Annotated in this window: 45 protein-coding genes and 1 pseudogene; 17 read left to right on the top strand and 29 right to left on the bottom strand. The window is 57.4% G+C overall.

The annotated features are described in order from the left end of the window. From rlmF to VGC62_RS23705, 5 genes are all read right to left on the bottom strand, one after another. Nucleotides 1-851: 23S rRNA (adenine(1618)-N(6))-methyltransferase RlmF (rlmF, locus tag VGC62_RS23725; RefSeq protein ID WP_331189510.1), on the bottom strand; the 851-nt coding region annotated here is incomplete at its 3' end. 87 nt (nt 852-938) lie between these two features. Continuing rightward, nucleotides 939-3,785: a valine--tRNA ligase gene (locus tag VGC62_RS23720; RefSeq protein WP_331189509.1), complete on the bottom strand. Its 2,847-nt coding sequence runs from the start codon at nt 3,783-3,785 to the stop codon at nt 939-941. 146 nt (nt 3,786-3,931) lie between these two features. Continuing rightward, on the bottom strand, nt 3,932-4,366 hold the full coding sequence (locus VGC62_RS23715) for a DNA polymerase III subunit chi (RefSeq protein WP_331189508.1): 435 nt from the start codon (nt 4,364-4,366) through the stop codon (nt 3,932-3,934). 7 nt (nt 4,367-4,373) lie between these two features. Continuing rightward, nucleotides 4,374-4,802, bottom strand: coding sequence for a DNA polymerase III subunit chi (locus VGC62_RS23710; RefSeq protein ID WP_331189507.1), 429 nt, complete (start codon nt 4,800-4,802; stop codon nt 4,374-4,376). Between the two features lie 58 nt (nt 4,803-4,860). Beyond that, nucleotides 4,861-6,351, bottom strand: coding sequence for a leucyl aminopeptidase (locus tag VGC62_RS23705; protein ID WP_331189506.1), 1,491 nt, complete (start codon nt 6,349-6,351; stop codon nt 4,861-4,863). A gap of 307 nt (nt 6,352-6,658) precedes the next feature. Between VGC62_RS23705 and lptF the strand changes: the two genes are divergently transcribed. Next, entirely contained in the window at nt 6,659-7,783 is a 1,125-nt protein-coding gene (gene lptF, locus VGC62_RS23700) for an LPS export ABC transporter permease LptF (RefSeq protein WP_331189505.1), read from the top strand. After that, complete coding sequence (gene lptG, locus VGC62_RS23695; RefSeq protein WP_331189504.1) at nt 7,776-8,837, top strand: LPS export ABC transporter permease LptG; 1,062 nt, start codon at nt 7,776-7,778, stop codon at nt 8,835-8,837. Before lptF ends, lptG begins: the two co-directional genes overlap by 8 nt. A gap of 158 nt (nt 8,838-8,995) precedes the next feature. Here lptG and VGC62_RS23690 read toward each other — a convergent pair whose 3' ends face one another. From VGC62_RS23690 to gap, 14 genes and pseudogenes are all read right to left on the bottom strand, one after another. Then, a complete protein-coding gene (locus VGC62_RS23690; RefSeq protein WP_331189503.1) occupies nt 8,996-9,484 on the bottom strand; it encodes an RDD family protein in 489 nt (162 codons plus the stop codon). 98 nt (nt 9,485-9,582) lie between these two features. Then, the gene (locus VGC62_RS23685) at nt 9,583-9,795 is read right to left on the bottom strand and encodes a cold-shock protein (protein ID WP_007951194.1); all 213 of its coding nucleotides are present in this window, start codon (nt 9,793-9,795) and stop codon (nt 9,583-9,585) included. A 395-nt stretch (nt 9,796-10,190) separates the two neighbouring features. Then, entirely contained in the window at nt 10,191-11,312 is a 1,122-nt protein-coding gene (gcvT, locus tag VGC62_RS23680) for a glycine cleavage system aminomethyltransferase GcvT (protein WP_331189502.1), read from the bottom strand. 61 nt (nt 11,313-11,373) lie between these two features. Beyond that, entirely contained in the window at nt 11,374-12,750 is a 1,377-nt protein-coding gene (locus VGC62_RS23675; protein ID WP_331189501.1) for an L-serine ammonia-lyase, read from the bottom strand. Nucleotides 12,751-12,866: 116 nt separating this feature from the next. Further along, nucleotides 12,867-15,731 carry an aminomethyl-transferring glycine dehydrogenase gene (gene gcvP, locus VGC62_RS23670; RefSeq protein WP_331189500.1) on the bottom strand — a complete coding sequence of 955 codons (2,865 nt, stop codon included), beginning with the start codon at nt 15,729-15,731 and terminating at the stop codon, nt 12,867-12,869. Nucleotides 15,732-15,741: 10 nt separating this feature from the next. Continuing rightward, complete coding sequence (gene gcvH / locus VGC62_RS23665) at nt 15,742-16,125, bottom strand: glycine cleavage system protein GcvH (protein WP_331189499.1); 384 nt, start codon at nt 16,123-16,125, stop codon at nt 15,742-15,744. A gap of 399 nt (nt 16,126-16,524) precedes the next feature. Beyond that, a complete protein-coding gene (locus VGC62_RS23660; RefSeq protein ID WP_331189498.1) occupies nt 16,525-18,033 on the bottom strand; it encodes a sigma-54-dependent transcriptional regulator in 1,509 nt (502 codons plus the stop codon). A 208-nt stretch (nt 18,034-18,241) separates the two neighbouring features. Then, nucleotides 18,242-18,595, bottom strand: coding sequence for a DUF5064 family protein (locus VGC62_RS23655; RefSeq protein WP_331189497.1), 354 nt, complete (start codon nt 18,593-18,595; stop codon nt 18,242-18,244). 63 nt (nt 18,596-18,658) lie between these two features. Continuing rightward, nucleotides 18,659-19,081 carry a YbaN family protein gene (locus tag VGC62_RS23650; protein WP_331189513.1) on the bottom strand — a complete coding sequence of 141 codons (423 nt, stop codon included), beginning with the start codon at nt 19,079-19,081 and terminating at the stop codon, nt 18,659-18,661. 93 nt (nt 19,082-19,174) lie between these two features. Then, the gene (locus VGC62_RS23645; protein ID WP_331189496.1) at nt 19,175-19,783 is read right to left on the bottom strand and encodes a biliverdin-producing heme oxygenase; all 609 of its coding nucleotides are present in this window, start codon (nt 19,781-19,783) and stop codon (nt 19,175-19,177) included. A gap of 118 nt (nt 19,784-19,901) precedes the next feature. Then, nucleotides 19,902-22,301: pseudogene (locus tag VGC62_RS23640) on the bottom strand (TonB-dependent hemoglobin/transferrin/lactoferrin family receptor); the annotation flags it as partial. A gap of 328 nt (nt 22,302-22,629) precedes the next feature. Continuing rightward, nucleotides 22,630-22,869, bottom strand: a complete 240-nt coding sequence (locus VGC62_RS23635; protein WP_331189495.1) for a FecR/PupR family sigma factor regulator — start codon at nt 22,867-22,869, stop codon at nt 22,630-22,632. Between the two features lie 127 nt (nt 22,870-22,996). Next, on the bottom strand, nt 22,997-23,515 hold the full coding sequence (locus VGC62_RS23630; protein ID WP_331189494.1) for an RNA polymerase sigma factor: 519 nt from the start codon (nt 23,513-23,515) through the stop codon (nt 22,997-22,999). A gap of 180 nt (nt 23,516-23,695) precedes the next feature. Then, entirely contained in the window at nt 23,696-24,697 is a 1,002-nt protein-coding gene (gene gap / locus VGC62_RS23625; protein ID WP_331189493.1) for a type I glyceraldehyde-3-phosphate dehydrogenase, read from the bottom strand. A 222-nt stretch (nt 24,698-24,919) separates the two neighbouring features. Here gap and edd point away from each other — a divergent pair, with 222 nt between their 5' ends. From edd to VGC62_RS23600, 5 genes are all read left to right on the top strand, one after another. Next, entirely contained in the window at nt 24,920-26,746 is a 1,827-nt protein-coding gene (gene edd, locus VGC62_RS23620; protein ID WP_331189512.1) for a phosphogluconate dehydratase, read from the top strand. Then, nucleotides 26,743-27,699: a glucokinase gene (locus VGC62_RS23615; RefSeq protein WP_331189492.1), complete on the top strand. Its 957-nt coding sequence runs from the start codon at nt 26,743-26,745 to the stop codon at nt 27,697-27,699. The genes edd and VGC62_RS23615 overlap by 4 nt, the downstream gene beginning before the upstream one ends. A 127-nt stretch (nt 27,700-27,826) precedes the next feature. Beyond that, a complete protein-coding gene (locus VGC62_RS23610) occupies nt 27,827-28,564 on the top strand; it encodes a response regulator transcription factor (protein WP_331189491.1) in 738 nt (245 codons plus the stop codon). Nucleotides 28,565-28,624: 60 nt separating this feature from the next. After that, nucleotides 28,625-30,028 carry an ATP-binding protein gene (locus VGC62_RS23605; RefSeq protein WP_331189511.1) on the top strand — a complete coding sequence of 468 codons (1,404 nt, stop codon included), beginning with the start codon at nt 28,625-28,627 and terminating at the stop codon, nt 30,026-30,028. Between the two features lie 115 nt (nt 30,029-30,143). Continuing rightward, entirely contained in the window at nt 30,144-30,482 is a 339-nt protein-coding gene (locus VGC62_RS23600; RefSeq protein ID WP_331189490.1) for a zinc ribbon domain-containing protein YjdM, read from the top strand. Nucleotides 30,483-30,571: 89 nt separating this feature from the next. Here the strand turns inward: VGC62_RS23600 and VGC62_RS23595 are convergent, their stop codons facing one another. The 10 genes from VGC62_RS23595 to VGC62_RS23550 form a co-directional block, all read right to left on the bottom strand. Continuing rightward, nucleotides 30,572-30,844 carry an HPr family phosphocarrier protein gene (locus tag VGC62_RS23595; RefSeq protein WP_331189489.1) on the bottom strand — a complete coding sequence of 91 codons (273 nt, stop codon included), beginning with the start codon at nt 30,842-30,844 and terminating at the stop codon, nt 30,572-30,574. Nucleotides 30,845-30,860: 16 nt separating this feature from the next. Beyond that, nucleotides 30,861-31,718, bottom strand: a complete 858-nt coding sequence (gene rapZ, locus VGC62_RS23590; protein WP_331189488.1) for an RNase adapter RapZ — start codon at nt 31,716-31,718, stop codon at nt 30,861-30,863. Between the two features lie 2 nt (nt 31,719-31,720). Further along, the gene (ptsN, locus tag VGC62_RS23585) at nt 31,721-32,185 is read right to left on the bottom strand and encodes a PTS IIA-like nitrogen regulatory protein PtsN (RefSeq protein WP_331189487.1); all 465 of its coding nucleotides are present in this window, start codon (nt 32,183-32,185) and stop codon (nt 31,721-31,723) included. Between the two features lie 12 nt (nt 32,186-32,197). Next, nucleotides 32,198-32,506: a ribosome hibernation-promoting factor, HPF/YfiA family gene (gene hpf / locus VGC62_RS23580; protein WP_331189486.1), complete on the bottom strand. Its 309-nt coding sequence runs from the start codon at nt 32,504-32,506 to the stop codon at nt 32,198-32,200. 77 nt (nt 32,507-32,583) lie between these two features. Beyond that, nucleotides 32,584-34,077 (bottom strand): RNA polymerase factor sigma-54, encoded by a 1,494-nt coding sequence (locus tag VGC62_RS23575; RefSeq protein WP_331189485.1) that lies wholly within the window; start codon nt 34,075-34,077, stop codon nt 32,584-32,586. Nucleotides 34,078-34,269: 192 nt separating this feature from the next. Next, nucleotides 34,270-34,995 (bottom strand): LPS export ABC transporter ATP-binding protein, encoded by a 726-nt coding sequence (gene lptB, locus VGC62_RS23570; protein ID WP_331189484.1) that lies wholly within the window; start codon nt 34,993-34,995, stop codon nt 34,270-34,272. Beyond that, nucleotides 34,995-35,537 (bottom strand): lipopolysaccharide transport periplasmic protein LptA, encoded by a 543-nt coding sequence (lptA, locus tag VGC62_RS23565; protein WP_331189483.1) that lies wholly within the window; start codon nt 35,535-35,537, stop codon nt 34,995-34,997. Before lptA ends, lptB begins: the two co-directional genes overlap by 1 nt. Continuing rightward, a complete protein-coding gene (gene lptC / locus VGC62_RS23560; protein ID WP_331189482.1) occupies nt 35,524-36,096 on the bottom strand; it encodes an LPS export ABC transporter periplasmic protein LptC in 573 nt (190 codons plus the stop codon). The genes lptA and lptC overlap by 14 nt, the downstream gene beginning before the upstream one ends. Before the next feature lie 9 nt (nt 36,097-36,105). Continuing rightward, on the bottom strand, nt 36,106-36,639 hold the full coding sequence (locus VGC62_RS23555) for an HAD family hydrolase (protein WP_331189481.1): 534 nt from the start codon (nt 36,637-36,639) through the stop codon (nt 36,106-36,108). Continuing rightward, complete coding sequence (locus VGC62_RS23550; protein WP_331189480.1) at nt 36,640-37,614, bottom strand: KpsF/GutQ family sugar-phosphate isomerase; 975 nt, start codon at nt 37,612-37,614, stop codon at nt 36,640-36,642. It lies immediately after the preceding gene. A 313-nt stretch (nt 37,615-37,927) separates the two neighbouring features. Between VGC62_RS23550 and VGC62_RS23545 the strand changes: the two genes are divergently transcribed. The 10 genes from VGC62_RS23545 to VGC62_RS23500 all read left to right on the top strand — a co-directional run. Beyond that, nucleotides 37,928-38,737: an ATP-binding cassette domain-containing protein gene (locus VGC62_RS23545; protein WP_331189479.1), complete on the top strand. Its 810-nt coding sequence runs from the start codon at nt 37,928-37,930 to the stop codon at nt 38,735-38,737. Then, a complete protein-coding gene (gene mlaE, locus VGC62_RS23540) occupies nt 38,737-39,534 on the top strand; it encodes a lipid asymmetry maintenance ABC transporter permease subunit MlaE (RefSeq protein WP_331189478.1) in 798 nt (265 codons plus the stop codon). The genes VGC62_RS23545 and mlaE overlap by 1 nt, the downstream gene beginning before the upstream one ends. Continuing rightward, nucleotides 39,534-40,001, top strand: a complete 468-nt coding sequence (gene mlaD, locus VGC62_RS23535) for an outer membrane lipid asymmetry maintenance protein MlaD (RefSeq protein WP_331189477.1) — start codon at nt 39,534-39,536, stop codon at nt 39,999-40,001. Before mlaE ends, mlaD begins: the two co-directional genes overlap by 1 nt. A 10-nt stretch (nt 40,002-40,011) precedes the next feature. Further along, complete coding sequence (locus VGC62_RS23530; RefSeq protein WP_331189476.1) at nt 40,012-40,671, top strand: ABC transporter substrate-binding protein; 660 nt, start codon at nt 40,012-40,014, stop codon at nt 40,669-40,671. Then, a complete protein-coding gene (locus tag VGC62_RS23525) occupies nt 40,664-40,969 on the top strand; it encodes an STAS domain-containing protein (RefSeq protein WP_331189475.1) in 306 nt (101 codons plus the stop codon). Before VGC62_RS23530 ends, VGC62_RS23525 begins: the two co-directional genes overlap by 8 nt. A 116-nt stretch (nt 40,970-41,085) precedes the next feature. Then, on the top strand, nt 41,086-41,325 hold the full coding sequence (locus VGC62_RS23520) for a BolA family protein (RefSeq protein ID WP_331189474.1): 240 nt from the start codon (nt 41,086-41,088) through the stop codon (nt 41,323-41,325). A gap of 22 nt (nt 41,326-41,347) precedes the next feature. After that, nucleotides 41,348-42,613, top strand: coding sequence for a UDP-N-acetylglucosamine 1-carboxyvinyltransferase (gene murA / locus VGC62_RS23515; RefSeq protein WP_331189473.1), 1,266 nt, complete (start codon nt 41,348-41,350; stop codon nt 42,611-42,613). 189 nt (nt 42,614-42,802) lie between these two features. Then, nucleotides 42,803-43,438: an ATP phosphoribosyltransferase gene (gene hisG / locus VGC62_RS23510; RefSeq protein ID WP_331189472.1), complete on the top strand. Its 636-nt coding sequence runs from the start codon at nt 42,803-42,805 to the stop codon at nt 43,436-43,438. Nucleotides 43,439-43,578: 140 nt separating this feature from the next. Then, a complete protein-coding gene (gene hisD, locus VGC62_RS23505) occupies nt 43,579-44,907 on the top strand; it encodes a histidinol dehydrogenase (RefSeq protein WP_331189471.1) in 1,329 nt (442 codons plus the stop codon). Between the two features lie 2 nt (nt 44,908-44,909). Then, a partial coding sequence (locus tag VGC62_RS23500; RefSeq protein ID WP_331189470.1) for an aminotransferase class I/II-fold pyridoxal phosphate-dependent enzyme occupies nt 44,910-45,247 on the top strand: 338 nt, incomplete at its 3' end.

Here is a 45,247-nt window from a genome sequence, read left to right as displayed (position 1 = left end):
GACACCAGTGTGCTGAACCACAACACCTGTTGCTGGACCTGTGCGCTCTCGTTGATCAGTTGCGTGACAAAGCGCGACTCACCGCCCTCACACCATAGTTCTGCCGCCTGCCCGCCAAAGTTGAGCACTGGCAGCTTGCGTTTGGGGTCGGCCTTGCCCAACGCTCGCCATTTGCGCTGACTGCCGCGCAGGGCCTCATCGGCTGACGCGTGAAACGGAGGGTTACACAGGCTGAGGTCGAAACGGTCTTCTTTGTTCAGTACGTCCAGCAGGATCAGTTTGCGGTTGTTCTGCTGACGCAGGCTGATGGCTTTGCCAAGGTTGTTCGACTTGATGATCGCTGTGGCCGAGGCGAGCGCAATGCTGTCGATGTCGGTACCGAGAAACCGCCAGCCGTACTCGCTATGACCAATCAGCGGATATACGCAGTTGGCGCCGGTGCCGACGTCCAGCGCAGCGACCGAGGCACCACGCGGGATTACGCCTTCGTTGTGGCTGGCCAGCAGATCGGCGAGAAAGTGCAGGTAATCCGCGCGGCCAGGGATCGGCGGGCACAGATAATCAGCGGGAATGTCCCAATGAGCGATGCCGTAGAACGACTTCAACAGCGCACGGTTAAACACCCGAACCGCTGCCGGGTTGGCGAAGTCGATGCTTTCCTTGCCATACGGATTAATCACGACGAACTTGCCCAGCTCGGGACTGCTCTTGATCAGCTTGGGGAAGTCGTAATGGCCTTGATGGCGATTGCGCGGATGCAGGCTGGCCTTTTCGCGCGGTTCGACAGGTTTTGCCGGTTGAGCGGGTTTGGGCTTCTTGCGCGGTGGTTTGGGCGGAATTTGATTTGTCATGGAAATCCGGTTTTACGGTGTGCGCAGCTCTTGCGTGATAAAAAAGGGAGGCCGTTGCAGGCCTCCCTTTTTAATCGATTGCCAGGTTTACAAACTGGCAATCCGAGCATGTTGCTCGGCCAGCTTGCCCAATGCCTGTTCGGCTTCAGTGAGCTTGGCGCGTTCTTTGGCGATGACTTCAGGCGGCGCCTTGTCGACGAATGCTGCATTGGACAACTTGCCGCCCACACGCTGAACTTCGCCTTGCAGTCGCAGGATCTCCTTGTCCAGACGCGCCAGTTCGGCACCTTTGTCGATCAGCCCGGCCATTGGCACCAGCACTTCCATCTCACCCACCAGCGCGGTGGCGGACAGCGGCGCTTCGGCACCATTGGCCAGAATCGTGATTGATTCCAGCTTCGCCAGTTTTTTCAGTAGCGCATCGTTTTCAGTCAGGCGGCGTTGGTCTTCGGCGGTCACGTTTTTCAGAAACAGCGTCAGCGGTTTGCCTGGGCCGATGTTCATCTCGCCACGAATGTTACGCACGCCGAGCATCAGGCCCTTGAGCCACTCGATGTCGTCTTCGGCGCCTTGGTCGATGCGCGCCTCGTTCGCTACCGGCCATGGCTGCAGCATGATGGTCTTGCCGGTTACACCTGCCAGCGGCGCGAGGCGCTGCCAGATTTCTTCGGTAATGAATGGCATGAACGGATGCGCCAGGCGCAGCGCCACTTCCAGTACGCGAACCAGCGTGCGACGGGTGCCGCGCTGGCGCTCTATCGGTGCGTTTTCGTCCCACAGCACAGGCTTGGACAGCTCCAGGTACCAGTCGCAGTACTGGTTCCAGATGAACTCGTACAGCGCTTGGGCTGCGAGGTCGAAACGGAACTGATCCAGTTGCCGGGTGACTTCGGCTTCGGTGCGTTGCAGTTGCGAGATGATCCAGCGATCAGCCAGCGACAGCTCGACTGCTTCGCCGTTCTGGCCGCAGTCTTCGCCTTTGTCCAGCACGTAGCGTGCTGCGTTCCAGATCTTGTTGCAGAAGTTGCGATAGCCTTCGACGCGGCCCATGTCGAACTTGATGTCGCGACCGGTAGATGCCAGCGAACAGAAGGTGAAGCGCAGCGCATCGGTGCCGTAGCTTGCAATGCCGTCGGCGAATTCGTCGCGGGTCTGCTTCTCGATCTTCTTCGCCAGTTTGGGCTGCATCATGCCAGAGGTGCGCTTGGCGACCAGCGCTTCGAGCTCGATGCCGTCAATGATGTCCAGCGGGTCCAGGACGTTGCCCTTGGACTTGGACATCTTTTGACCTTGGCCGTCGCGCACCAAACCATGCACATAGACCGTCTTGAACGGCACTTGCGGCGTGCCGTCATCGTTCTTCACCAGATGCATGGTGAGCATGATCATCCGGGCGACCCAGAAGAAGATGATATCGAAGCCGGTAACCAGCACGTCGGTGGGGTGGAAGGTCTCCAGCGCTTTGGTTTTTTCCGGCCAGCCGAGCGTGGAGAAGGTCCACAGGCCCGAGCTGAACCAGGTGTCGAGTACGTCGTTGTCCTGTTGCAGCGCAATCTCGGGGCCAAGGTTGTGCTTGGCACGGACTTCGGCTTCGTCGCGGCCGACATAGACCTTGCCGGATTCGTCGTACCACGCCGGAATGCGATGGCCCCACCACAGTTGGCGGCTGATGCACCAATCCTGGATGTCGCGCATCCACGAGAAGTACATGTTTTCGTACTGCTTGGGCACGAAAGCGATGCGGCCGTCTTCGACAGCAGCAATCGCGGGCTCAGCCAGCGGCTTGGTGGAGACGTACCATTGGTCGGTCAACCATGGCTCGATGATGGTGCCAGAGCGATCGCCCTTTGGCACTTTCAGCGCATGGTCGTCGACGCTGACCAACAGGCCCGCAGCTTCGAAGGCCGCAACGATTTGCTTGCGCGCTTCGAAACGGTCCAGCCCCGCATATTGAGCGGGCAGGGTGCCGTCGACGGTTTCATTCAGTGTGCCGTCCAGGTTGAACACCTGGGCAGCAGGCAGAACGGCAGCGTTCTTGTCGAAAATATTCAACAGCGGCAGGTTGTGGCGCTTGCCGACTTCGTAGTCGTTGAAATCGTGAGCCGGGGTGATTTTCACGCAGCCGGTGCCGAACTCAGGGTCGCAATAGTCGTCGGCAATGATCGGAATGCGACGCCCAACCAGCGGTAGCTCGACGAATTTGCCGATCAGGGCTTTGTAACGCTCGTCAGTCGGGTTCACTGCGACGGCGGCATCGCCAAGCATGGTTTCCGGGCGGGTGGTGGCAACGATCAGGTAATCCAGGCCGTCTGCGGTTTTTGCGCCGTCAGCCAGCGGATAACGCAAGTTCCACAGGTGGCCTTTCTCGTCGTGGTTTTCTACTTCAAGGTCGGAAATGGCGGTGTGCAGCTTGGTGTCCCAATTGACCAGGCGCTTGCCTCGGTAAATCAGGCCGTCTTCGTGCAGGCGCACAAAAGCTTCTTTAACCGCCTCGGACAGACCGTCGTCCATGGTGAAGCGCTCGCGGCTCCAGTCGACGGACGAGCCCAGGCGACGAATCTGACGGCTGATGTTGCCGCCTGACTGATCCTTCCACTCCCAGACTTTTTCGAGAAATTTCTCGCGACCCAGGTCGTGGCGGTTCAGGCCTTGTGCCTCGATCTGACGCTCCACCAGCATTTGTGTGGCGATACCGGCGTGGTCGGTGCCCGGCTGCCACAAGGTATTGCGACCCTGCATACGGCGAAAGCGGATCAGGGCGTCCATGATCGCGTTATTGAAGCCGTGCCCCATGTGCAGGCTGCCAGTGACGTTTGGCGGCGGAATCATGATGGTGTACGAGTCGCCCGCGCCTTGCGGAGCGAAGTAATTCTCGGACTCCCACGTCTGGTACCAGGAAGTTTCGATGGTGTGCGGCTGGTAGGTCTTGTCCATGCGGGGCGGGAACCTAATTGGCTTTAATTCGGGAAAGCCGGCAAGTATAGCTTTTCAACGCAGCTGCAAGCTACAAGCGACAAGCTGCAAGCAATGTGCAGCACATTGCCTTCTTGTGGCTTGCAGCTTGAGGCTGGTAACTGCTTTTAGTTTTGATACTGGCTTAAAAGCCTCTCCATTCGTGCATCCAGGCGGCGTTTGATCTCGTTCTCGATGTGCGGGGCGAAGTCATCGATCACGTCTTGCATGATCAACTGCGCGGCGGCGCGCAGCTCGCTGTCCAAGTGCAGGAGTGCATCCGGATTGGCTGTCGTGGCGGGTTCTGCTGCTTGCGGCTCGGGCTGGGTAGCCGCCACCGGTTCGGGAGTCAGCGTCGGGATGTCTTCTTCGTCAGGCTGTTCGTTGTCGGCAGGAACAGCTTTGACACTCACTACATCGAATAGCAGGGGGATCTGGCTTTCGCTGTTGACCGTATCGGTGAGCAGTGGCGGTTGCGCAGAATCATCGCCGAGCAGTTGGCGGATTGACTCAAGGTCGTCCAGCAATTGCGCGGGGGCTTTCGGGTTTTTTGAATTGTCCATCGTGTGCTCAAAGACGCTGCAGTCGGTGATCTTGCAGAGGATAGCCCTGTTCACGGTAGAAGCGGAAACTCTCTCGTGCGGCTAGTTTAATGGCCGGATCTTGCACCACGATTTCAGCCACGCGGGTGAAACGCTTGAAGAACTCGGGGATGCGCAGGTCGAGATTGACCAACAGATCTTGATGCGCGCCAGGGTCGTCGCCCAATCCCAGTGCAACCGGCGCGTCGGGGTCGTCTTCGGCGTCGCCGTGAGGCACGAATGTCTCGCCCTTGAAGCGCCACAGACGGGCGTCCAGGTCTTCGCGCTGTTGGGCATCGCTGCAATGCAGATAGATACGGTGGCCGAGGCGCCAGGCCTTGTCCGTCAGTTTGCAGGCGAAATCCAGGCGCGCTATCGGGTCGTCGCTGGGCAGGATGTAGAAATCGACTTGGGTCATGAAAGCTCCTGAGCGTAAAACGTGCCTGCCATGCTGACAGGCACGTTTCGCGATGCTTTTAGACGCCTGCGCGGTCGAGCAGGTATTGAGTCAGCAGCGGAACCGGACGGCCAGTGGCGCCTTTCTCTTTACCGCCGCTCAACCAGGCAGTACCGGCGATGTCCAGGTGCGCCCACTCGTAGGCTTTGGTGAAGCGCGACAGGAAGCAGGCGGCGGTGATGGTGCCGCCTTTCGGGCCACCGATGTTAGCGATGTCGGCGAACGGGCTGTCCAGTTGCTCTTGGTATTCATCGAACAGCGGCAGTTGCCAGGCGCGGTCGTCGGCACGTTTACCGGCGTCCAGCAGTTGACTGATCAGACCATCATTGTTGCCCAGCAGGCCCGACGTATGACCGCCCAACGCAACGACACACGCGCCGGTCAGTGTGGCGATATCGATCACCGCTTGTGGCTTGAAGCGCTCGGCGTAAGTCAGCGCGTCGCACAGCACCAGACGGCCTTCGGCGTCGGTGTTGAGGATTTCTACCGTCTGGCCGCTCATGGTCTTGACGATGTCGCCCGGACGCGTCGCGGTACCACTCGGCATGTTTTCGGCGCAGGCCAGGATGCACACCAGATTGATCGGCAATTGCAGTTCGAGAACAGCGCGCAGCGTACCGAACACACTGGCGGCGCCGCACATGTCGAACTTCATCTCATCCATCCCGGCAGCGGGCTTGATGCTGATGCCGCCGGTGTCAAAGGTGATGCCTTTACCTACCAATACGAACGGTTTGTCGGCTTTTTTACCGCCGGCGTAGTTCATCACGATCAGACGCGCAGGCTGTGCGCTACCCTGGGCCACCGCCAGGAAAGAGCCCATGCCCAGTTCAGCGATTTTCTTCTCGTCGAGGACGTCGACCTTCAGGTTCTTGAATGCCTTGCCCAGCGCTTTGGCTTCTTCACCCAAGTAGGTCGGGTGGCACAGGTTTGGCGGCATATTGCCCAGGTCGCGTGTGAACGCCATGCCTTTAGCGATTGCTTGGGCATGCGCTGCGGCGCGTTCGACGTCAGCCACGTTGACCTTGTCGGTCAGCAAGGTGACTTTCTTCAGTGCGCGAGGGTCGGCTTTCTGGCTCTTGAAACGGTCGAACACATATTCGCCGTCGGCCAGGGTTTCGACCAACAGGCGGTTTTTGCCGTACGTGTCGCGATTTTTGACGATCAAGTGGTCCAGAGCGAAGGTCGCGTCGGTGCCGCCCAAGCCTTTAAGCGTCGACAGCACGGCGCTGATGATTTTGCGAAATTGACGGTCGGTCAGCTCGGCCTCTTTACCCGTGCCAACCAGCAGAACTCGCTCCGCCTTGAGGTTTGGCAGGCTGTGCAGGAGCAGGCTCTGGCCGACTTTGCCTGCCAGATCACCACGCTTGAGAACGGCGCTGATTGCACCGCCGCTGAGGGTATCGACATTTTTTGCGGCATCGCTGAGCGCGCGGCCTTCGCCAACGGCCACTATCAGCGTGGCGGTTTTCAAGGTTTCTGGGCTGACGCTTTTAACAACCAATTCCATGTCGGGGTCCCCGAATAAACTGTGGGTTATCGCAAAAATGACTGCGCATCGTGGCAAGGGTAAAAGTGTCTTGGATCGCCATGCCAGCGGTAAGGCCCGCAGTTTGACCCTGCCAGAGGATGGATGACAACCCCGTTAATACGCTCGTATCCGCGCTATATGAGAAGTATCCGGCGCGCGCAGTGACAGACACACCCAATCACAGGATAATGCCGCATATTTTTTGGGTCGTTCGCAGCAGCGGGCGCCCTGGCTAATCCATTTCCTTGTCAGGCTGCCTGAGCGTGACAACCCTGGAGTGTCTGGTTTGATTGTCTTTCGTTACTTGTCCCGAGAAGTGCTGGTCACCTTGAGCGCTGTGAGCGCCGTGTTGTTGGTGATCATCATGAGCGGGCGCTTTATCAAATACCTGGCCCAAGCGGCTTCCGGCGCGCTCGATCCTGGCGTGCTGTTTCTGATCATGGGCTTCCGTCTGCCGGGCTTCATGCAGTTGATTTTGCCGCTCGGGCTGTTTTTGGGGATTTTGCTGGCATACGGCCGCTTGTACCTGGAAAGCGAGATGACCGTTCTGGCGGCCACGGGCATGAGCCAGCAACGTCTGCTATGGATTACCCTGGCACCGGCGGCGCTGATTTCGCTGCTGGTGGCCTGGCTGAGCTTCAGCCTTGCGCCACAGGGCGCTACGCAGTTTTCCCTGCTGATCAACAAGCAGGATGCGATGACCGAATTCGATACGCTGGTGCCGGGGCGTTTTCAGGCATTGCGCGACGGTACACGGGTGACCTACACCGAGCAGATGTCTGACGACCGCATTAACCTGGGTGGAGTGTTCATCTCCGAGAAGCGCCTGTCTTCCGACGCCTCCAAGGATCGCGGGATTACTGTGTTGGTCGCCGAGAAGGGCCATCAGGAAATCAAAAACGACGGCAGCCGTTACCTGATTCTGGAAAACGGCTACCGCTATGACGGTAATCCGGGCGAGGCCAACTACCGCGCAATCAAGTACGACACCTACGGGGCGCTGCTGCCCAAGCCTGACATCAGCGACGAAATCACCGACCGCGACGCGATCCCCACCAGCGAGCTGATCACTGGCGAGGATTCACCGCGCAACAAAGCCGAATTGCAGTGGCGTATTTCGTTGCCGATTCTGGTGTTCATCGTGACCTTGATGGCGGTTCCGCTGTCACGGGTCAACCCTCGTCAGGGGCGCTTCCTCAAGCTGCTGCCGGCGATTCTGCTTTATATGGCTTACCTGACCATTCTGATCGCCGCCCGTGGCGCGCTGGAAAAAGGCAAAATTCCAATGGCGCTGGGTTTGTGGTGGGTCCACGGCATATTCCTCGCGATTGGCCTGGGGCTTCTCTACTGGGAACCTCTGCGTTTGAAGATGGCGAGCCGCCGCAGCGTGTCGGAGGTGGCCCATGGTTAAGCTCGATCATTACATCGGCAAGAGCGTGTTCATCGCGATCCTTGCTGTGTTGGGCATCATCCTCGGGCTGGCCTCGCTGTTTGCCTTCATCGATGAAATGGCCGACATCAGTGATACCTATACCTTTTGGGATGCAGGCAGTTTCGTCATCATGACGGCCCCGCGCCGTCTTTACGACATGCTGCCGATGGCGGCACTGATCGGTTGCCTGATCGGCCTCGGCGGTCTGGCCAGCAGCAGTGAACTGACCATCATGCGTGCCGCCGGTGTGTCCATCGGTCGTATCGTGTGGGCGGTCATGAAACCCATGCTGGTGTTGATGGTTGCCGGCCTGTTGATTGGCGAGTACGTCGCGCCGGTCACCGAGAGCCAGGCCCAGGCGGCGCGTTCCCTGGCACAGGGCAGCGGTGATGCGCAGAGCGCGCGACATGGCTTGTGGCACCGTCAGGGCGAAGAATTCATCCACATCAACACCGTTCAACCTGATGGTCTGTTGTACGGCGTGACGCGCTACCGCTTCGACGATCAGCGTCATATGCAGACCGCAAGCTTCGCCAAGCAGGCGAACTTCAAGACCGATTACTGGCTGCTTAAAGACGTCACCACGACGGTCTTCCACGGTGATCGCACCGAGGTCGTCAACACGCCGGAAGAACGCTGGAACGTGGCACTTAGCCCGCAGTTGTTGAGCACGGTGGTGTTGCCACCCGAATCACTGTCAATGACCGGTTTGTGGGGCTACGCGCACTATCTTGCGGATCAAGGACTGAACAATGGTCGTTACTGGCTGGCGTTCTGGACCAAAATCCTGCAGCCGCTGGTGACTGTCGCGCTGGTATTGATGGCCATTTCCTTCATCTTCGGGCCGCTGCGCTCAGTGACCCTGGGACAACGGGTATTTACCGGCGTGCTGGTGGGCTTTACCTTCCGTATCGCCCAGGACCTGCTTGGTCCATCGAGCCTGGTGTTTGGCTTCTCGCCACTGTTTGCGGTACTGGTTCCTGCCGGGATATGCGCGCTGGCAGGGGTTTGGTTGCTGCGCCGAGCGGGCTAAGCTCCGGCCTTAATGAAAAAGCCGACGCTGCGTCGGCTTTTTCTTGACCGTAGAATCGAATTCCTTCGCGAGAGGCGTGCCTGATACACCGCCTGGACCGCTTCGCCAACAAGTTGGCTCCTACAGATCCGGGTTACATGCGGTCAGCGGTCTTCACATCATTTCTTCTGCTTTGGGATCCGCACCAGTTGGCTGTTGGAATACAGGTCATGCCAACTGCGCTTTTGCTTGTCGATCAGGCTCCAAAAAAAACCGAGTCCAACACACAGCCAAGATGCAATCGCCACCACAAAACGCAGCAGTGCCTGCCACAGGCTGATGCCGGTGCCGTCGGCATTTTGCACGCGAATCCCCCAAACTTGCATGCCCAGTGTCTGCCCGGCGTGGGTCCAGAATTTGGCGAAGAAGCCGAACAGGACAAACAACAGAATCGTTGAGAGCAAAGGGTCGCCGTCCAGCGAGCCCGCTTCGGACATCGCTCGCAGTTTTGCTTCGCCGACAAACCCCATCCAGATCAGCTTATAGATGAAAGTGGTCACCATCAGCAGCGCGACGCACAGCAGCAAGTCATAGAACATCGCCGCCAGACGACGGCCTAGTCCCGCAGCAGGGAAGTCGCCTTGAGGGCGAAGCAGGTGTTTTGGCATGAAGGGACGCTCGTTCGCAGGGAAGCCTGCATGTTACAAAATTGCAGGCATAAAAAAGCCCCTGATGTGTCATCAGGGGCTTTCTCGCTTGCTGCTATTTAAGCTTCAGCGATGACTTCATCAGCCTGCATGCCTTTCTGGCCTTGCACGGCGACGAAAGTCACTTTCTGGCCTTCTTTCAGGCTTTTGAAACCGTTGCCTTGAATTGCGCGGAAGTGGACGAACAGATCCGGACCGCTCTCTGGAGTGATAAAACCAAAACCCTTCTCGTCGTTAAACCACTTAACGGTGCCGCTCTGACGTGTAGACATTTTCTTATTTCCTTGAAGCTTAAATTAATGACAGCCTCCTTCGCACGAAGAGAGTACTGGGCTGGTTGCAGGAAGTAAGAAACGTAGAGCGGGATGTAGCATTGCTTCGCGCTACTGCCCCAGGTCACGGTCCCAAGCGACCTATGCAAACACAGTCCAGAAACTCTACGCCAACTGTTACAGAAAAAACAAGCCCCCGCGTAACCCCGGTTTCAGGAGGTTTTTCAAGTTTTTCGAAAACTTTAACCGGTTGTGGAAGATCGATAGTTTTTCCATTATCAGGTCTTGTGTATGTGCATTTTTTTGACAGTTTGAATGCAGTTTAAAAACGCCCAGTGATGCAGCAGCCAGACAGTTTATGCACTGTTTTGGCTGCTTGTTTTTTGACGCAACTATCAGCCACGGAAGTAACGCTGTGCAACGAAGGGCATTTTGCTAACTTTCATCAGTACTTGCTTACCGCGTACGATTGCCCAGACCTGTGTATCTACTGCCGCAAATGCACTATCGATATAACCCATCGCCAGCGGGCCGCCCAATGTGGGCCCGAAGCCGCCACTGCAGACAGTGCCAATGATTTTGCCGTTGGCATCGACAATCTCGGCGCCTTCACGTACTGGCGTGCGCTCTTGTGGCAATAGACCGACACGCTTGCGGGCGACGCCTGCTTGTTGTTGGGCGAAAATCTGTTCAGCCCCAGGGAAACCACCCGCGCGTGCGCCATCGGCACGCCGAACCTTGGAGATCGCCCACAGCAGGCTGGCTTCAATGGGCGTGGTGTCGGTGTTCATGTCATGGCCATACAGGCACAGGCCAGCTTCCAGACGCAGCGAATCACGTGCGCCGAGGCCAATCGGTGCTACTTCAGGCTCAGCGAGCAGACGGCGCGCCAGCGATTCGGCCTGATCGGCCGGCACCGAGATTTCATAGCCGTCTTCACCTGTGTAGCCCGAGCGGCTGACATAGCAATCGATGCCGTCGATGCTGGCACGGGCGAATTGCATGAAGGTCATCTTTGCCACGTCCGGCGCCAGGCGCGCCAGTGCGGTAACTGCCTGCGGGCCTTGCAGGGCAAGCAGGGCGCGCTCTTCGAACAGCGGCTTGATGTCGCACTGGCTAGCGATGTACTTCTGCAGGTGCGCCAGGTCTTCATTTTTGCAGGCGGCGTTGACCACCAACATCAGTTGATCGTTGCCCAAATTGGCGACCATCAGGTCATCGAGGATGCCGCCGCTGTCGTTGGTGAACATCGCATAGCGCTGCATGCCCACGGGCAGGTCGATGATGTCGACCGGAACCAGGCTTTCCAGTGCTTTGGCGGCGCCAGCGCCGCTCAATAGAATCTGACCCATGTGGGAAACATCGAACAGGCCGGCTTGCTCGCGGGTGTGCAGGTGTTCTTTCATCACTCCCGCAGGATATTGCACGGGCATGTCGTAACCGGCGAATGGCACCATTTTGGCGCCCAGTTCGCGGTGCAAAGCGTGAAGCGGTGTTTTCAACAGTTCGGTAGACATAAAAGGCTCCTGGGATTTGTGTTGGGCACCGACCCAAATCGATGCCGGAAATAGGGCTGTATTAGCACTCGATAATGTTCACGGCCAGCCCGCCACGGGCTGTTTCCTTGTACTTGCTTTTCATGTCTGCGCCGGTCTGGCGCATCGTGCGGATCACTTTGTCCAGCGAGACGAAGTGCTGACCGTCGCCGCGCAGGGCCATGCGTACGGCATTGATGGCCTTTACCGAACCCATTGCGTTGCGCTCGATACAGGGCACCTGCACCAACCCGCCAATGGGATCGCAGGTCAGGCCAAGATTGTGTTCCATGCCAATTTCGGCGGCGTTTTCTACCTGATCGACGTTCCCGCCCAAGACTTCGCACAAGGCGCCAGCGGCCATTGAACACGCTACGCCGACTTCGCCTTGGCAACCGACTTCGGCGCCCGAGATCGAGGCGTTTTCCTTGTACAAAATGCCAATGGCCGCCGCGGTCAGCAGAAATCGCACGACGCCGTCTTCGTTGGCGCCGGTGATGAAGCGCATGTAGTAATGCAGCACCGCAGGGATGATCCCCGCCGCACCATTGGTGGGGGCCGTGACCACACGTCCACCGTTGGCGTTTTCTTCGTTGACCGCCAGCGCGTATAGATTGACCCAGTCGAGCACCGAGAGCGCATCGCGCAGTGCTGCTTCCGGGTGCTTGCACAGTTGTCGATACAGCGCCGCCGCACGCCGTTTGACCTTCAGACCGCCCGGCAAAATGCCTTCGTTACGGCACCCGGCTTCCACGCAGTCCTGCATCACCCGCCAGATATGCAGCAGTCCTTGGCGGGTCTCGGCTTCAGGCCGCCATACTGCTTCGTTGGCGAGCATTACCTGGCTGATAGACAGCCCGCTGGCAGTGCAGTGGGCCATGAGCTCTTTGGCGGTCTTGAAGGGATAAACCAGCGGTGTTTTGTCTTCGACGATGCGATCTGCGCCAGCTGCATCCTCATCGACCACGAAGCCGCCACCCACCGAGTAGTACTCACGGCTGCGAACTTGTAGCCCTGATGCGTCGAAGGCACGGAAAATCATGCCGTTGGGATGGTAGGCCAGGGGCTTGCGGATCATTGCCAGGTGATGTTTCTCGATGAACTCAATGCTGTGCTCACCGAGCAGGTTGAGGTGTTCGCTGCTGCGGATCTGTTGCAGTCGTGCAGCGATGGTCTCGGTGTCCACAGTATCTGGATGCTCACCCTCAAGGCCAAGCAATACGGCTTTGTCACTGCCGTGGCCTTTGCCGGTGGCGCCGAGCGAGCCGTAGAGTTCGACTTTGACGCAGGTGATGGAGTCAAGCAGGTCATCGCGACGCAAGCCTTCGGCAAATCGTGCCGCCGCCCGCATCGGGCCCACCGTGTGGGAACTGGAGGGCCCAATGCCAATCTTGAACAAGTCGAACACGCTCAGGGACATGGTGTACTCCGGGGTTTTTGTTGTTATGAGCCCTCTCGCCAACACATTGGCGCCTACAGAGAATGCGATCCCCTGTAGGAGCCAACGTGTTGGCGAGGCGTTAACGCCTATTCAAATCAAGCGTCCTGATAGCTCTCGACGGATGGGCAGGCGCAGACCAGATTACGGTCGCCGAACACGTTGTCGACACGACCCACCGGGGGCCAGTATTTGCCGTCGATCAACGAAGCAACCGGGTACACCGCTTGCTCGCGGCTGTAAGGATGGCTCCATTCGCCGACCAGCTCGGCAGCCGTGTGCGGTGCGTTTTTCAGTGGGTTGTCTTCTTTGTCCAACGCGCCGCTTTCAACTGCACGAATCTCTTCGCGGATCTTGATCATGGCGTCGCAGAAGCGATCCAGCTCCTCCCGAGATTCACTTTCGGTTGGCTCAATCATCAACGTACCTGCCACCGGGAATGACATGGTTGGCGCATGGAAACCGAAATCGATCAGGCGTTTGGCGACGTCATCGACGCTGATACCGCTGCTGTCCTTGAGCGGGCGCAGATCGAGAATGCACTCATGCGCCACCAGCCCGCTGGTGCCGGAATACAGCACGGGGTAGTGCTCTTCCAGGCGACGGGAAATGTAGTTGGCGTTGAGAATCGCCAGTTGCGAAGCACGCTTGAGGCCTTCGCCGCCCATCATGCGGATGTACATCCAGGTGATCGGCAGGATGCTGGCGCTGCCGAATGGCGCTGCGCAGACCGCGCCCTCCTTGCGTTCCATCTGGCCGTGACCAGGCAAAAATGGCGCCAGGTGCGATTTCACACCGATAGGACCAACGCCTGGGCCGCCACCGCCGTGAGGAATACAGAAGGTTTTGTGCAGGTTCAGGTGCGACACGTCGCCGCCGAACTTGCCGGGTGCGCAGAGGCCGACCATGGCGTTCATGTTGGCGCCGTCGATGTACACCTGACCGCCGTTGTCGTGGACGATGCTGCAAATTTCGCGGATACCTTCCTCGAACACACCGTGGGTGGATGGGTAAGTGATCATCAGTGCGGCGAGATGATCGCGGTGCTCGATGGCCTTGGCGCGCAAATCTTCGATGTCGACGTTGCCGCGAGCATCGCAAGCGGTCACGACCACGCGCATGCCTGCCATGTTCGCGGTGGCTGGGTTGGTGCCGTGGGCCGATGACGGAATCAAGCAGATATCGCGACGGTCATCGCCACGGCTCTTGTGGTACGCGCGAATCGCCAGCAAACCTGCGTATTCACCTTGTGAGCCGGCGTTCGGTTGCAGCGAAATTGCGTCGTAACCGGTGGCCGAGCACAGCATCGCTTCCAGTTCATTGGTCAGTTGCTGATAACCGGCGCTCTGCTCGGCAGGCGCGAACGGGTGCAGGTTGCCGAATTCTGCCCAGGTGATCGGGATCATCTCGCTGGCGGCATTGAGCTTCATGGTGCAAGAGCCCAGCGGGATCATGGTGCGATCCAGTGCCAGGTCCTTGTCGGCCAACCGGCGCAGGTAACGCATCAGCTCGGTTTCGGAGTGATAACGGTTGAACACCGGGTGGCTGAGGATCGGCGATTGACGCAGCAACTCTGCGGGCAGACGCGATTCAACAGTGCTGGCCAGGGCGGCGAAGTCCGGCAGGGTCTGACCATCAGCGGCGAACAGTTTCCATAGCACTTGGATGTCGGCATGCTGGGTGGTTTCATCCAGCGACAGGCCCAGACGCTGAGCATCAACTTCGCGCAGGTTGATCTGCTGCGCGCGTGCTTTGGCGTGCAGCTCGGCGGTCTTGGCGCCAGTGTGGATCGTCACGCTGTCGAAGAAGAACGCTTGTTCGATATTCAGACCCAGTTGGCTCAGGCCTTTGGCGAAGATCGCGGTCAGGTGATGCACGCGGTTGGCGATGCGGGTCAGGCCAGCCGGGCCGTGGTAGACGGCGTACATGCTGGCGATGTTGGCGAGCAGCACCTGCGCGGTGCAGATGTTGCTGGTGGCCTTCTCGCGACGGATGTGTTGCTCGCGGGTTTGCATCGCCAGACGCAGTGCGGTTTTGCCGAAACGGTCGATCGACACGCCGACCAGACGGCCCGGCATGTCACGCTTGTAGGCATCTCGGGTAGAGAAATAAGCCGCATGCGGGCCGCCAAAGCCAAGTGGCACGCCGAAGCGTTGCGCGCTACCGATGGCCACATCAGCGCCGAACTCGCCCGGAGGCGTCAGCAGCGTCAAGGCCAGCAGATCGGCTGCGACCGCAACCAAGGCGTTGGCTGCATGGAAACGTTCGACCAGCTCACGATAGTTGAACAGATCGCCGTTGCTCGCCGGGTATTGCAGCAGCGCGCCGAAGAAACTGCTGAGGTCGGTCAGCTCGCTCTCGTCGGCCACCACAACGATGATGCCCAGCGGCTCGGCACGGGTACGCAGTACGTCCAGGGTTTGCGGGTGGCAGTGGCTTGAAGCAAAAAACTGTTGGCTGCTTTTGTTCTTGCTCAGGCGTTTGCAGAAGGTCATCGCTTCAGCGGCGGCGGTCGCTTCGTCAAGCAGCGACGCGTTGGCAATCGGCAGGCCAGTGAGGTCGCTGATCAGTGTCTGAAAGTTCAACAGCGCTTCCAGGCGGCCTTGAGAGATTTCCGGCTGATAAGGCGTGTAAGCGGTGTACCAAGCCGGGTTCTCCAGCAGGTTGCGCAGGATCGGCGCAGGCGTGTGAGTGCCGTAGTAGCCCTGACCGATGAAGGTCTTGAATAGCTGGTTTTTGCTGGCGATGGCTTTGATCGCCGCCAGTGCATCGGCTTCGCTCTGACCTGCGGGCAGATCCAGCACGCTGGTGCCTTTGATGGTATCGGGGATAACGCTGGCGCTCAGCTCTTCCAGGGAGGTGAAGCCCAAGGTGGCGAGCATGGCTTTTTCGTCATCGGCGCGCGGGCCGATATGACGAGCGATGAATTCGTTAGCCGTGCTCAATTCGATACGGTCAGTCATGTCGGACTCCTCAGGCTTGGGCGTTGGCTTTGATCAGGCGGTCGTAAGCGTCTTGATCCAGCAGTTGGCCAGCAGCGTTTGTATCGGCAGGGATAAAGCGGAAGAACCAGCCTTGGCCCATTGGATCTTCGTTGACCAGTTGCGGGCTGCTGTCCAGCGCCGGATTGACTTCGACAACCTCACCATTCAAAGGCATGTACACGCCGCTGGCCGCTTTGACCGATTCAACCGTAGCGGCTTCTGCGCCTTTGTCATAGGACTGCAGGTCAGGCAGTTGCACGAAAACCACATCTCCCAGGGCGTCTTGCGCAAAAGCTGTGATGCCAACGGTAATGCTGCCATCGGCTTCGGTGCGCAGCCACTCGTGATCTTCGGTAAAACGCAACTCGCTCATGAAAACTCCCCTGAATGGACAAAATGCTCGTTGAATGTAGCGAGCATGAATGGGGTAAGTGCATAGCAAGTTTGCGGCCAATATTGTGCAGGCCTTATAGATAAAGGGTTTCAGAGGGTTTTAAAGGTTAAGGCGAAGGGCGGCTGTAGCGAAATCGCTACGGATCTTGGGTATTTGAAAAGTGTTGCTGGATCAACGCCTTGCTGGCTGGAGATGTGCTGCGTTTGGAATGATATCGTTACGATGTAGTGATTTCGTTCCGGGTGGGCGCTGCGTCATGGAGCCGTTGGATCCGTCCCGCCGCCAAGCTGTCGCGCAGCAAACACGGAGCAGTTCCTACAGAAAGTCCGTTTATTCAGAGAGTTATGTTGTGTTTGAGAAGAGGGCGCTTGCCCGCGATTACGCCTTGCCGGGAATCCCATACTTGCGCAACCGATGAGCAATCGCGGTGTGTGAGGTCTGCAGCCGCGCAGCCAGTTGCCGTGTTGAAGGGTAATGGCTGTAGAGCTTTTCGAGCAGTGACTTTTCGAAGTCTTCGACGGCCTCCTCCAGGCTGCCGATCTCGCCGTCGTTCTGCCGCGCCACTGATGTCCCTGCGATGTCCAGGTCGCCAATATCGACCAGTGTGCTTTCGCAAATCGCCGCTGCGCGAAATATCACGTTTTGTAACTGACGCACATTGCCCGGCCAGCGATTGCCCAACAAAGCAGGGTAAGTACCGGGCGCAAGGCGGCACACGGGCCTCTGAATCTGTGCGCACGCTTGCGCCATGAAATAGCGCGCGAGCAGCAGGATGTCCTGGCCGCGCTCACGCAACGGCGGCACATCCAGATTCAGCACATTCAGGCGATAAAACAGGTCTTCGCGAAAGGTCCCTTCGCTGACCATTTTCTCCAGATTGCGGTGCGTGGCGCTGAGGATGCGTACGTTGACCTGCACCTCCTTGTCGCCCCCAACGCGACGGAAGCTGCCATCGTTGAGAAAACGCAGCAGCTTGGCTTGCAGGTAAGGCGACATTTCGCCGATTTCGTCGAGGAACACCGTGCCATGGTTGGCCATCTCCATGAGCCCTGGCTTGCCGCCGCGTTGCGCGCCAGTGAACGCACCAGGGGCGTAGCCGAACAATTCGCTCTCAGCGAGGTTTTCCGGCAGCGCCGCGCAGTTCAGCGCCAGAAAGGGCGCGCTGTGACGAGCGCTGACTGCGTGGCAGGCGCGGGCAACCAATTCTTTGCCGGTGCCTGTTTCACCCTGAATCAGCAGTGGCGCGTCGAGCGCCGCGACGCGTTGTGCCCGGGCTTTCAACGTGCGAATGGCAGCTGAGTCACCCAGCAAGGCGTCGAAGCCCTCGGCGTGATCGTGATGCAGTGCCGATAGACGTTCACCGATGCGGCTGGGCAAGTACAAGGTCAGCAATGCGCCTGCATCGGTGATGGGTGTGGCATCGAGCAACAATGCTTCGCCGTTGAGCGTGACTTCGCGCAGCGGCAAGCGAAAGCCATTTTCCAGCAACGCAGTTTGCAGGCCAGGATCGGAAAACAGCGCGCCGACGGACTCACCGGCAGGTTCACGTCCACACAAGGCAATCAGCGCCGGGTTGGCTAGCAATACGCTTCCCGCGCTGTCCAGCGCCAAAACAGGGTCGGTCATGGCCGCAAGCAAGGCGTCGAGTTGCAAATGGCGGCGCTGGCCCGGAAGGATGTCGACCACCGTGACGGCTTCCACCCCACGGACCCGAAACAGCCGATCCTTTAGTTCTTCAAGCACTTCAGGGCTCAGGGTCGGGGCGTCGATGTAAACGTTGGGCGGCACCATTTCCACGGCATCAAGGTTCAGGTTGCGCCCACCGAGAATCGCCAGGACTTCCTGAGTGATGCCTACTCGGTCGATGAAACTGACGTGGATGCGCATGGGGCGGAAGAGGTCAGGCTGCAGAAGAGGGCGATTATGCCAGTAAACATGGCGCTATCTGTGGGTTCAGTTTCGGTCCTGCTGCAAACACGGACTGTTGACGCGAGACTTGCCCGTGAAAAGGTTATTCAGTTTCAGAGATTCTGTTGACTGCTCCAGCCTCTTCGCGGGTAAGCCTTGCACCAACGATTCGCATCGTCGGCTGGCCTTACTTGAAATCCTCCAGATCGACCGGATCACCTGATTTCATATCCAGCTTGTGGCGAATATCTTCGAACATGGCGTCGTACTGGCCGTGCAGGTCATGCAGGTTGGTATTTCTTGGCAGTCCGTGCTTTGCGGTGATGTGTGAAGCTTCGCTGGCGAAGTTGTAGGCTTTGTCCTTGTGCAGCTCGAATTCATCGTTGAACGCCTTGCCGTCGATTTCCCCTTCGATGAAGAAACGCATACCTGTCCCGGTTTCGGTGTTTTGGCTGAGTTCGTAACGAATATGGATGTTGTAGCTGACATCCGACGGTTGAAACGCCGAATGGGTGACATGAAGATGGCCCGGCTCGAACATGGAAATTGCTCCAGCTAAATGATGAATGTAGAAGGACAGACCTTACATCCGCCAGGGGGTTCATCAGAGACCTGAGTTCTGCGGGCAGCTCTCTGTTTGCGCGGCGGGTTCCGGTCGTGACCAGATCCACAGATTGACCAGCACCATGCCCGTTACTGCGAAGTAGATCCACCAGTTGTGGTTGAGCACCACCAGCATGATGATCGCGCACAACAGCATGGTGACCGTGGCGCTGATTTTTGCGCGGCGGGCAATGAGCTTGCCGTTGCGCCAGTTGTGCAACATCGGGCCGAACAGGCGATGGGCTTCCAGCCAGGCACTCAAGCGCGGCGAGCTTTTGGTCGCCGCCCAAGCGGCAAGCAGAATGAATTCGGTGGTGGGCAAGCCTGGAATGAAAATCGCGATAATGCCGATGGTCAGGCTGACGTACGCCAGAATGCCAAAGAGAATGCGGGACAGTTTGCTGCCGGGTGGTTTGTTGGTCATGGTCTCGGGATACGACAGGGTCAAGAGGCAATCCACGGTATTTTGTCCACGGAAGGCGCCCAGCTTACCAGTGCTGGGCGCAACATGAAGCATTTAGGCGCTGACAGGTTCCGCCGATCCGGCATAAGCGTGTTGCAGCAGGTCGTTGAAGCGCTCGAACGCCGCAATGGCCCCTTTGTCTATTTGCTGCTCTTGCTCTGCGCTGAACGGCAGGTCGTCGAGAGTGCGAATGAAGCGTTTCCACCCATCCGCCCGCCCGCCGACCGGTTCACCCAAGTGCCGTGCGCCAAAGCTGTCACTCAAATCCAACGCGACTGCGCGCTTGATCAAAAACGCGGCGCCCAGCTTCGAGCCTTCTGATACAAACAACCACCCCAGAGCTTCGGCCATGCTGGGATTGTGGAGCGCGCCGGCGAGCGGCTCGGGAACTGGCGTTTGCAGGTCATTCAGGTCGGCTTTGGCCTGTTCGGCACGGCAGCGTTGCGCCAAATCAGGAATGAGTTGAATCAGTTGCGCATCGTTGTACAGGGTTTTCAGTTCGTCCTGAAACAGGTACTGAGCCGCGAGAAATCGCGTGTAGCTGCCCCGTGTTTCGAACGGTGCGTTGGCTTTCACGGCTTTATCCAGTCGCTCGTGGGGCGCATGGGTGATCTGGTTCAGGCGCTGGGAGCGAAGGGCCGGGCTTGGGGTTTCCTGGGACATTTTTCTTCCTTGCGGTATGTAAGCGCTGACGTTGACAGTTATCTATTAGTCAGACGGGTGAGTTCTGCACGAACACAGAAAAATGCGCCGCCGTCGGTCGGCGACGCGGTACGTCTAACTAGATGTTCCACACGACATTGACGCCGAAATTGCGGCCCGGCTGGGTCAAGCGGTCAAGATTGGCGGGGCTGATAACTGCCGCTTCTCCCGTACCGTCGAAACCACGTACGTCATCCCAGCGCCAGTACTTCTTGTCGGTGAGGTTGTAGATGCCGGTGTTGACGGTGAGGTCGTCGGTCACTTTGTAGTAAGCCGTCAGGTCCAGAATTCCGGCACCGGGGGTCTTGAAGTGGCTGGAGGCCCCGTCAGGTGATTTGAACGTGCTGTCATCGACCCGGGTTCTGCGTTTGATCAGTGTCCAGCTCAACAGGCCGCCGTACCGGTGTTGGTCGTAACCTAGCCCGAGGACGCCCGTCATTGGATTAATGCTGTTGATGGGGTTGCCAGTGTCGTCGTTGCGACCGCGGGCATAGGCTAGCGAACCAAGGCTGTAGAGGCCTTCTGGTGCGCCTAATGCGTCAAGGTTCAGACGACCCTTGATTTCAAGGCCGTTGATGGTGGCGCGCTTGATGTTGGACGTCTGAAAGGTGGTCATGTCGTAACCGGGTCTAAGGGCGTCTTCGTTGATGAAGTCCTTGTACTTGTTGTGGAACAGAGCGACATCAAACGAGCCCGAATCGAAGTTGCCACGCAATCCGGTTTCGTAGCTTTGGCTTTTCTCGGGGTCCAGATTGGGATTAGGTTCAACGACATAGTCGCCCTGAGGGCTTTCGAAACGACCGTAAAGTACCTTGGCAGAGGGGGTGCGGAACCCTTCTGCGTACTGACCATACCAAGTGTATTGGTCGCTGAGTGCGTAGGTCACGCCGAGTGAAGGCAAGAACTTGTTCCAGACCTTGTTTTTACCTGGGGCTCTGGTGGACGCTCCTTGCGAGCTTTTGTCAGCGGGTAAGCCTGCGAGGAATTTTTGGGTGATCTTTGGATCAAGTTTTGTGTAGTCATAGCGAAGACCGGGGAGGAAGGTCCAGTCATTCCAGCGGATTTCGTCCTGAGCGAATAGCGCATAGTTGGTGACCGTTGGATCGGGGAAATCGCTAGTCGGGCGCAACCGATCACTGGGGCTGTCGTCACCTACGGTTTTGCAACTGCCAAAAGCCTGCGCGCAAGTGCCGCTGCCTGAACGTTCTCCTGTGGTCTTTTGTTGCTTGAGCGTGGCGCCGTAGGTCAGTACGTGGTCGGTCTGACCGAGGGCAAACGTTTTGTCCAGTTGTGTGTCGATGACCCACTGGTTTTCCTGGTAGACCGTATCGCGTTCGCGATGGACAAGGCGCCCGGGGGTGCTGGCGGACGCTCCCGACTTTCCATGGCTTGAGGGCGGTCGGCCACCACCATGCCCGGCCATCGGTTGCCCGCCATGGCCATGATTGCTCCCCGGTTGCCCGGTCGGGCCATGAGTGCTTGCTGTCTGACCTGCGTGTTTGCTGCTAGCAGGCCGTTTGGCGCCTGGGCCATGCGTGGGCCTTTGTCCATCGCTAGGTGGAACGTTGTACAAGTCGTAAGTGTTTTGTGCAGTTTTAGCGAGCTGGTAATTGAGGCTCCACTTGATGTTGTCTGCCAGCAGGCTGTCCACCTTGAAGCGGTGTTCGAGGCCAAACCGCTCTCGGGTCACCCGGTCATTGCTGTCACGCCATTTGTACATTCCGGCACCAACACCACCACCGAACGGGCCACCAACGGCGCTGCGTTGGTCGGCATCCCGATCACTCTCATATTTTTCATACGTCAGTCCCAAACGGGAATCATCCGTATAGTTCCAGCCAATTTTTGCCAGCACATTGGTGGCGTCTACTGACTCTGGGTTGGCCCGTGTCCGAGACAAGCCAGCGCCACCGGTTTCGCCGTAGGATTTTGTTTCTCGCCCGTCACGCGTGCTCGCATGTAACAGCGCATCGAACTCGCCTTGACGGCCTGCGACGGTTGCCGATTTGAGCCAGCTACGATCGGCCGAGCTGTAACCTGTTTTCAGTCGCGCGCCAGCGGCCTGGCCGTCTTTGATGATGTCGTCCGGATCAAGTGTGAAGTAGCTGACTGCGCCGCCGATGGCGCTACTGCCGTAAAGCGAGGACGCAGGGCCACGGAGAATTTCGACACGCTTGATGATTTCCGGATCGACGTAGTTGCGATGTGATTCGGCAAACGGGCCATAGAAGAAACTGGCAGGGGTTTCGACGCCGTCAATCTGTGTGAGGACTCGATCGCCGTCGATCCCTCGAATATTGTAGCCCGTGGTTCCGGCGCGCTGACCGGCGCCGCCAACCGACACGCCGGGTTCGTAGCGGACCAGATCGCGAATGCCATTGACGTTTTGGCGATCAAGTTCGTCGCGCTCCTGCACGCTCACGGTGCTAGGTACTGATTTCACTTCTCGCTCTTGGCGCGTTGCACTGATCGTCGTGGGTTCCAATGCTATGTGTCGAGCGGCTTCGGGTTCAGGGGCATCGCCGAACGCCTGAGGCGTGGCGAGCAAGCCGGCCGAGAGAATGGAGGCGGTCAGTAATGATAAAGAATGCGAGTGCGCACCCTTGGAGAGCAGACATGAAGAGGACGAAACGGGCGTGGCGGTTTTGAATCTCGACGGCATGGATAGCGCTCTTTCTTGCGGATCGTGTTGTGACAACCGCTCCATAAATAGGAATCAGTTGCATTGGCTATGACTTAACGATCTACAAGTGGCTATCGAGTAAAAATAAATGTCGTTAGGGTGAAATGAAGGAGGGCGAGGTGTTTTACCTGGGCTTGGGTGACGAGGCGGCGTCTCTCACCGATTGCGAACTCCAAATGGCCTCGGCTTTGTCGAATGCGGCGAGGTTTGCGGGATTTTGCTCCAGCCATGCAAGGAATGCTTGCTGCTGTTGCGCTGTTGCGGTTTCCAATTCAATGAGCCACGTCAGTGCCTGATCCATGGCCGGATCGTTCAGTACTTGTTGCGCCAGCGCATAGGGTGCTTGTTTGCCGTTTTTGCTCACCGCAGGCCTCGGGTCGTTAGTTCGGTTTCGTAGAACAGGCCGTGAGTGTATCGCTTGCGATAGGACAAAACTTCCAGGAATTAGAGATATTTCCTACGTATGTCAGGCTGTTATTAATTTCGAATCCTTAAGAATCATTGAGACGCTCAGCAACGCCTACGCAAATTGCCATGATTAGCTTGAGCTCTTTTTGGACGGTACTGACGGAAACGTCCAACTGCTTGGCGATTTCCAGGTAGCTACACCCGTGCAGTCGGCTGAGGCTAAAAATGCGTTGTTGTCTGGGCGAGAGGCTGGCGATGTTGCGGTTCAGATGATCGACCAAGCGTACGGCATGGATTGCGTCGTCGAGCGATGTACTGCACGCACTGATGTTATGCAAATGGGCGGACGGTATGTTGTCGACTACCGTGCGCGCACGATTGCGATTCGCCCGCAGGTGGTCCAGTGCCAGGTTACGCGCGGTCTGAAAAACGAAAGGTTCCAAGTGGTCGATGTTGCGATCTTTCAGGACTCGATCGACGCGCAGCCAGGTCTCGTGCAGCAGGTCTTCGGCGGTGGACGGGTGGTTGACGATTCGCTGCAAGGTGCGCAGAAGAATTGTGCGTTGGGCGACAAACAGTTCATTGAGCGGCAGCTGACTCACAAGAGCACCCAGCCAAAAAAGGATGCGGATGATAATGCTTATCAACCATGTGGGCGATCAAGGAATTGTAAGTGTCAGGGTTTTGCGAGGGAGGCTGGATTTGCAGGAGCCAGCGTATCGTTGCCTAGCGTCCGTTCCCGTCGCGGCCACAACCAAACGGGAACAGACCTAGTACGTTCGTTACTGTGCGTTCGTCAACGCCAGACAGTTGTCCAGCATGCGGTTGGAGAAGCCCCATTCGTTGTCATACCAGGCCAATACTTTGAGCAGCTTGCCGCTGACTTTGGTGTGGTTGGCGTCGAAAATCGATGACAGTGGATTGTGGTTGAAGTCGTGAGAAACCAGCGGCAGGGTGTTGTAACCGAGAATTTTCGAGTGTTGGCTGGCTTCTTTCATGATCGCGTTGACTTCGTCGACGCTCGCTTCGCGCGTGAGCTGAATCGTCAAATCGACCAGCGATACGTTGATCACCGGGACGCGCACGGCCATGCCGGTGAGCTTGCCTGCCAGTTCCGGCAACACCAGGCCAACCGCTTCGGCAGCACCGGTTTTGCTCGGGATCATCGACTGCGTGGCGGAGCGCGCTCTGTAAGGGTCGGTGTGATAGACGTCGATCAGGTTTTGGTCATTGGTGTAGGCGTGAATGGTGGTCATCAAACCGCTTTCGATTCCCAGCTCTCGGTGCAGTACCTGGGCGACAGGGGCGAGGCAGTTGGTGGTGCAGGATGCGTTGGAGATGATCTGATGTGACTGGCGCAACACGTCGTGATTGACGCCATAGACCACAGTGGCATCGGCGCCTTTGCCCGGCGCCGAGATAATGACTTTTCTGGCACCGGCGGTGATGTGTGCGGCAGCCTTGCTGCGCTCGGTGAACAGGCCGGTACACTCGAACACCACGTCGATGTCTTGCGACTTCCACGGCAGCTCTGCTGGGTTGCGAATGGCGCTGACCGAAATACGGTCGCCATTGACGGTCAGGCTGTCTTTGTCGAACTCGACAGTGCCATCAAACTGACCATGAACCGTGTCGTACTTGAGCAGGTGGGCATTTATTGCGCTATCGCCCAGATCATTGACGGCGACGACTTGCAGGTCCTGACGGTAGCCTTGGGTATAGAGTGCGCGTAGGACGTTACGGCCGACTCGGCCAAAACCATTGATTGCGATGCGTACAGTCATACACCTGTCCTCACTAGATTTGTTGTTTAAATTACAAGATTATTCTCATAAAAATAGAAAACAAGCCTTTTTAATGGCAGTATTTTGTTTTATCTACAAATAGAAGCCTGTAGCGCTTGTACAAATGTCCGAAAATCAAGCCATTGCCTGTTGTCCGGTTTGTTCGTTGAGACTTTGCTGAGCCTAAACGGGTGACCATCAGTTAGCCTGGAGTTCATGACAATGCATCCCCGCATCCTTGAGGTAACCGAACGGCTGATTGTCCGTAGCCATGAAACCCGTCAGCGCTATCTGCAACTGATTCGGGGCGCGGCGAGCGATGGCCCGATGCGTGGCAAACTGCAATGTGCCAACTTCGCGCATGGCGTTGCGGCCTGCGGTCCAGAAGACAAAAACAGCCTGCGCATGATGAACGCGGCCAACATCGCTATCGTGTCTTCTTACAACGATATGCTCTCGGCGCACCAGCCGTATGAATACTTTCCTGAACAAATTAAAAAAGCCCTGCGTGAAATTGGCTCTATCGGCCAGTTTGCCGGGGGCGTGCCGGCAATGTGCGACGGAGTGACGCAAGGTGAGCCGGGCATGGAGCTGAGCCTTGCCAGCCGCGAGGTCATTGCCATGGCTACCGCTGTCGCGTTGTCGCACAACATGTTTGATGGCGCTCTGATGCTGGGGATTTGCGACAAGATTGTGCCGGGCCTGATGATGGGTTCGCTGCGTTTTGGTCATTTGCCGATCATCTTTGTTCCGGGCGGGCCCATGGTATCGGGCATTTCCAACAAGGAAAAAGCCGACGTTCGCCAGCGCTACGCCGAAGGCAAGGCAACTCGCGAAGAGCTGCTGGATTCTGAGATGAAGTCCTATCATGGCCCTGGCACCTGTACCTTTTATGGCACAGCCAATACCAACCAGTTGTTGATGGAAGTCATGGGTTTGCATTTGCCGGGCGCTTCCTTTGTTAATCCTTACACCCCATTACGCGAAGCCCTGACACGCGAAGCGGCGTTCCAGGTGACGCGTCTGACGAAACAAAGCGGTCAGTTCATTCCGATGGGGGAGATTGTGGACGAGCGTGCGCTGGTCAACTCGATTGTTGCACTGCATGCGACGGGCGGTTCCACCAACCACACGCTGCACATGCCGGCTATCGCGCAGGCGGCTGGCATTCAATTGACCTGGCAGGACATGGCCGACCTCTCCGAAGTCGTACCGACGCTGAGCCATGTTTACCCGAACGGCAAAGCCGACATTAACCACTTCCAGGCCGCCGGTGGTATGTCGTTCCTGATTCGTGAACTGCTTGATGCCGGTTTGATGCACGAAGACGTCAATACCGTGATGGGCCGTGGCCTGCGCCGTTACACGCAAGAGCCATTTCTGGAAGACGGCAAGCTGGTGTGGCGCGACGGCCCGACCGAAAGTCTGGACGAAAACATTCTTCGGCCGGTTGCACGGCCGTTTTCGGCGGAAGGTGGCCTGCGTGTGATGGAGGGTAATCTCGGTCGCGGCGTGATGAAGGTTTCGGCGGTGGCGCTGGAGCATCAGATCGTCGAAGCGCCGGCCAAGGTGTTCGAGGATCAACAGGACTTGGCGGACGCGTTCAAGGCGGGTGAGCTGGAGTGTAATTTCGTCGCGGTGATGCGTTTTCAAGGCCCGCGTTCCAATGGCATGCCCGAGTTGCACAAAATGACGCCATTCCTGGGCGTGCTGCAGGACCGAGGTTTCGAAGTCGCGTTGATCACTGATGGACGCATGTCTGGCGCTTCGGGGAAAATCCCGGCAGCGATCCACGTTTGCCCGGAGGCGGCAGATGGTGGCCCATTGGCACTTGTGCGTAATGGGGATCTCATTCGGGTAGATGGCGTGAAAGGGACATTGCAAGTTCTGGTCGAACCGGCAGAATTGGCCGCCAGAGAACCGGCTATCGGTCGGCTGGCCAACAATGTGGGCAGCGGACGCGAGCTGTTCGGTTTTATGCGTATGGCCTTCAGCTCCGCGGAGAAGGGCGCCAGCGCCTTTACTTCGAATCTGGAGACGCTCAAGTGAAATTGGCGATGGTGGGTGATATCGGTGGGACGAATGCGCGTTTTGCCATTTGGGAAGACGATCAACTGCATTCGATCCGGGTATTTCCGACCGTCGATTACGCCAGCCCTGAAGCGGCGCTGCTGATCTACCTTGAGGATCTGGAACTGCAACGCGGCGATGTTGGCTCGATTTGCCTGGCGGTTGCCGGACCTGTGGTCGGCGACGATTTCCACTTCACTAACAACCACTGGAAGATCAATAGGCCGTCGTTCTGCGCCGAGCTTAAAATCGACAACCTGATCATGGTCAACGATTTCACTGCCATGGCGTTGGGCATGACCCGCCTGCGTGAAGGCGAATACCTGACGGTGCGCCATGGCAAGGGTGACCCGAATGCGGCCAAGGTCGTGATCGGGCCTGGCACGGGTTTGGGTGTCGGGACATTGATCCGCACCGGCGATAACCACTGGACAGCCCTGCCGGGTGAGGGCGGTCACGTTGATTTGCCGATCGGTAGCCCGCGTGAGGCGATGCTGTGGATGCGCTTGATGGCGGGCCACGAGCATGTCAGTGCTGAAACTGTTCTGAGCGGTGCCGGTCTGTTGCTGTTGTATCAGGTCAGCTGTGCGCTGGATGGGATCGAGCCGACACTCAAATCGCCCGTGGCCATTACCTCGGCTGCGTCGAAGGGGGACAAAGTGGCGGCCGCTGTACTTGAGCAATTCTGCGTGTTCCTCGGGCGCGTGGCTGGCAACAATGTACTGACTGTCGGTGGTCGAGGTGGTGTCTACATTGCTGGCGGCGTGATCCCGCGTTTTGTTGATTTCTTCATGCAGAGCGGCTTCAATCGCGCGCTGAGCGAAAAAGGACTGATGAAGGATTATTTCGACGAAGTGCCGGTCTGGCTGGTTACGGCCGAGTACCCAGGGTTGACTGGAGCTGGTGTGGCGCTGGATCAGGCTCAGGTGTGAATCAGTAGCGCCAGGTCATGACGACTGCGATTGCGGTCTAACCTTCGCAGCTTTCGTGCTTTATCAGCTCGTACAGGGCAGTGATGTACTCATAACAATAATTTCAGCACCCACAAGGACGATCAACGTGAACTCTGCCAGTAAGTCGATTCTCGTGGTCGATGATGACCAGGAGATTCGTGAATTGTTGCAAGCGTACCTGAGCCGTTGCGGCTTTCAGGTCAGAACGGTCGGTGATGGCGCGGAGTTTCGCCAAGCGTTCAACGAGGAGCCCAGCGATCTGCTGATTCTTGATGTCATGTTGCCCGACGAGGACGGCTTCAGTCTGTGCCGTTGGGTCAGGCAACATCCGCGCCAGCCGCACGTGCCAATCATCATGCTCACCGCCAGTTCCGACGAAGCCGACCGGGTGATCGGATTGGAGTTGGGTGCCGACGATTACATGGCCAAGCCTTTTAGCCCCCGCGAACTTCAAGCACGGATCAAGGCCTTGTTGCGACGGGCACAGTTTGGTCTGGAGCGCGTCGGAGGCGAAGTTCTGGTGTTCGATGACTGGCGCCTGGACATGGTCAGTCACCGGCTTTTCCACAACGACGGAGAAGAAGTGATTCTGTCCGGCGCCGATTTCGCGCTATTGAAGCTGTTTCTCGACAATCCTCAGCAAATCCTCGATCGCGACACCATCGGCAACGCCACTCGTGGTCGAGAGCTGATGCCGCTGGAGCGAATTGTCGATATGGCGGTCAGTCGTCTGCGTCAGCGCCTGCGCGATACTGGCAAAGCGCCTAGGTTGATCCGCACAGTGCGTGGCAGCGGTTATTTGTTGGCGGCCAATGTGCTGCCACACGCCAGCAACGGTTACTGACAGTTGATACCGATCGAAAAAAAACGCCGGCTCCCCGTGCCGCGTTCGTTGCTCGGCCGCATGTTGTCACTGACCCTGCTCGCGATGCTGTTGGCGCAAACGCTGTCCAGCGTGATCTGGCTGTCGCAGTTGCGTGCCACGCAGATGGAAGGCCTGATTACCAGTGCGCGCAGCCTGGCGCATTCGATGGCGGCCAGCGTCAGTTATTTCCGGTCGCTGCCGGTGGCCTATCGACCGCTGGTCTTGGATCAGTTGCGCAACATGGGCGGGACGCGATTCGTCGTTTCGCTCAACGATCACCCACTGGACATGGCGACTCTGGAGCCGACTCCGCGCAAGGAGGCAGTGCTGACGGCTGTTGACGAAGTGCTGCGTCAGCATCTGGGTAATGATCCCGATATCTCCATTTGGTTCGTCCGTCCGCAGGATCTGCGTATCTTCAATAGCGGCCTGAAGCTCGACGAGTTGCCGCGCTCCTGGGCGCATTATGCGTTGAGCCTTGAGCCGGTGAATCCGCCAGTGCTGGTCACACAAATTCAGTTGTCGCAGGGTGAATGGCTATACATCGCCTCGCTGCTGCCCGAGCCTTATACCAGTCTGGAGGAGCAGGACCTGCCAGCCCAACAGGTGTGGTTCATTGTGCTCACCAGCGGCTTTTTACTGCTGTTCATCGGCTTGCTGGTGCATTGGCAGAATGGCCCACTCAAGCGCCTGGCACGCTCGGCGCGCGACATGTCACTGGGTGCCGAGGTGCAGCCGGTGGTGGAGGGCGGGGGCAGCGAAGTGGTGGAAGTCACCCGTGCGTTCAACACCATGCGTGAACGCATCAGCCGTTACCTGGGTGAGCGCGGCCAATTGTTCAGTGCCATTTCCCATGACCTGCGCACGCCAATCACGCGCTTGCGGTTGCGCGTGGAGTTGCTTGAGGATGAGGTGACACAGGCCAAGTTCACTCGCGATCTGGACGAGCTGGAGCTGTTGGTCAAAGGTGCTTTGCAGTGCGTGAAGGACACTGACATCCACGAAAACATCGAGCCGGTGGACCTTAATCAGGCGCTTGATTGTTTGATCGAACCTTATCTGTCTCCAGCGGGTGACGGTCGTGTGACCCTTGAAGGGCGGGCTATGTTGACGTTTCCGGGGAAGCCACTAGCGCTCAGGCGTTGCATGGGCAACCTCATCGATAACGCCATCAAGTACGGCAAGAAGGCCAATCTGCGGATAGAAGACGACGTTGAAGCCTTCATTCTGCACGTCGAAGACGAAGGCCCCGGCGTACCGGAGCAGCGGCTGGAACAGGTGTTCGAACCGCACTTTCGGCTTGCGGGCAAACAGCAGGGCTATGGATTGGGGCTGGGTATCGCACGCAATATCGCCCACAGCCATGGCGGCGAGGTGACTCTACAGAACCTGCGTGAAGGTGGGTTGCGTGTGACGTTGTATTTGCCGCGCGGGCTGGAGTGATTCAGCGACATAGGGGTTATAAGGCTCAGGCCATGCATCCTTGGCGAGCAGCTCCCATGATCATGTAAAAACCCTTATAATCTCGCGCCTATTATCTTCTGATGCGAGAACCGCCGTGAGCTTACCTCCGTGCCCAAAATGCAATTCCGAATACACCTACGAAGACGGCACCCAATTCGTTTGCCCGGAATGCGCCCACGAGTGGACCGCTGACAGCGCAGCCGAGGCCTCAGACGACGTCAAGGTCATCAAGGATTCGGTCGGCAATACCCTGCAAGACGGCGACACTGTCACAGTGATCAAGGACCTCAAGGTCAAAGGCTCGTCGCTGGTGGTCAAGGTCGGCACCAAGGTGAAGAACATCCGATTGGTCGATGGCGACCACGACATCGACTGCAAGATCGACGGCATCGGCGCGATGAAGCTGAAGTCGGAGTTTGTGAAGAAGGGCTGATTTTTTACCCTGATGTACCTATGAAAAAGCCCGACATCACTAGGCTGTCGGGCTTTTCGGTATACGCGGGTACCCGTCAAGAGGCGGTGTCACTCCCCCTCATCAAACTTGTTATTGATCAACTCAACCAACCCCTCCAGTGCAGCCTGTTCGTCCTCACCCTCGGTGTGCAGATGAATCTCGGTGCCTTTGCCCGCCGCAAGCATCATCACGGCCATGATGCTCTTGCCGTCGACCATACTGTCGGGCGTACGACCGACTCGGATATGGCAGGGGTATTTGCCTGCAACACCGACGAACTTGGCGGCTGCGCGGGCGTGCAAGCCCAGCTTGTTGATGATGGTGATTTGGAGAACGGGCATCGCGGTGGGGATCCTTTCAGCTTAGGTCGCGGTGGCGAACCTGAACATTTTTAAGCGACTGCTGCAAAACCTGGCCCAGTCGCTCGGTCAGGTAGACAGAACGGTGATGCCCGCCGGTGCAGCCAATGGCAATAGTGACGTAGGCGCGGTTGCTGGCCGCGAAGCGTGGCAGCCACTTGTTGAGGTACGCGAAGATGTCCTGAAACATTTCTTCGACGTCTGGTTGTGCGGCCAGGTAATCGGCTACTGGTTTATCAAGCCCGGATTGTTCACGCAGCTCGGGTTTCCAATAGGGGTTGGGCAGGCACCGCACGTCAAACACCAGGTCGGCATCCACGGGCATGCCGCGCTTGAAGCCGAATGATTCAACAAGAAAGGCCGTACCCGGTTCTGGTTTGTTCAACAGCCGCAGTTTGAGCGCGTCACGCAACTGATACAGATTCAGGTTGGTGGTGTCGATGGTCAGGTCGGCCAGATCGATGATGGGGCCGAGCAGGATTTTTTCGTCGCGGATCGCCTCGGCCAGCGACCGTGTCGAGGTGCTGAGTGGGTGGCGGCGCCGGGTTTCGGAAAAGCGTTTGAGCAGCGTCGCTTCCTCGGCATCCAGAAACAGCACGTCGCACTGGATGTGACGTGAACGCACCTCTTCAAGCATCTTCGGAAAGCGGGTCAGATGGCTAGGCAGGTTGCGGGCGTCGATGGAAACGGCAAGGAGCGGTTCAGCCAGCTCGGTGTGGATCAATGCACGCTCGGCCAACTCAGGCAGCAAGCCTGCGGGAAGGTTGTCGACGCAATAGAAGCCGTTGTCTTCCAGCACATCGAGGGCCGTACTCTTACCTGACCCGGAGCGGCCGCTAACGATGATCATGCGCATGATTAATGCCCAGTTTGCTCGTCCAGTACCACCTGATAGAGCGCCTCACCGCTTGGAGCTGAGCGAAGTCGTTCGCGCACCTCTTTCTGGTCAAGCATGCTGGCAATCTGGCGTAGTAGTTCAAGGTGTTCGTCGGTGGCCGCTTCAGGGACCAGCAGAACAAACAGCAGGTCGACCGGGGCGCCATCGATGGCGTCGAAATCGACAGGGTGATTGAGGTGAAGCAAGGCGCTAATGGGGTTTGAGCAGCCCTTGAGACGACAGTGGGGGATGGCGATGCCATTGCCGAAACCCGTGGAGCCCAGCTTTTCGCGCGCTATCAGGCTTTCATAGACGGTTTGTCGGTCAAGTTCGGGCACCTGCTGCCCGATGACTTTGGCAATCTCTTCGAGTACTGCTTTTTTACTGCCACCTGGCACGTTCACCAGGGAACGGCCAGGGGTCAGGATGTTTTCAAGTCGGATCATGAGTGGGGAGTGTCAGCGAGCTGCCGCACCTTTGAGGATGCTTTGCTGCTTTTCCTTATGCTTGAGCAATTGTCTGTCGAGCTTGTCAGTGAGTAGGTCGATTGCTGCATACATATCATCATGCTCGGCATTGGCAACCACCTCTCCACCGGGGATATGCAGGGTGGCCTCGATTTTCTGTTTGAGCTTCTCGACGACCATCGTCACTTGCACATTGGTAATCTTGTCAAAGTGCCCTTCGAGCTTTTTGAGTTTCAGCTCGATGTACTCACGCATGGGCTTGGTCACTTCCAGTTGGTGTCCACTGATGTTGACTTGCATACAGCCTCTCCTTCGTTGCCAGTGCATTAAGAGGCAGGCTTTGTTGCCTGCCACTGAAACGCTGTGGCCTGTGGCCTCTACATCAGTCGTTTGCGCTCGCTCGAAGGCGCTATCCCTAGAGATTCGCGGTATTTGGCGACTGTGCGACGGGCCACTTGAATGCCTTGTGCCTCCAGTAAACCAGCGATCTTACTGTCACTCAATGGCTTTTTCTGATTTTCGGCGGCAACCAGTTTTTTGATGATCGCGCGAATGGCTGTGGACGAACATTCACCGCCCTCAGACGTGCTGACGTGGCTGGAGAAGAAGTATTTCAGTTCATAAATGCCGCGCGGCGTATGCATGAACTTTTGCGTGGTGACCCGGGAAATCGTCGATTCATGCATGCCCACCGCTTCCGCGATGTCGTGCAGCACCAAGGGCTTCATCGCTTCGTCACCGTATTCAAGGAAGCCACGTTGATGTTCAACGATTTGGGTGGCCACCTTCATAAGGGTTTCGTTGCGGCTTTGCAGGCTCTTGATGAACCAGCGGGCTTCTTGCAACTGATTGCGCATGAATGTGTTGTCGGCGCTGGTATCGGCACGCCGCACGAAACCTGCGTATTGCGCATTAACGCGCAAGCGCGGTACGGATTCCTGGTTGAGTTCGACCAGCCAGCGCTCGTTGTGCTTGCGTACGATTACGTCGGGGACAACGTATTCGGATTCGGTAGATTCGATCTGTGAGCCTGGACGCGGATTCAGGCTCTGCACCAGCTCGATGATCTGGCGAAGATCGTCTTCCTTGATCTTCATGCGGCGCATCAGTTGAGCGTAGTCACGGCTGCCCAGCAGGTCGATGTAATCGCTGACCAGGCGTTGCGCTTCGGCAAGCCACGGGGTCTTGGCAGGCAACTGGCGCAATTGCAGCAACAGGCATTCGCTGAGGTTGCGCGCACCGATACCGGCAGGTTCGAACTGCTGGATGCGATGCAGGACGGCTTCGATTTCGTCCAGCTCTATATCGAGCTCAGGGTCGAATGCGTCGAGAAGCTCGTCGAGAGATTCGTCCAGATAGCCCTGGCTGTTGATGCAATCAATCAGCGTCACGGCTATCAAGCGATCAGTATCTGACATAGGCGCCAGATTCAGTTGCCACAGCAAATGGCTTTGCAGGCTTTCGCCCACCGAAGTGCGTGTGGTGAAATCCCACTCGTCATCGTCGTTGCTGGGCAGGCTGCTGGCGCTGGTCTGGTAAACGTCTTCCCATGCGGTATCAACGGGTAGTTCGTTTGGTATGCGCTCACTCCATTCGCCATCTTCCAGGTTGTCGACGGTGGGGGCGGATTCCTGATAGGCAGGTTCCTGAACATCAGGGTTGGGTTTGTGTTCGATATTGTCGGCCATCGGGTCGGCATTATCGAAGTCTTCGCCTTCTTCCTGGCGCTCGAGCATAGGGTTGGACTCCAGTGCCTCCTGAATTTCCTGTTGGAGATCCAGAGTCGACAATTGGAGTAAGCGGATGGCCTGTTGCAGCTGCGGTGTCATCGTCAGCTGCTGGCCCATTCTCAAGACTAGCGAAGGTTTCATGGCAGGGGCTAAACACCTTATTCGTTCGCCGGCGCATATGCGCGCCATCTACTACAGGGCGCCAAGGCGCCAACTTAAGCAAATTATATGCCTGAAACCGGAGTGTTTGCCTAGAGTGCGATGACAATTAATACGGAATCGACGATGGGACGACGGTTGCGCCCATCTGTCGATAGCAAGTCATCGCAGTCTTTACAAGTGAAACTCGTGGCCGAGGTATACCTCTTTCACCAACTGGTTCGCCAGAATGGTTTCCGAGTCGCCTTCGGCAATTAACTGCCCATCATTGACGATGTAGGCGGTTTCGCAGATGTCCAGCGTTTCTCGGACGTTGTGATCGGTGATCAGGACGCCGATACCTTTGGCTTTCAGGTGATAAATGATTTGCTTGATGTCGCCGACCGAAATGGGGTCGACACCGGCAAACGGTTCATCGAGCAGGATGAATTTCGGTGAGGTCGCCAAGGCTCGTGCGATTTCCACCCGGCGACGTTCGCCACCTGACAAGCTCATGCCGAGGTTATCGCGGATGTGTGTGATGTGGAATTCCTGCAGTAGGCTCTCCAGTTCCTTGCGACGTGCCGGGCGATCCAGTTCTTTGCGCGTTTCGAGAATCGCCATGATGTTATCGGCAACAGACAGTTTGCGAAAGATCGACGCTTCCTGAGGCAAGTAGCCGATACCTGCCCGCGCACGGCCATGCATTGGCTGATGGCTGACGTCTTGATCGTCGATCAGTACACGCCCTTGCTCAGCCTGGACCAAGCCGACAATCATATAGAAACAGGTAGTCTTACCAGCGCCGTTAGGCCCCAGTAAACCGACGATCTGGCCGCTTTCGATGGACAGGCTCACATCACGGACGACCTGACGGCCCTTGTAGCTTTTAGCCAGGTGCTGAGCTTTCAGCGTTGCCATTACTGGGCCTTCTGCTGGTCGGTTTTCTTTTTCGGCTGAATAACCATATCGATTCTTGGGCGCGGCGTAGTGATCTTGGTGCCATTGGCGCGCCCGGCATTCACGACCTGCTTCACGGTGTCGTAGACGATTTTTTCGCCTTCGGACGTGTTGCCGTCGTTGATGACCTTGGCTTTGTCGATCAGCACGATACGATCCTGTGCCGCGAAATACTGAATGGTTACGCCATAAGCCTGGACGATCGGTTTATCGACAGCAGGTTTCTGCTCGTAGTAAGCCAGGTTACCAACGGAAGTAAACACGTCGACTTCGCCCTGCGCATTACGGGTAATGGTCACCGTATTGCCCGTAATTTTCATGGAGCCCTGCGTGATGATTACATTGCCTTTATAAGTGGCAATGCCTTGCTTGTCATCGAGCTGCGCGTCATCGGACTGAATGTGGATGGGCTGATCGCGATCCGTCGGCAGAGACCAGGCGCTCGCGCTTCCCAGTGCTGCGCCCAGGCCGAGCAAAAAAGGAAGGGTTTTAACGAGCGTCATACTGTCCTCTTACGTTGGAGAGCAGGTCCATCCTGCTGTCTTTCAAATACGCTTTCATTCCGGTCGCCGTGGTCACACCGCCCAGACCGTCGATTCTAACGGCTTGCTGGGTCTGCGCATATTGCTTCTGGGGGAATACAGTCATGCGACTGCTGGTAATGATGGTTGTACGGTTTTTTTCGTCGGTACGATTGATGCGTACGGCATCGATCAGTTCGACATGGTCCCCACCGGGAGACACTTCAGCGGTTTTGCTCTCGACATGCCACGGGAAGGTGGAGCCACGATACAGCTCAAGGTTGGGTGTCGTCAGTAGGGTAATGTCTGACGCCTTCAAATGCTCGACCTTGTCGGCTGTCATCTCGTACTGCAGGCCACCGTCCTCAAGGAACTGAACGCTGTGGGCGTTGATGGCGTAGAAGTCGATGGCGCTTTCATCCACCGCAGCCTTGGGTTGGTCCATGAAGCTTTCCGGGCTGATATTCCAGTAGCCAGCGGCAGCCAGCAGCACCGCGAGCACGCCGAATATCAGGAAAGTACGAGTTTTTTTACTGAACATAATGGACTTCTATAAGTAGGCGGCATGAGCCGCTTCAAGGTTGTCCTGGGCGTTCAGAATCAATTCACAAAATTCACGGGCCGCGCCTTCACCGCCACGTGCCTGAGTGATCCCGTGTGCGTGCTGGCGAACAAATCCGGCAGCGCTGGCAACTGCCATGCCCAGTCCTACCCGGCGAATAACTGGCAGATCCGGCAGATCGTCACCCAGATAAGCAACCTGTTCGTAGCTTAGGCCCAGTTGAGTCAAAAGCTCGTCCAGCACCACAAGTTTGTCTTCGCGCCCTTGATACAGATGGGCAATTCCGAGGTTTTTCGCCCGGCGTTCAACCACAGGAGTCTTGCGCCCGCTAATGATGGCAGTCGTGACGCCAGACGCAATCAGCATTTTGATGCCTTGGCCGTCGAGGGTGTTGAAGGTCTTGAATTCGCTGCCGTCTTCGAGAAAGTACAGTCGGCCATCGGTCAGCACGCCATCGACATCAAAAACCGCCAGCTTGATATTTTTGCCGCGTTGCATCAGGTCGTTCATGTCGGTACTCATTTACATCACCCCCGCGCGCAAGAGGTCGCCCAGATTGAACGCGCCGACAGGGTGATCATTTTCGTCCACCACGATCAGCGCACCGATCTTGTGGTCTTCCATGATTTTGAGTGCCTCTGCCGCCAGCATCTCTGGGCGGACGGTCTTGCCGTGTACGGTCATGACCTCATCAATGCTGGCTTGGCGGATATCGATGGGGAGATCCAGCGTGCGACGTAAATCACCGTCAGTGAAGATCCCTGCCAGACGACCGTCAGGCTCGACGATGGCTGTCATGCCCAGCCCCTTGTGGGTCATTTCCATCAGTGAGTCGCGCAGCGGTGTCCCCCGAGCGACTTGCGGCAGCTCTGCTCCGGTGTGCATTACATGCTCGACTTTGAGCAGCAGGCGTCGACCCAATGCACCGCCCGGATGGGAAAATGCGAAGTCCTCGGCGGTGAAGCCCCGTGCTTCGAGCAAGGCGATCGCCAAGGCGTCTCCCATTGCCAGCGCAGCCGTGGTCGAGGACGTGGGTGCAAGGTTCAGAGGGCAAGCCTCATGCATGACGTGGGCGTTCAAATTGACTTCGGCAGCTTTCGCCAGAGTCGATTCTGAATTGCCGGTCAGGCTGATCATCTTGATGCCAAGCCGTTTGATCAGTGGCAGCAGTGTGACGATCTCGGCGGTGGTGCCCGAATTCGATAGCGCCAGGATGATATCGGCGCCGGTGATCATACCCATGTCGCCATGGCTGGCTTCGGCCGGATGAACGAAAAATGAAGGTGTACCGGTACTCGCCAGAGTGGCTGCGATCTTTCTCGCGATATGCCCGGACTTGCCCATGCCTAGCACTACCACGCGCCCCTTGCTCGCCAGAATCATCTCGCAGGCGCTGACGAAATCCGCACTGATGTGCGCAAGCAGGCCTTCCAGGGCTTCTACCTCAAGACGGATTGTGCGTTGTGCCGATTGAATCAGGTCGCTGGATTGGCTCATGTCGTAAAAGGGTAGACCTAGTGAAAAGGCGGCGATTATAGCTGCAATGTTGAAAACCCTCACCCATCATTGTCGCTGTTGTTTATCGAGGCCTGTTGTCTGTCAGGCGTAGGGTCTTATTTTAGTGTTCATCTGCGCAGGATTTTTCCCGCGCAGGTGAGTTATTTATCCTCATTCCAAATGTTGAGGGCTTCGCTCTTGGGCGGCGCGCATGGGCGGTGGTATAGTTCGCCGCTTGTTCGGCCCTCCAGACAGTGTGTCGTTCGTCAAGGACGCGGCATCTGAAGAGCAGGCTGTATTGCAAGGAGTTTAGATGAGTGCCGATAACGCCTACGCGGTCGAGTTGAAGGGTATGTCCTTCAACCGTGGTACGCGCAGCATCTTCAATAATGTGGACATCCACATTCCCCGGGGCAAAGTCACCGGTATCATGGGGCCGTCAGGTAGTGGCAAGACGACACTGCTGCGTCTGATGGGAGCACAGCTACGCCCGAGCAGGGGCGAAGTCTGGGTTAATGGTCAGAATTTGCCGGAATTGTCGCGCAGCGATCTGTTCGACGCACGCAAGCAAATGGGTGTGCTGTTCCAAAGTGGCGCGCTGTTTACGGACCTCGATGTCTTCGAGAATGTCGCATTCCCTCTGCGTGTCCATACCGAATTGCCGGAAGACATGATTCGCGACATCGTTCTGCTGAAGTTGCAGGCGGTGGGGCTGCGCGGGGCTGTCGAGCTGATGCCCGACGAGCTTTCCGGCGGTATGAAGCGTCGTGTCGCACTGGCCCGCGCAATCGCCCTCGACCCGCAAATCCTGATGTACGACGAACCTTTCGCGGGGCAGGACCCGATTGCGATGGGGGTTCTGGTACGCCTGGTCCGCTTGCTCAACGATGCTCTGGGGATCACCAGCATTGTCGTTTCCCACGACCTTGCAGAGACCGCCAGCATTGCCGACTACCTCTATGTGGTGGGTGATGGGCAGGTCCTTGGGCAGGGAACGCCTGACGAGATGATGCAGTCGGATAATCCGCGCATTCGTCAATTCATGAACGGCGATCCAGACGGCCCTGTACCGTTTCACTATCCGGCGGCGGATTATCGCGAAGATCTTTTGGGGAAGCGCTGATGCGCAGAAAGTCATTAATGGAGCGTATTCGTCTTATGGGGCGAGCCGCTATCGATATTGTTGTAGTGCTGGGACGTTCGGGGATTTTTCTGGCTCATGCCTTGCTGGGGCGTGGCGGAATTGGCGGTGGATTCCAGTTGTTGGTGCGCCAGTTGTTCTCGATTGGTGTGATGTCGCTGGCGATCATCGTCGTTTCCGGGGTGTTTATCGGGATGGTGCTTGCACTGCAGGGGTTCAGCATCCTGGCTAAATACGGTTCTGAGCAAGCGGTAGGGCAGATGGTTGCTCTGACGCTGCTGCGTGAGCTCGGCCCGGTCGTGGCGGCATTGTTGTTCGCCGGTCGCGCGGGGTCTGCGTTAACCGCTGAAATCGGCAACATGAAATCCACCGAGCAGCTTTCCAGCCTTGAAATGATCGGTGTCGATCCGCTGAAATATATCGTCGCGCCGCGCTTGTGGGCGGGGTTCATTTCGCTGCCATTGCTGGCCATGATTTTTAGTGTCGTAGGTATCTGGGGCGGATCTTGGGTTGCGGTTGATTGGCTAGGCGTCTACGAAGGCTCCTTCTGGTCGAACATGCAAAACAGCGTCTCCTTTTCCGATGACGTGCTCAATGGTTTGATCAAAAGCGTTGTGTTTGCTTTTGTAGTCACCTGGATTGCCGTGTACCAGGGCTATGACTGCGAGCCCACCTCAGAAGGGATCAGCCGCGCAACGACTAAAACCGTGGTGTACGCCTCGCTGGCCATATTGGGCCTGGACTTTATTTTGACCGCCTTGATGTTTGGAGACTTTTGATGCAAAACCGTACCCTCGAAACAGGTGTCGGCCTGTTCCTGCTGGCCGGGATACTGGCTTTGCTGTTGCTGGCCCTGCGAGTCAGCGGTCTGACTGCCAGCGCGACCAACGACACGTATAAACTTTATGCCTATTTCGACAATTCGGCTGGTTTGACTGTCAGAGCGAAGGTGACCATGGCCGGTGTCACCATCGGCAAGGTCACGGCAATCGATCTGGATCGCGACACCTTCACGGGTCGTGTGACGATGGAAGTGGAAAAGCGCGTGAATAATCTTCCGTCGGACTCCACTGCCTCGATTCTCACGGCGGGCCTGTTGGGTGAGAAATACATCGGTATCAGCGTGGGCGGTGATGACAAACTGCTCAAAGACGGCAGCACCATTCATGACACGCAGTCGTCGTTGGTACTCGAGGATCTGATCGGTAAATTTTTGCTGAATACCGTGAGTAAAGACGCCAAATGAGGAGTTTTTCATGATTTCAATTCTGCGCCGCGGGTTGCTGGTGTTGCTGGCGGCACTGCCAATGCTGGTCAGTGCTGCGGCATCGACTCAGTCCGCACATGATCTGGTGGATGACACGACCAAGCGCCTTTTGAGCGACCTGGCCGCCCATAAGGACGAATACAAAAGCAACCCCAGTGCCTTTTACGATGCGCTGAACGGTATTGTCGGTCCGGTGATCGATGCCGATGGCATCTCCAAAAGCATCATGACGGTCAAATACTCGCGCAAGGCGTCGCCTGAGCAAATGCAGCGCTTCCAGGAAAGCTTCAAGCGCAGCCTGATTCAGTTCTATGGCAATGCGCTGCTTGAGTACAACAACCAGGGCATCATCGTTGCTCCGGCCAAGGAAGAAGCGGACGACCGCACCTCTGTTGATATGCAGGTCAAGGGCAGTAACGGGGCCATCTATCCCGTCTCCTATACCTTGGTGAAGATGAACGACGAATGGAAAGTCCGTAACGTCATCATCAACGGCATTAACATCGGCAAGCTATTCCGCGACCAGTTCGCCGATGCCATGCAGCGCAACGGTAACGATCTGGACAAGACCATCAATGGTTGGTCAGGCGAGGTTGCCAAGGCCAAGGAAGCTGCCGCCCAGGCCGGCGATAAGGCCGCCAATGAGTGAGGCGAGCGTACAGCCCGGTGTGTCGGGTGAAATTAAACTGGTTGGTGTGCTCGATTATCGGACAGGCCCAGGTTTACGCAAGCAGGGCGCCGAATTGATCAAGTCCAGCACTGCAACTGCGCTGGTGATCGATTGTTCTGAGGTCGAGAAGTCCAGCAGTGTCGGGCTGGCCTTGCTGCTGGGGTTCATGCGCGATGGCGCGGCGGCAGGCAAGACGGTCAGTGTGCGAGCACTGCCCGAAGATATGCGGCAAATCGCTCAGGTATCCGAACTGACCGAGATGCTCCAACACAACTGATTGTGCTGTTATCGATCAAGCCCCTCGTCCGTCTCCTGCAAAGTAGGGTTCGCAACGAGAGGGCTTTTTTGTATGATGGCCGACCCGCGCGCGTAGGGCGCCGATTGAGGTTAAGCATGCAGGCTGTAGAAGTTAAAAGCTTCCTTGAAGGTAAGCTGCCGCAGATTCAAGTCGAAGTTGAAGGCGCAGGCTGCAACTTTCAGTTGAACGTGATCAGCGATGAACTGGCTACACTGAGTCCAGTCAAGCGCCAACAGCAGATCTATGCGCATTTGAACCCATGGATCGCTGATGGCAGCATCCACGCGGTCACCATGAAATTTTTCAGCCGCGCTGCATGGGCCGAGCGCACCTGAGCCAATTGGCGTCGAGATTCTAATGGACAAACTGATTATTACTGGCGGCATTCGTCTTGATGGCGAAATCCGCATTTCCGGGGCGAAGAACTCTGCCCTGCCGATTCTTGCCGCCACGCTGCTGGCCGATGGGCCGGTAACGGTTGCGAACCTGCCGCACCTGCACGACATCACCACCATGATCGAGTTGTTCGGTCGCATGGGCATCGAGCCGATCATTGATGAAAAGCTCAGCGTTGAAATTGATCCTCGCACTATCAAGACCCTGATCGCACCCTATGAGCTGGTGAAAACCATGCGTGCATCGATCCTGGTTCTGGGCCCGATGGTTGCGCGTTTCGGCGAGGCCGAAGTGGCGCTGCCTGGTGGTTGCGCTATCGGCTCGCGTCCGGTGGATCTGCACATTCGTGGTCTTGAAGCCATGGGCGCGGTCATCGACGTCGAAGGCGGTTACATCAAGGCCAAAGCGCCTGAAGGTGGCTTGCGCGGCGCTAACTTCTTCTTCGATACCGTCAGCGTGACAGGTACCGAGAACATCATGATGGCAGCTTCGTTGGCCAACGGTCGTAGCGTGTTGCAAAACGCCGCTCGTGAGCCTGAAGTGGTTGATCTGGCAAACTTCCTGAATGCAATGGGCGCAAAAGTTTCCGGCGCAGGCACCGACACCATCACCATCGATGGCGTGAAGCGTCTGGGCTCGGCGACCTATAAGGTCATGCCAGACCGTATCGAAACCGGTACCTATCTGGTGGCAGCTGCTGCCACGGGTGGTCGGGTCAAGCTCAAGGACACCGATCCAACGATTCTTGAAGCCGTACTGGAAAAGCTGCGTGAGGCAGGCGCCGAAATCACCACCGGCAAGGACTGGATCGAGCTCAACATGCATGGCAAACGTCCGAAGGCCGTCAATGTGCGCACTGCGCCCTATCCGGCTTTCCCGACTGACATGCAAGCGCAGTTTATCTCGCTCAACGCCATTGCCGAAGGCACGGGCGCGGTCATCGAGACAATCTTCGAAAACCGCTTCATGCATGTTTACGAAATGCACCGCATGGGCGCGCAGATTCAAGTCGAGGGTAATACTGCCATCGTCACGGGCTGCGCAAAACTCAAAGGCGCGCCAGTGATGGCGACCGACCTGCGTGCATCCGCCAGTCTGGTGATCTCGGCGCTGGTCGCCGAGGGCGACACGCTGATCGACCGCATCTACCACATCGACCGTGGTTACGAGTGCATCGAAGAGAAACTGCAGATGCTGGGTGCGAAGATTCGTCGCGTTCCGGGCTAGTTGTTCTGAGCCGGGTGTTTGGCTCTGGCGATGCGCCGTTGATTACGATCAACGCACGCGCCGGAGCTAAATGCAAAATGCGGGTATGACTTTCTGATTCGTTTCACTTCGAGCCGAGCGTTGGTTTGAAGGTTGTCGGGCATCGATTGCGACCCGACACAAGTTTCCTGATAAGGACTTACGTTTCCCATGCTGACCATCGCACTGTCCAAGGGCCGTATCCTTGACGACACTCTGCCTCTCCTCGCTGCTGCGGGCATCGTGCCGACCGAGAATCCGGACAAGAGCCGCAAGCTGATCATTCCAACAACCCAGGCCGATGTGCGCCTGTTGATTGTGCGTGCGACCGATGTGCCTACTTATGTCGAACATGGCGCGGCCGATCTGGGCGTCGCGGGTAAAGATGTATTGATGGAGTATGGCGGCCAGGGTCTATACGAGCCGTTGGACCTGCAGATTGCCCAATGCAAATTGATGACTGCCGGCGCTGTCGGGGCTGTCGAGCCGAACGGTCGCCTGCGTGTCGCCACCAAATTCGTCAACGTTGCCAAGCGCTACTACGCAGAGCAAGGCCGTCAGGTCGACATCATCAAGCTGTACGGCTCCATGGAGCTTGCACCGCTGGTGGGATTGGCCGACAAAATCATCGACGTCGTCGACACGGGTAATACGCTACGTGCCAATGGCCTTGAACCTCAGGAACTGATCGCCCACATCAGCTCGCGTCTGGTGGTCAACAAGGCCTCGATGAAAATGCAGCACGCTCGCATACAGGCGTTGATCGACACACTGCGTCAGGCAGTGGAGTCGCGACACCGCGGCTGACCGATAGCGCAACCCCAAAGGTTGCGCCCAACTATCCGTGTCATAGCCAAATTCTCAGGTGCCCGCGCGGATAGCTTGGTAGCTTATGGACTACGTCCAAAACGGCACCCGAGATATCCGCCAATCACTGAGGCCCCGCTATGACCACTTCCACCGATATTCGCCGACTCAATGCTGATGACCCGGACTTTGCACGACATCTGGATCATCTGCTGAGCTGGGAAAGTGTGTCTGACGACTCAGTGAATCAGCGAGTGCTGGACATCATCAAAAACGTGCGAGAGCGCGGCGACGCGGCGTTGGTGGAGTACACCCAGCGTTTCGACGGGCTGGAAGTTGCGTCTATGGCCGACCTGATTCTGCCGCGTGAGCGCCTGGAACTGGCGCTGACTCGCATTACGCCAGCGCAGCGTCAGGCGCTGGAAAAAGCCGCCGACCGTGTGCGCATCTACCACGAGAAACAGAAGCAGGACTCCTGGAGCTACACCGAGGCCGATGGCACGGTGTTGGGGCAGAAAGTCACGCCGCTGGACCGTGCAGGTTTGTACGTGCCGGGCGGCAAGGCGTCGTACCCATCCTCGGTGCTGATGAACGCGATCCCTGCGAAAGTCGCCGGCGTGGCTGAGGTGGTCATGGTCGTGCCCACTCCGCGCGGCGAGCTGAACGAGCTGGTGCTCGCGGCTGCCTGTATCGCGGGTGTCGACCGCGTATTCACCATCGGTGGCGCGCAGGCTGTGGCAGCGCTGGCCTACGGCACTGAAAGCGTGCCTCAGGTCGACAAGGTCGTTGGTCCTGGCAACATCTATGTGGCCACCGCCAAGCGCCATGTGTTCGGCCAGGTCGGTATCGACATGATCGCCGGGCCCTCGGAGATTCTGGTGGTGTGTGACGGTCAGACCAACCCGGACTGGATCGCCATGGATCTGTTCTCCCAGGCCGAGCACGACGAAGACGCGCAGGCGATTCTGGTCAGTACCGATGCTGAGTTTCTCGACAAAGTGGCCGCCAGCATCGCCAGACTGATGCCGACCATGGAGCGTGCAGACATCATCAAAACGTCGATCCATGGCCGCGGCGCGTTGATTAAAGTGGCCGACATGAGTCAGGCGCTTGAGGTCGTCAATCGCATCGCGCCCGAACACCTTGAGTTGTCCGTGGCCGATCCTGAAGCGTGGTTGCCGCACATTCGTCACGCCGGTGCGATCTTTATGGGGCGCCACACCTCCGAAGCACTGGGTGATTACTGCGCAGGCCCCAACCACGTGCTGCCAACCTCGGGCACCGCACGGTTTTCCTCGCCGCTGGGCGTTTACGATTTCCAGAAGCGCTCGTCGATCATTTATTGCTCGGAGCAGGGCGCATCCGAACTCGGCAAGACCGCCTCCGTACTGGCCCGTGGTGAGTCGTTGACCGCTCACGCACGCAGCGCCGAATACCGGATCGTCGATAACCAACAAGAAGGCAAATAGGCATGAGCAAATTCTGGAGCCCTTTCGTCCGTGATCTCGTGCCTTACGTGCCGGGCGAACAACCGAAGCTGACCAAGCTGGTAAAGCTCAACACCAACGAAAACCCTTATGGCCCGTCGCCCAAAGCTATTGAGGCAATGCGCGCCGAGGTGAACGACAACCTGCGTCTTTATCCAGACCCCAACAGTGACCTGCTCAAGCAAGCCGTTGCGCGTTATTACGGCGTTGAAGCCAATCGAGTGTTCCTGGGCAACGGTTCTGACGAGGTGCTCGCCCACGCATACAACGCCTTTTTCAAGCACGACAAACCGCTGCTGTTTCCGGATATCAGCTACAGCTT

Source organism: Pseudomonas sp. (assembly GCF_036404235.1).
Classification (GTDB): Bacteria; Pseudomonadota; Gammaproteobacteria; order Pseudomonadales; family Pseudomonadaceae; genus Aquipseudomonas.
Note: the sequence above shows the minus strand (reverse complement) of the source record. Positions and strands in the feature narration are given on the sequence as shown.

What these genes read in the sequence shown, in the direction of transcription:
- VGC62_RS23690 (WP_331189503.1), bottom strand. Translation starts at nt 9,484, where the DNA reads ATGCCAAAACACCTGCTTCGCCCTCAAGGCGACTTCCCTGCTGCGGGA.
- murA (WP_331189473.1), top strand. Translation starts at nt 41,348, where the DNA reads ATGGACAAACTGATTATTACTGGCGGCATTCGTCTTGATGGCGAAATC.
- VGC62_RS23685 (WP_007951194.1), bottom strand. Translation starts at nt 9,795, where the DNA reads ATGTCTACACGTCAGAGCGGCACCGTTAAGTGGTTTAACGACGAGAAG.
- VGC62_RS23555 (WP_331189481.1), bottom strand. Translation starts at nt 36,639, where the DNA reads ATGAGTACCGACATGAACGACCTGATGCAACGCGGCAAAAATATCAAG.
- VGC62_RS23660 (WP_331189498.1), bottom strand. Translation starts at nt 18,033, where the DNA reads ATGCGCATCCACGTCAGTTTCATCGACCGAGTAGGCATCACTCAGGAA.
- lptB (WP_331189484.1), bottom strand. Translation starts at nt 34,995, where the DNA reads ATGGCAACGCTGAAAGCTCAGCACCTGGCTAAAAGCTACAAGGGCCGT.
- gcvH (WP_331189499.1), bottom strand. Translation starts at nt 16,125, where the DNA reads ATGAGCGAGTTGCGTTTTACCGAAGATCACGAGTGGCTGCGCACCGAA.
- lptA (WP_331189483.1), bottom strand. Translation starts at nt 35,537, where the DNA reads ATGACGCTCGTTAAAACCCTTCCTTTTTTGCTCGGCCTGGGCGCAGCA.
- mlaE (WP_331189478.1), top strand. Translation starts at nt 38,737, where the DNA reads ATGCGCAGAAAGTCATTAATGGAGCGTATTCGTCTTATGGGGCGAGCC.
- VGC62_RS23710 (WP_331189507.1), bottom strand. Translation starts at nt 4,802, where the DNA reads ATGACCCAAGTCGATTTCTACATCCTGCCCAGCGACGACCCGATAGCG.
- hisG (WP_331189472.1), top strand. Translation starts at nt 42,803, where the DNA reads ATGCTGACCATCGCACTGTCCAAGGGCCGTATCCTTGACGACACTCTG.
- edd (WP_331189512.1), top strand. Translation starts at nt 24,920, where the DNA reads ATGCATCCCCGCATCCTTGAGGTAACCGAACGGCTGATTGTCCGTAGC.
- VGC62_RS23525 (WP_331189475.1), top strand. Translation starts at nt 40,664, where the DNA reads ATGAGTGAGGCGAGCGTACAGCCCGGTGTGTCGGGTGAAATTAAACTG.
- VGC62_RS23715 (WP_331189508.1), bottom strand. Translation starts at nt 4,366, where the DNA reads ATGGACAATTCAAAAAACCCGAAAGCCCCCGCGCAATTGCTGGACGAC.
- VGC62_RS23645 (WP_331189496.1), bottom strand. Translation starts at nt 19,783, where the DNA reads ATGTCCCAGGAAACCCCAAGCCCGGCCCTTCGCTCCCAGCGCCTGAAC.
- VGC62_RS23605 (WP_331189511.1), top strand. Translation starts at nt 28,625, where the DNA reads ATGTTGTCACTGACCCTGCTCGCGATGCTGTTGGCGCAAACGCTGTCC.
- VGC62_RS23705 (WP_331189506.1), bottom strand. Translation starts at nt 6,351, where the DNA reads ATGGAATTGGTTGTTAAAAGCGTCAGCCCAGAAACCTTGAAAACCGCC.
- mlaD (WP_331189477.1), top strand. Translation starts at nt 39,534, where the DNA reads ATGCAAAACCGTACCCTCGAAACAGGTGTCGGCCTGTTCCTGCTGGCC.
- VGC62_RS23545 (WP_331189479.1), top strand. Translation starts at nt 37,928, where the DNA reads ATGAGTGCCGATAACGCCTACGCGGTCGAGTTGAAGGGTATGTCCTTC.
- rapZ (WP_331189488.1), bottom strand. Translation starts at nt 31,718, where the DNA reads ATGCGCATGATCATCGTTAGCGGCCGCTCCGGGTCAGGTAAGAGTACG.
- lptC (WP_331189482.1), bottom strand. Translation starts at nt 36,096, where the DNA reads ATGTTCAGTAAAAAAACTCGTACTTTCCTGATATTCGGCGTGCTCGCG.
- hpf (WP_331189486.1), bottom strand. Translation starts at nt 32,506, where the DNA reads ATGCAAGTCAACATCAGTGGACACCAACTGGAAGTGACCAAGCCCATG.
- VGC62_RS23595 (WP_331189489.1), bottom strand. Translation starts at nt 30,844, where the DNA reads ATGCCCGTTCTCCAAATCACCATCATCAACAAGCTGGGCTTGCACGCC.
- VGC62_RS23550 (WP_331189480.1), bottom strand. Translation starts at nt 37,614, where the DNA reads ATGAGCCAATCCAGCGACCTGATTCAATCGGCACAACGCACAATCCGT.
- gap (WP_331189493.1), bottom strand. Translation starts at nt 24,697, where the DNA reads ATGACTGTACGCATCGCAATCAATGGTTTTGGCCGAGTCGGCCGTAAC.
- VGC62_RS23655 (WP_331189497.1), bottom strand. Translation starts at nt 18,595, where the DNA reads ATGTTCGAGCCGGGCCATCTTCATGTCACCCATTCGGCGTTTCAACCG.
- ptsN (WP_331189487.1), bottom strand. Translation starts at nt 32,185, where the DNA reads ATGATCCGACTTGAAAACATCCTGACCCCTGGCCGTTCCCTGGTGAAC.
- lptG (WP_331189504.1), top strand. Translation starts at nt 7,776, where the DNA reads ATGGTTAAGCTCGATCATTACATCGGCAAGAGCGTGTTCATCGCGATC.
- VGC62_RS23520 (WP_331189474.1), top strand. Translation starts at nt 41,086, where the DNA reads ATGCAGGCTGTAGAAGTTAAAAGCTTCCTTGAAGGTAAGCTGCCGCAG.
- VGC62_RS23530 (WP_331189476.1), top strand. Translation starts at nt 40,012, where the DNA reads ATGATTTCAATTCTGCGCCGCGGGTTGCTGGTGTTGCTGGCGGCACTG.
- VGC62_RS23675 (WP_331189501.1), bottom strand. Translation starts at nt 12,750, where the DNA reads ATGTCCCTGAGCGTGTTCGACTTGTTCAAGATTGGCATTGGGCCCTCC.
- gcvP (WP_331189500.1), bottom strand. Translation starts at nt 15,731, where the DNA reads ATGACTGACCGTATCGAATTGAGCACGGCTAACGAATTCATCGCTCGT.
- gcvT (WP_331189502.1), bottom strand. Translation starts at nt 11,312, where the DNA reads ATGTCTACCGAACTGTTGAAAACACCGCTTCACGCTTTGCACCGCGAA.
- VGC62_RS23650 (WP_331189513.1), bottom strand. Translation starts at nt 19,081, where the DNA reads ATGACCAACAAACCACCCGGCAGCAAACTGTCCCGCATTCTCTTTGGC.
- VGC62_RS23575 (WP_331189485.1), bottom strand. Translation starts at nt 34,077, where the DNA reads ATGAAACCTTCGCTAGTCTTGAGAATGGGCCAGCAGCTGACGATGACA.
- hisD (WP_331189471.1), top strand. Translation starts at nt 43,579, where the DNA reads ATGACCACTTCCACCGATATTCGCCGACTCAATGCTGATGACCCGGAC.
- VGC62_RS23720 (WP_331189509.1), bottom strand. Translation starts at nt 3,785, where the DNA reads ATGGACAAGACCTACCAGCCGCACACCATCGAAACTTCCTGGTACCAG.